Consider the following 57,157-nt stretch of genomic DNA (forward strand, 5'->3'; position numbering starts at 1 on the left):
GGCTCCCGATTTGCCTCAGGCTCATTCGCCGGTGGAAACGTATCCCGAAAATCCCCCAATATGCTGTCCAGGCTCATTTGCCGGTGGACAGCGCTGATGGTCAACGATTGTCAATTCGCCGTGCGTCGTCTTGTGGTTGTCACGCACGGCTGGGTACGCTGGAGCAAGTAACGCAAGATCCTCTGCGTTGGAGGGTGTGGTTCAGCTGCGGCAGTTCGTCCGCGGCTTTTTTTTCGTCTGCGTCGAACGACCGGCTGGGGCTTCCCCGGTTCAGCCGTGTCGCGCGAGATCTGGCGCGGCAGCGGCGGACCCGGAGTACACGTTGATGCCTGGCGGCAGATCGTGCAGGCAGAAGTGGTCCAGTTGCAGCAGCAGGCTGTCGATAGCGCACAACTGGGATTTGGTCAGGTGGTCGGCGTCGAGCAGTTTGTGGAGCCGCTGCCGCCAGTAGGACGCCGGCAGGATCGGCCCGCCAAGATCGCCGTGCAGCGCAGGCCGCATGACGCGTGCAATGTGTGCGATGTCCTGGTCGATCAGAGTCGCCCGGAACGAGCCGGTGGGTGCGTTAGGTATGCGGTCCATGCCCCGTTAACGGCACGAGCGCAGATCACTTTAGGGTCGAAGTGAAGATTTTTGCGGGGCGGCTTTTGGGGCGTATCGATCGTCCGTTCGAAACCGTGCGGCGCAAAAAACTGGCCGGGCACAACGGTTGCTGCAGTCTGGTTACCGGCGCAACTTCGCGCTGGCAATATGGATGACGGGAGCTGGATATGAACAAGGACCAGGTGAAGGGTGTCGCAGAGAAGGTGAAGGGTAAGGTCAATGAGGCCGTTGGCAGGGCAACCGGCGACAAGGGCCAGGAACTCAAGGGCAACATCCAGCAAGGCGCTGGCGAAATGCGCAAAGCTTATGGCGATGCGAAGGAAAAAGCCAAGGACAACGCAAAGCGAAACGCGCCGTAAGTGGGGCCGGGCTTTAGTGCATTAGTGTGAAGAAAAAGGCGCCACGGCGCCTTTTTCTTCAGGTAACTCACGACGCGGAAGCTGGCTGATCGGCATGCCGAAATCGCGAGGTTGTACGGGTAGATCGTGATGTTACCGGACCTGGCTAACCGATAGCGCAGGTAGGTGCACCTCGTCCCGACGAAGGTTAACCATTGCAAAGTGTGCCCGTCGTTCGCATTGATGCGAGCGCGACCGATCACCTGGCGCTGCCTCAGACTGCCCCGGTCTGGCTGTCGGGGCCTGTCAGGTCCTGGGTTGCGCTTTCGAGAAACCGGCGCGTCGCCTCGAACGATGCGAGCATCTGCTCCGGCCAGGGCTTTTGCAGCATGAGCGCCTGATGCTGTTCGAACGCTGCGGTCAACTCTGCGCGTAGTTCGGGCGATTTGAGGTGACGAATCAATACATGCAGCGCTATCGCGGTGGCCTGGCTGGCACCGGCTGTCTGCATACCTGAAACAGTGAGTGCGGCGATCTGCTTGCTGGTGTCCACGGTGTTCCTTGTGTCTTGTGCGAATGGAGTGAATGCGGATGGCCTCGCGGCCGACATCCGTCCATTTTGACATTGCGAAGCATCACATTCCAGGCGCGGTGATCGGGGTTGGGCGATTGGTCAGGTGTGGAGTGTGAGGGCACGCTTCCGTCATCGGCGTGGATACAGGAAGCAGATTGTTACCAGGCAACATGCGACGAGCCTCGGCGGAAGGATCGGATCGCTGGGCCGTGGCCGTAACGCACGATTACGGCGTACGGCGCGTGTCACGCGGCAACAACGCCTCGGCACTTTCTGACGCTGCGTCGGCGGCCGTCGGACGCAGGCTTGACCGGTGCTGAACCCTGACGCGACGCTGCAGCCGCCTGTGCTGGATATAGCTGGGTATGACCGGTGACGGGGCCGGCGGTCGTCCGGTCGAAATGGTCCAGTTCAAGCAGGAGGCTATCGATTGCGACAAGCTGGGCTTTCGTCACGTGGTGCTCGTCGAGCAGTTGATGGAGGCGCCTGCGCCAGTACGCAGTAGACAGGATGGGTCCAGCAGCGTCGCCGTACAGAGACGGTCGCATCACGCGCTCGATGTGCGCAATATCCTGATCGATCAATGTCGCCATGTGCACCCCGTCGTGTCCTGATTGGTTGGTCGATGACGGACAAAGCGTACCGGGATGTCCGGAGCGACAATTCAATGATCAAAGGGCGGTTAGCTCGCCAGTTCGCGCGGTAGGGGTTCGCCGTCGCTGAATGACGGGCTTGGGATCTGGAAAACGGGATGGGGAAGGCGGAAATCTGACTGGTCCCCCCGACAGGAATCGAACCTGTATCTAGCGCTTAGGAGGCACTTGTTCTATCCATTGAACTACGGGGAGATAGAAAAACTAACGGGTTAGATCGGAGCCTTGCAGCTTTCGGCCGATGTCTAATCCCGTGGGCGTTTTCGGCATGTCAGCTTCATCCTAAGTGAAGCGCCGCGAACCATTACTGCCTGCCAGCTTTACCGGATCACCAGCCAGACCTTCATTGCGAGACAACCCTCTAGCCGGGTATCGATCCCGCACAGTGATTCAGTTGCCGGACCGGATAAATATGGCTTGAATCCCGCTGATCGGCAAGCGCCGGCGTGCCCAAATTCGCCAGCGAGGGAGGAGTATAGCAAAGACACTCGACACAAAGGCTATGGCGGAACTGCGAGCACCTGAGCAGTGACCACGCGTGCGTGCGTCACCGAGCCGGGTCCGTCTCGCCGCCGCGGTGCGACGGCCGGGCGCAAGCCGGGCGCGGCTATCATGCACCGTTGTTCCGCAATCTGAGCCGCTCCCTCGAACGTATCGGTTCAAGCCGGCCCCATAAAGCAAATGGCCCGACAGATCCGGGCCTGTCGGGCCATATGTGCCGAGCCATAGGTACGGAGGCGATTCTGCTGACGAAAGGCGTGAACTTGCCACCGCACCTCGATGCCGGATCGTCCTTAGAATTCGACGACGGCGAATTCCGCCTTGCCCACATCGCACAGCGGGCAGCGCCAGTCTTCCGGGATGTCGGCGAAGCGCGTGCCTGCCGGGATGCCTTCTTCCGGGATGCCTTCTTCTTCGTTGTAGATCCAGCCGCAAATCAGGCAGACCCAGCTCTTGTACTCAATAATCACTTCGCTCACGACGCACTCTTTCTTCAGTTCAATGATCCGCGCGTTCTGCCCCCGAATGGTGAGGTGCGCGGCGAGCCGCAATCTTACCGGAATTCGCAAAATGCCTTCTGCGTAGCGCTGCCGTACTGGTCGGCGCCCCATGGGCGTGGCCTGTCGCGAAGCGCGGTGCGCCGCTCCGTCATACGCCCGGTGTATGCTCTGCTGCGCGGCCTCTCTCGCCTGCTCGACAACCATCGGCGGATCTCCAGCCCCGGGGCGGCAGCTTCGCACCCGGTGAGCCGCCTGTCTGCGACTTGCAGTGTGCCTTGCGCGTCTGGATTGGCACGGTGTCGGCCGCTTTCCTCAAGGAGAAGACGATGCTCAAGAACAAATGGCTGGCCAGCGCTGTGTTTGCCGGTTTGCTAATCGCGTCTGGTGTGGCGCGGGCAGACGGCGTGTCGTTTGTGGCGCCGAAGGACGGCGCCACCGTCAGCAATCCCGTGCACGTGGTATTTGCCGTCGATGGAATGAAGATCGCACCCGCCGGTACGATGACCGAAGGCACGGGCCACCACCATCTGCTGATCGATGGCGCGCCGCTGCCGAAGGGCGAGGTGATCCCGGTCAGCGACAGGTCGCTCCACTTCGGCAAGGGGCAGACGGAAACGGACCTGACGCTCCCGCCAGGCGATCACACACTTACATTGCAGTTTGGCGACGGCGCGCATCGCTCGTATGGCCCGGAGATGAGCAAGACGATCACGGTGCACGTGAAGTGACAGGCTGCGGCCGGGCGCGCACGAGAACTCATGATTGCATGGGGTTTCTGCGCGCTGGCGCCGGCGCGTCTGGCGGCGTGCGAGCGCATTATCCGCCGCATTGTCCGCATTAACCGGGCTGAATCAAGCCGGCCAGACGGCCTATGCCATCCGGCGGACGGGCATAGACTTCGGCGCCCGGTACAATGAGCAGTTCCGATTCATCGCGGTCTTCTTCTTTTTCCCCATGTCGCTTTACACCATTACCGGGGCGCAACTGGCGTTCGGTCACGTCGCGTTGCTCGATCACGCGGATTTCTCTCTCGAGGCGGGCGAGCGCGTCGGGCTGATTGGCCGCAACGGCGCAGGCAAGTCGTCGCTGCTCAAGATTGTCGCCGACCTGACGAAGCCGGACGACGGCCTCGTTACGCGCCAGCAAAACCTGAGCACGGTCTACGTGCCGCAGGAGCCCGAGTTCGATGGCGACGCGTCGGTATTCGATACCGTCGCCGCCGGGCTGACCGACGCACGCGCGCTGCTGGGCGAATACGACGTGGTCGCGCACCGTCTTGCCGAAACGCCCGAAGGCGCAGAACACGACGCGCTGCTCGCACGGATGAACACGCTGCAGTCGTCACTCGACGCGATCGATGCGTGGAACTGGCGCATGCGTGTTGCCACGACGCTCGCGCAGATCGGTCTGGACGGTGATGCCCGCGTGGGCGCGCTGTCGGGCGGCATGCAGAAACGGGTGGCGCTTGCGCGTGCGCTGGTGGTGCAACCGGACGTGTTGCTGCTCGACGAGCCAACCAACCACCTCGACTTCGATGGCATTCGCTGGCTTGAAGATCTGCTGATCGCCCAGCGCTCGGGGCTGCTCTTCATTACCCACGACCGCGCGTTTCTCGACCGGGTTGCGACGCGCATCGTCGAGCTCGACCGCGGGCGGCTGCTGTCGTACCCGGGCAACTTCTCTGCCTATCAGACGCGCAAGGCGCAGCAACTGGAAGTCGAGCGCATCGAGAACGAGAAGTTCGACAAGCTGCTCGCGCAGGAGGAAGTCTGGATCCGCAAGGGCGTCGAGGCGCGCCGCACGCGCAGCGTCGGCCGCATCGGGCGGCTCGTGCAGATGCGCCAGGAACGCGCGGAACGCCGCAATGCGCTTGGCAACGTCAAGCTGGACGTGGGGCAGGGCGAGAAGTCCGGCAAGATCGTCGCGGAACTGATTGACGTGACGAAGCGCTATGGCGCACGCACGGTGGTCGACCATTTTTCGACGACGGTGATACGTGGCGACAAGATCGGCTTCATCGGGCCGAATGGCGCGGGCAAGACGACGCTGCTGAAGCTGATCCTTGGCGAACTGGCGCCCGACGAGGGCAAGGTACGCATCGGCACGAACCTGCAGGTCGCGTACTTTGACCAGATGCGGGCGCAACTGGACCAGGAGAAGAGCCTTGCCGACACCATCAGCCCGGGCAGCGAGTGGGTCGAAGTCAACGGCACGAAGAAGCACGTCATGAGTTATCTCGGCGACTTCCTGTTCGCGCCAGAGCGGGCGCGCTCGCCGGTGAAGTCGCTCTCGGGCGGTGAGCGCAACCGCCTGCTGCTCGCGCGACTGTTCGCGCGGCCGGCCAACGTACTGGTGCTCGACGAACCCACCAACGACCTCGACATTCCGACACTGGAACTGCTCGAAGAACTGCTGACCGACTACGACGGTACCGTGCTGCTGGTGAGCCACGATCGCGCGTTTCTGGATAACGTCGTGACATCGGTGATCGCGTCCGAGGGCGAGGGCAGGTGGCGCGAATATGTCGGCGGCTTTACGGACTGGCAGGTGCAGAGCGCCCGGTCGCAGCAACTCGCACAAAACGAGACGCCGAAAGAGGCAGTGAAGGAAGCGGCGCCGAAGGACAGTGCCGCTGGCCGCAACGCGCAGCGCACGGTGAAGCTTTCATTCAAGGAGCAGCGCGAGCTGGAAGCGTTGCCCGAGCAGATCGCAAAGCTTGAAACGGAGCAGAAGACCATCGGTGCGCAGCTTGAAGACGGCTCGATCTTTGCGAAAGACGCGCAGGAAGGCGCGCGGTTGACCGAGCGTTACGCTGCGATCGACGACGAATTGCTGCTCGCACTGGAACGTTGGGAAGAATTGGAGAGCAAGCGGAAGTGATGTGCCGGCGAACCGTGGGCGGTCGCTTGCGGTTCATATCACGCAAATTGCCGCGCGCATCGAAATCAGTAAAATACCCCGCGAACCTGTTTCCTGTGGCGGTCCCGTTGCACGACCACCAGGCAGGTTGCAGGCAATAAAAAGATTGCCCGTGTTGCGGGCACGCCATCCACCCCGTTGTTTCGTTTCGCTTTTTTTGAAAACTCAACGGTTTGTCCACGCAGATGTCCACAGGACCTGTGGACAACGATGAACCGACGGACCACAGCAAGCCATGTCTACGAAAAAGCCAAACGCCGCGTATAGCGAAGCGTCGATCAAGGTGCTGAAGGGCCTGGAGCCGGTCAAGCAACGGCCCGGCATGTACACGCGCACCGAAAATCCGCTGCACATCATTCAGGAAGTCATCGACAACGCGGCCGACGAAGCCCTGGGCGGCTACGGACGTCAGATCATCGTCACGTTGCATACGGATCAGTCCGTGTCCGTCGAAGACGACGCCCGCGGCATCCCGTTCGGGATGCACCCCGAAGAGGGTGTGCCGGTCGTCGAAATCGTGTTCACGCGGCTGCACGCGGGCGGCAAGTTCGACAAGGCCGCCGGCGGCGCGTACACGTTCTCGGGCGGCCTGCACGGCGTCGGCGTGTCGGTGACCAACGCGCTGTCTACGCGCCTCGACGTCATGGTCTGGCGCGACGGCAAGGTCGCCGAACTCGGCTTCGCCGACGGCGATGTCGTCAAGCCGCTGGAAGTGCGCCCCGCTACGCGTTCCGACAAGAAGTCGGGCACGCGCGTGCGCGCATGGGCCAATCCGAAATATTTCGACTCGCCGAATCTGCCGCTCGGCGATCTGCAGCGCCTGCTGCGCTCGAAGGCAGTGCTGCTGCCGGGCGTCGAAGTCACGCTCATCAATGAGAAAACCGGCGAGCAGCAAAGCTGGAAGTACGAAGACGGTTTGCGCGGCTATCTGCTCGAAGGCATGGCCGGCAGCGATCTGCTGATTCCGCTCTTCGAAGGCGAGCGCTATGCGGAGAGTTCGCGCTCGAATGAGGAGACCTTTGCCGAAGGCGAAGGCGCAGCGTGGGTCGTCGCGTGGAGCGAGGAAGGTCCGCTCACGCGCGAGTCGTACGTCAACCTGATTCCGACGCCCGCCGGCGGCACGCATGAATCCGGTCTGCGCGAAGGTCTTTTCCAGGCGGTCAAGAGCTTCGTCGAGTTGCACAATCTTCAGCCGAAGGGCGTGAAGCTGCTCGCGGACGACGTGTTTGCCCGCGTGTCGTTCGTGCTGTCGGCGAAGGTGCTCGATCCGCAGTTTCAAGGGCAGATCAAGGAGCGTCTGAATAGCCGCGACGCAGTCAAGCTGGTCTCGTCGTTCGCCCGCCCGGCGCTCGAGTTGTGGCTCAACCAGCACGTCGAACACGGCAAGAAACTCGCCGACCTCGTCATCAAGCAGGCCCAGGCGCGCACGCGCGCCGGTCAGAAGGTCGAGAAGCGCAAGAGTTCGGGTGTCGCCGTGTTGCCAGGCAAGCTGACAGACTGCGAATCGACCGAAATCGGCCGCAATGAACTCTTCCTCGTCGAAGGTGATTCGGCAGGCGGTTCGGCCAAGATGGGGCGCGACAAGGAATATCAGGCGATCCTGCCGCTGCGCGGCAAGGTGCTCAACACGTGGGAAACCGAACGCGACCGCCTCTTCGCGAATAACGAAGTGCACGATATCTCGGTGGCGATCGGCGTCGATCCGCATGGTCCCGACGACAAGGCCGACCTGTCGAACCTTCGTTACGGCAAGATCTGCATCCTGTCGGATGCGGACGTCGACGGCGCGCACATCCAGGTGCTGCTGCTCACGCTCTTCTTCAAGCATTTTCCGCAGCTGATCGAACGCGGGCACGTGTGTGTCGCGCGGCCGCCGCTCTTTCGCGTCGATGCTCCGGCGCGCGGCAAGAAGCCGGCGCAGAAACTGTACGCACTCGACGAAGGCGAACTCGAAGCAATCCTCGACAAGCTGCGCAAGGACGGCGTGCGCGAATCGCAATGGACGATCAGCCGCTTCAAGGGCCTCGGCGAAATGAGCGCCGAGCAGCTGTGGGACACGACGATGAACCCGGACACGCGGCGTCTGTCGCCCGTCTCGCTCGGCGAACTCGATTTCGACGCGACCGTCGCACGCATGACGATGCTGATGGGCAAGGGCGAAGCGGCGTCGCGGCGCAGCTGGCTCGAAGAGAAGGGCAACGAAGTCGAAGCGGACATTTGAGCGCGCTGACGCATCCTGCGAGCGCTGCTCTCACGCCAAACCACGGACACGACATCTAGATGGACGATAACACTCCCGATCTTTTCACCGAGGCGGTGCCCGCCGGCGACTCCCTGACGCTCGGCAACTACGCGGAACGCGCGTATCTCGACTACGCGGTGAGCGTCGTCAAGGGGCGCGCGCTGCCCGACGTCTGCGACGGCCAGAAGCCGGTGCAGCGCCGCATCCTGTACGCAATGAACGAGATGGGTCTCGCCGACAATGCGAAGCCGGTGAAGTCGGCGCGCGTGGTCGGCGACGTGCTGGGCAAGTATCACCCCCACGGCGACCAGTCTGCGTACGACGCGCTCGTGCGTCTCGCGCAGGATTTCTCGATGCGCTATCCGCTCATCGACGGGCAGGGCAACTTCGGCTCGCGCGACGGCGACGGCGCAGCGGCGATGCGCTACACCGAAGCGCGCCTCACGCCGATCGCCAAACTGCTGCTCGACGAAATCGACCAGGGTACGGTCGACTTCATGCCGAACTACGACGGCTCGTTCGAAGAGCCGAAGCTGCTGCCCGCGCGCTTGCCGTTCGTGCTGCTCAACGGTGCATCCGGTATCGCGGTGGGTCTGGCAACGGAGATTCCGTCGCACAACCTGCGCGAAGTCGCGGCGGCGGCGGTCGCGATGATCCGCAATCCGAAGCTCCAGCATGCCGAACTGATACAGCACATCCCGGGTCCGGATTTCCCCGGCGGCGGCCAGATCATCTCGAGCGAAGCGGAAATCTCGGCGGCCTATGAAACCGGCCGCGGCAGCCTGAAGGTGCGCGCGCGCTGGAAGATCGAAGACCTCGCGCGAGGTCAGTGGCAACTCGTCATCACCGAATTGCCGCCGAACACGTCGGGCCAGAAGGTGCTCGAGGAAATCGAGGAGCAGACGAACCCGAAGATCAAGCTCGGCAAGAAGACCCTCACGCCGGAGCAGTTGCAGACGAAGCAGACGATGCTCGCCCTGCTCGACGCGGTGCGCGACGAATCGGGCAAGGACGCGCCGGTGCGTCTCGTGTTCGAGCCGAAGTCGAGCCGGATCGACCAGACGGAATTCGTCAATACGCTGCTCGCGCATACGAGCCTCGAATCGAATGCGTCGCTGAATCTGGTGATGGTGGGCGGCGATGGCCGGCCGCGTCAGAAGGGCCTCATGGAGATCCTTCAGGAGTGGATCAGCTTCCGTTTCGCCACCGTCACGCGCCGCACGCAGCACCGGCTGATGAAGGTCAACGACCGGATTCACATCCTCGAAGGCCGGATGATCGTCTTTCTGAATATCGACGAAGTCATCCGCATCATCCGCGAGTCGGACGAACCGAAGGCTGCGCTGATCTCGGCCTTTGGTCTGTCGGACCGCCAGGCCGAGGACATTCTTGAAATCCGTCTGCGTCAGTTGGCGCGGCTCGAGAAGATCAAGATCGAGAAGGAACTCGGCGAATTGCGCGACGAGAAGGCGAAGCTCGAAGAACTGCTGGGTAGCGAATCCGCGATGAAGCGTCTGCTCATCAAGGAAATCGAAGGCGACGCGAAGCAGTACGGCGACGATCGCCGCACGCTGATCCAGCAGGAAAAGCGCGCGACCTTCGAGGCGCGCGTGGTCGACGAACCGGTCACGGTCGTTGTCTCGCAGAAGGGCTGGGTGCGGGCGCTCAAGGGCCACGGGCTCGATCCGGCTGGCTTCACGTTCAAGGCGGGTGACGGCCTCTACGCGGCGTTCCAGTGCCGCACGCCCGATACGCTGATCGCGTGGGGCAGCAAGGGGCGCGTCTATTCGGTCGCGGTCGCCATGTTGCCAGGCGGTCGCGGCGATGGCGTGCCGGTCACGTCGCTGATCGAACTGGAGTCGGGCACGCATCTGATGCACTACTACTCGGCGTCGGCAGAGCAGGCGCTGCTGCTTGCGTCGAGCAACAGCTTCGGCTTCATCGCGAAGGTGGGCGACATGGTGAGCCGTGTCAAGGCGGGCAAGTCGTTCATGACCATCGACGAAGGGGCGACGCCGCTCGCGCCGATGCCGATGCTGCCGGACGCGACGCATGTTGCGTGCCTATCGAGCGCGGGGCGCATCCTCGTGTTCGGCCTCGATGAAATGAAGACGCTGTCGGGCGGCGGACGCGGCGTCACGCTGATGGCGCTCGATCCGAAGGAAACGCTCGTGCAGGCGCTGGCGATCGGCAAGGCGGGCGTGGTGCTGGTCGGCACGGGCCGCGGCGGCAAACCGCAGGAAGAGACGCTGGCCGGCGCAGCACTGGCTCCGCATATCGGCAAGCGGGCGCGCAAGGGCCGCGCGCCGGATACGAAGCTGAAGTTGCTGGGTCTGCGGCCGGCGTTGGCAGGCTGAGGCTGAGCGCGGGAAATCAAACGCAAATATGAACTGCGGTGCGTAACCGCGGTCGAACGCGCTCATAAGCCGCGCCAACGAAGCGCGGCGCCCCGCCATCAAGAAAGGACAATAACCATGACCAAAGCCATTGAAGTCGCGCTCTTCCTGCATCTGCTCGGCGTCGCCGTGTGGGTTGGCGGCATGGTCTTCGCGCATTTCTGTCTGCGGCCGGCGCTTGCCGATCTGTCTCCGCAACTGCGTCTGCCGCTCTGGGAATCCGTGTTTGGGCGCTTCTTCAACTGGGTCGCGGCCGCCGTGCTGGTGATCCTGTTGTCGGGTGGCTTCCTGCTGATGCAGTTCGGCGGCGGTCACGCATCCTGGACCCTGCACGCGATGGCCGGTCTCGGCATCGTGATGATGCTGCTCTTCGGACACATCCGCTTTGCGGTGTATCCGCGCATCCGTCGCGCGGTGCAGGCGCAGAACTGGCCGGACGGGGCGCGCGCAGTCGGTACGGTGCGTCGGCTGGTCGTCATCAATCTGGTTCTTGGAGTGGTGACGATCGGCGTCGCGGTCATGTCGCGCGGGTTTTAGGCGTCGTGGCAAGGTGCGTCTCCTGAACGCAATCACACCATGTGCCGATACACGAGCCACAGTCCGCACGCGAGACCTACCATCCCGTATACCGCATACGCGGGCAGCCTGAGCTTCGCGAAGCACACCAGTGAGAACAGCGCAGTGACAAGGTAGACCGGCTGAAGCGGCACGCGATAGCCGATCTTCAGCACGGCGACGGCAAGAAACGCTGTCGTCACTGCCCGCAACACCCGCATGCCCTGCTCGAAGCGCGGGTGTGTCTTCAACTGGTACAGATGCCGCTGGGCAAGCACGACGAGGCATCCGGAAGGCACGAACAGCGCGACCGTCGCAATCAGCGCGCCGACCCAGCCGTCGATCAGATAGCCGAAGAACGGAATGACATTCAGAAGCGGTCCGGGCGAGAGCGGCGAGAGCGAGAATGCCAGCGTGAAATCGTTGTCGGACACGCCGATCGCGGGCGTGACGAACAGCGTCTTCAGTACCGGTAGCGCCGAGAAGCCGCCGCCGAAGAGCGTCATCCCGGCGCCGGCAAGGCGCGGCCACAGAAGCGCGAACTCGTATTCATGCGGCAACGGGACAGCGAACAGCACGACCAGCACGCCGAGCCACAACAGCAACTGACGGTCGCCCGAGCCGACCGATATCTCCAGTCTCGCCTTGCTCACGGGGCTTGCCACCCAGCCCGACGCGAACGCGCCGCCCAGTATCACGACATACGCTGCCGGACTGTGCGCGAAGAAAAGCGCGATAGAGGCGAGCACCGCCGCACTCCATTCGAGCCGGCCGCGCACGAGCGCGCGCGTCTGCTTGTACCAGGTGACAGCGATCAGCGTCGCGAGCACGACGCTGAAGTGATTGAGCAGGGTCTCCGAGGCGGCCGCGCGAATCAGTGGCGTGCGATAGAAGATTGCGAACAGGGTCATCAGCATGAAGAAAGGCAGCACGCTTGCGATGCCTGCGACCCATGCGCCCGCGCGTCCGCGCAATGTATGACCCAACTGCACGGCGACGTTGCAACCCACCGGCCCCGGTACCATCCACGCGAGCGCAATCAGGTCGGAGAATGCGAGGCGCGACAGCCGCTCCTCGCGTTCCACGTAGTGATGCTCCAGTTGTGCCATCAGTGCGAGGCCGCCCCACGACAGCGCGGACAGGCCGCATATGACGCGAAAGAGCGTCCACAGTGGTTCGCGCTCACCGCGCCGCGTGGCGTCCCTGATCGTGGTCATGTGCATGGCAGATTCGCGCCGGGCGCGCCGTACGCGTATTTCTATCCTTGGGCCTGGCAGCTATCCGACGCGCGCCGCGCGGCCAGTACGGCATGCGTCGTGACTTCGTATCGTTGTGTGCCGGATGCCGCCCAGCCAGCCCGAACGTTCAGGCGGACAGGCCGCTCGTGCTCGGTGCGTCGCTGGTGCTGTCGGCGTCGGGTTCCTGCGTGACACGCCGGTCGTGCATCCCACAGACGCCGAAGCGTTCGAGCAGGGCGGGGATGCCTTCGGCCGGCACCGGACGCGAGAAGAGGAACCCTTGTGCCTCGATATGGCCGAGCGCGGCGAGCCATGCGATCTGTTCTTCTGTTTCCGTGCCCTCGACGACCACCGTCAGCCCCAGCGAGCGCGCGAGGTTGACGATCGCCGTCACCATCACGCAGACGCTGCGGTCGCCGGGAATCGCCTGCACGAACGAGCGATCGACTTTTAGCGTATCGACCGAGAAGCGGTTCAGGTACGACAGCGACGAATAGCCCGTGCCGAAGTCGTCGAGCGCGATGCGTACCCCCAAACGCTTTAAGGCGAAGATCTTCTCCGACACGAGGTCGGGATATTCCATCATCGCCGTTTCGGTGATTTCCAGTTCGAGGCGGCGCGCGGGGACGCCGGTTTCCTCGATGGCCTGCGACACCGTCTCATACAGGTCGCCGCGCCAGAACTGCACGGCGGAAATGTTGATCGCGAGCGACAGCGGATCGTAGCCCTGCTGCTGCCACAGCGCGAGCTGGCGGCATGCGGTGCGGATCACGAAGTCGCCGATCGGCACAATCAGACCCGTCGATTCGGCAACCGGGATGAACTCGTTGGCCGGGATCAGGCCGTGCTGCGGATGATTCCATCGCACCAGCGCCTCGAAGCCCGTGATACAGCGCCGCGTGAGATCGATTTTGGGCTGGTAGGCGAGAAACAGCTGGCCTTCAGCCAGCGCGACGCGCAGCTGCTGTTCCCACTTCATCAGATGGTCCGCGCGATGCGACAGTTGCGGCGAATAGAACTGATAGCAGTTCTTGCCCGCGTCCTTCGCGCTGTACATCGCGAGGTCGGCTTTCTTCAGCAGATCGATTTCGCTTTCGTTTGCCACCGAATAGAGCGCGATGCCGATGCTTGCATGCAGCACGAACGAACTGCCGCGCACCTCGAACGGTTTCGCAAAGACCTCGGCCGCGGCCTCGGCGAGCTCGACGGCACGCTTCTCGACGTTATCGCCCTTGACGATCACGACGAACTCGTCGCCGCCGATGCGGCTCAACGCGCCTTCGGCGCCTACTGCATCGGCGAGGCGCGAAGCGGTCATCTGCAGCACGATGTCGCCGGCGTTGTGGCCGAGCGTGTCGTTGACCGTCTTGAAGTTGTCCAGGTCGATGAAGAGGATCGCGAGGCGCCCGACATTGGCCGTCAGCGCCACGTCGTGCCGGAGGCTGCGCAACGTGGCATAGCGATTGCGCAAGCCGGTCAGCAGATCGTATTCGACGAGATGGGACATCTCGCGTTCGCGGCCGAGCAGCTTGCCGATGAGGCCTGTCGCCACCGCGAAGAAGCTCAGCATCGCGAGCGAGATGAAGCCCGCCATCAACAGATAGACGTTGCGCGTGTGGTTGTAGTCGGCGAATTCCTCTGCCTGCGACAGGCCGACCAGCACACCGAGCGGATAGCCGTCGATATGGCGATAGGACACGATGCGCGTGACGTTATCGATCGGGTCGACGTAAGTGCCCGACACATGTTCCGAAGTGGGATACGTGCCGCTCGCCGAGAACGCGCCGCCTGCGTTTTCCGCGCCGCCCGTGCGTCGCGCGAGTACGGTGCCGGTGTCGGAGATCACCGCGATCACGCCGTCACGACCGATCGCCGCATTGTTGTAGAAGTCGGTCGTGAAGTAGCTCGGATCTTCGGACACCACCACGACGCCCGCGAACGAACCATCGGGATGATTGAGCCGCCGCGTCATCTGCAACGTCCAGTGACCGGACACGCGGCCGAGCACCGGCTTGCTGATGTACAGCGCGTCGTCGTTCTCGTGCTCATGCACCTTGAAGTGTTCCCGATCCGACAGATCGATACGCTTCGGATTCGGATCGGCGGTATTCGCGGTCAGCATGCCGTGCTCGTCGATCAGCGACACCTGCACGAGCGTCTCGCTCTGCACGACACCCTTCTCGACGGTACTTGCGAGATCGAAATGATTAGGCGACTTCTCGAATTCGTATTTGACGAAGCGCGTGATCTGGTCGACCTGATGGATGGCCTTGACGGTGTGCTGCTCCAGCGCCGCCGACAGTATCGCGCTTGAAGCCATCGCCTCCCGATAGGTCGTGTCCTTTTCGACCGAGAGCCGCGCGAAGATCACCGTCCATAGCAGGATCAGGACCAGCACGCCGAGGGCGGGGATTACAAGGAGAGCACGCCGGCGCGACACTGCCGGGTCCCGGCGAAGCCTCGCGTCGTGCCTCATGGATGTGCGGGAATAGTTCATCGGCAACGCGAGGTCCGTGTGCCCGGCAGCGGCTCCGTATGCATCGACTGCGCGAGAATCGAGGGTGGCTGCATGATGAACTGGGTACCGGGTGCGCAGGGTGGGAAGGCGTGGTATTGCGCCGAAGTCCGTCGGTCACCTGGACCTTTCGATATTACTGAATGCGAAAAGATTAAGGAAGCATCCGCGCATCGGGTATACGCGGGCCTTGTCGGGCATAGGAGAGCTGATTTTCCGCCGCCCCGCCGGTATGCCGCATGGTTTGGGGCCGCTGCGTGCTTTAAGGTTTTTGTCCAGAGCGCGGCCCTAGTTGCGGCGCGCTGGATTCTCCGCATCCAGTTTCTTATGCATGGTGAATCAACGTGTATTGCTGCGGCGTTTTGTGTATAACGGTGGCGCTGTCCCACGTCCAGCGCGTGGTTTTGGCCACGGCGACGTGAGTCAAGGCAGCCTGAACGTGCCGTCGACAACGGTTACCGATGCGCCGCCGATCCACGTTTTCCCGGCCGTGTCGTCATAGGTGACGAAGACGCGGCCATCGCGGCCAATGACGGTGCCTTGACGAGCCGTGTAGCTGTCGCCCGGGCGTCGGTTTTGCTGAGTGAGCAGCCCGGCTAGCGCCGCATTCGCACTGCCGGTCACAGGGTCTTCCCCAATCCCCAGGCCCCCGCCTGCCATCAGACAACGTACTTCGAAGGTGGCAGGGCCGTTTGCCGCGTGCGGCCCGTAGACGGCAAGGCCATGGGCGCCGACCGTATGCGTGATCTGGGCCAGCGCCTGTGCATCGGGTTCAAGCGCGAGGCAGGCGTCGGCCGATTGCAGTCGCACGACGAGCCACGGTGCACCATTGTCGACGCCGCAAGGTGAAGCGGTAAAGTCGATCGCGTCGGTTTTCAGCGCCGCCTGCAATGCGGGGTACTGATCCGCAGGCAGTGGCGTGACCTTTGCTGGCGGTGCCGCGAAAGCCCATCTCCCAGCTGGTTGCGCGGCAAGTTCCACGAGACCCACACCGCACTGCTGGATGAGCCTGCCGGGCTGTTTCGGTTTATGGCCGCTTTCGAGCAATGCATGTGCCGTGCCGAGGGTCGGGTGTCCCGCGAACGGCAGTTCGCCACGCGTTGTGAAGATGCGTACCCGATAGTCCGCCGATGTATCGGTCGGCTTGAGCAGGAAAGTCGTTTCGGACAGATTCGTCCACCGGGCGATGGACTGCATCTGGGCGGCGGTCAGATCATCCGCGTCGAACACTACCGCGAGGGGATTGCCTTTGAGCGGGACTGATGTGAATACATCGACCTGCTTGAATCGGGTAAGCATAAGATTTGCTTCGCTTTCGTTGCCGGTTGGGACTGCGGTTTCTATTCGTCTTATTTTATCCAGCGGCTCGATGGTACTCTGCTTTTTTTGTCGTTTTTTAGCCAATAAATCGAAAAGAAATGATGACGGGGAAATAACAAAAAGACGGAATGCGGAAACAGAAACGCCGCAGTCAGACCTCGACTGCGGCGCGTTAGGCGGACCTGGCGACAGAAGCCTGAAGCAGGCCCTCAAGCCAGAGCCGCTATCACTCTACTTCAGCAATCATTTCAATCTCGACGCATGCGCCGAGCGGGATCTGCGCAACACCAAAAGCGGATCGCGCGTGCTTGCCCCGTTCACCGAAAACATCAGCGACCAGTTCAGATGCGCCATTCGTCACGATATGCTGTTCGGTGAAGTCGAGCGTCGAATTGACGAGGCTCATCAGCTTGACGATCCGCGTCACGCGGTTCAGATCGCCGACATGGGTATGCAACGTAGCGAGCAGATCGATCGCGATCGAGCGCGCGGCAGCCTTGCCTTCTTCGGTCGTCAGAGCGTCACCGAGCTTGCCGGCCCACACCTTGCCGTCCTTCTTCGCAATATGGCCCGACAGATAAACCGTCTTGCCGCTTTGCGCACTCATCACATAAGCGGCTGCGGGGGCGCCTGCCTGGGGCAGTTCGATGCCGAGTTCTTTGAGCCGGTCATACACATTTGCTTGAGCCATCACGTGTCCTTTGAGGTTGAGTTAATCCGGTAATGGGCGTGCGTTGAGGTTCATCCTTTAACCTCACATGCACACCACAACGCGCGTCGTGTCGCGCGCTCAGACCCGCGCGCGGATCAGCGCGGCAAGCTTCGCGATGCCTTCGTCGATCTTCGCGGGGGGGACGGTCACGAACGACAGTCGCAACGTGTTGTGCTGCGCCTCGCTCGCGAAGAACGGGCCGCCCGGCACGAACGCGACGTTCTGCGCGACCGCTTCTTCCAGCAGCTTCATGCTGTCGATCTGCGGGGGCAGGGATACCCACACGAACATGCCGCCTTCCGGGCGGTTCCAGCTGACACCTTCGGGCATGCAGCGTTCGAGCGCCGCCAGCATCGCTGCGCACTGGTCTCGGTAGAGCGAGCGGATCGTCGGCACGTGGGTGTCCAGGAAGCCGTCCTTCACCACTTCATGGACGATGCGCTGCGTAAAGCTCGGCGTGTGCAGATCCGTCGCCTGCTTGGCCTGCACCAGCTTGAAGTGCAGTTCCTCGGGCGCAATGATGTAGCCGATCCGCAGACCCGGCGCCAGTACCTTCGAGAACGAACCGAGGTGCACGATGTGATCGGGCGCCATCGACAGCATCGTCGGCAGCGGTTCGCCCGCGTAGTCGAGCGCGCCGTACGGATCGTCTTCGATGATCGGGAAGGGCGCGGTCAACGCCCGCGCAGCCAGCGCGCGGCGGCGTTCGACCGGCAGACGCCGGCCCGTCGGATTCTGGAAGTTCGGTTGTGCGTAGAGAAGCCGCGCGCCAGCGGTGAGTTCGGGTGTGAGCGCTTCGGGGATCAGCCCGTTGTCGTCAGTGGGCACCTGCACGTAGTGCGGCTCGTACATCGAGAACGATTGCAGCGCGCCGAGGTACGTCGGCGTTTCGACGAGCACCGGGCTTTGCGGGCAGATCAGCACCTTGCCGAGCAGGTCGAGCGCCTGCTGCGAGCCGGTCGTGACCAGCACCTGGGTCGGGCGGATCTGCGCGCCGTTTACCGAATAGCGTGCGGCGATCCATTCGCGCAGCGGCAGGTAGCCCTCGGTTGCGCTGTATTGCAACGCCGCGGCGGGCGAATCGCGCAGGATGCGGTCGGACGCTTCGCGCATCCGTTCGGCCGGGAACGTGGCTGGCGACGGCAGGCCGCCGGCAAACGAAATGACTTCAGGCCGTTCGGTGACCTTCAGGATCTCGCGAATCGCCGAGCTCGTGAGCTTGCGTGCGCGTTCGGAAAGTTGCCACGTAGGGGCTTGAAGGTCGCTTTGGTCCATAGTCTCCTCGACTGCTGTTGCTGATAGTGGGTCGGTCAAAACTTTGATTATCGCGCGTCTTGTCATGCGGCGCGCGTGGGCAGCGGCGCGACGCGCACAGTCGCACTGCGGCCGAGCATGACAGTGGCGATCACGGCAGCGGCGAAGACCCAGGTCGACGCCGCGACGGTCTCGCCGAAAAAGAGTGCGGAAAACGCCATCGTGAAGAAGATCTGCAGCAGCTGCACCTGGCCGACGCGTGCAGTGCCGCCCATCGCCAGGCCCGCATACCAGGCGAAAAAGCCGATGAACTGCGAGAACAGCGTGACGTAGCCGAAGGCGAGCCACGTCTTCATGGCGACGGGGCCCGGATGCTGCACATGATGCTCCCAGCCGAGCCAGCCGACGGGTATCACAAGGAACGGCGCAGACAGCACGAGCGCCCAGCAGATCACCTGCCAGCCGCCGATCTCGCGCGCGAGCCGCGCGCCTTCTGCATAGCCGAGTGCGCCGATGCCGACCGCGACCAGCATCAGGGCATCGCCGGCCCGCAGCGAGCCGCCGCCCGACTGCAGCGCGAACGCGACGACGATCGCGCTACCTGCGATCGCGCTGGCCCAGAACGCCTTCGACGGCCGTTCGTGCGACAGCCAGGCCGCATAGAGCGCGACGCACAGGGGCTGCAGGCCGTTGACGACGGCGCCATGCGAGGCCGGCACCGTCTTCATCGACCACGCGGAGAACACCGGAAACGCGATGATCACGCCGAGCGAAACGACCGCGAGGCTCTTCACCTGCGGCCAGCTCGGCCAGCGCTCGCGACGCCAGGCGAGCAGCGCGGCGGCGGGAATCGAGGCGACGAGCGCACGCCCAAGACCGTTTAACAGCGGATGAAACTCGGCGACGACAATGCGGGTCATCGGTAACGTCAGGCTGAAGATCACAACGCCGATGAGGCCAAGCAGCATGCCTTGGGATTCGCGCGGTTTCATTGCAGGGTGTCTCTCCAGATGTTGCTGGTTATGCGTATCAACAGGTATCGGGCTGCGCCGAACGTTACTTGAGCGTGCGCAAACCCGCGGGTGTTTCGAATTCGGCGACGAGCGATGGAGCGTCTGCCGTCATGCCCAGCGTGATCAGATGCGCGACGCCGAGCCACTCGAGTTGTGCTCCGACGACATCCGCCTGCGGGTGGAAACCCCTGAGCGACTTCAGCGCGAGCCCCGTTTCCGGCAACACCTCCGACGGATGGCGGGGCGTGTCCCACTGGATCAGCGAAGGCACGATGCCGTCGCCTGCGCCTTGCCACGCCGGGAATGCGCCGTCGGCCGGCACGGTCAACCCCCAGGTGAAATCGCCGCGGCTCATTGGCACCACCGGCGCGATCCGCTCCGGATACTGTTCCTGCCAGCGCACGAGATTTTTCGGCCGTTCGACTCGCGCTACCCAGTGCGACAGATAAGGGCCGTCGGCGAGACGCTCGTGCGTTGCCGGTTCGTCGAGCGCGAAGAGGCGTGGGCGTGGCTCTGTGCCCGTCGCGCCGGAGGCGGCCTGGGCCTGAGCGTCCGGATCGATCGCGATCACCTCGAGATAGACACCGCCCCACAGGTTCAGCAGCCGGTTGTGCGTGCGCATCAGCGGATGCGCACCGCCGCCGGCCGGCGCGACGCCGAGCGTGTCGGCGACGTACTGGGTGCCCTCGTCGAGGGTGCGGGCGGTGATCACGAGATGATCGAGGGGCAGCTTTTGAGCGGTCATGGCGGAACGAAAGGAGACAGTTTTCTGCGGACGACCGGTACGCCTGCACGCTGTCGGGCAACTGTACCGGGGCCGTTAGCATAACCTCTTGCCAGGCCGCCGGATCATGCGCCGCGCCTTGTCGTCGGAATCGGCCCCGGATCGGCGGGCCGAGGGCCAGAACCAGCCGGCTATGAGGGCACCGTAGCGCACGTCACTGGACCTAATTTAATGGTTGCAACCAGCACAGTAACGGTACAATCGGCTCGATACTTTTCAGTACAGTTGGAGCACGCCATGTCCGTTCCGCTCGACCAGATCCCCGCGCCGCACGATGCGTCCTCGCTGACCCTCGTCGACCAGCTTGTCCAGTGGGCACGACGGCGCATCGAGGAGCGCGTGTTTCGCCCCGGCATGCGCATGCCATCGATCCGCAAGCTCGCCCTCGACAAGGGTGTCTCGCGTTTCACGGTGGTCGAGGCCTACGAGCGGCTCGTGGCGCAGGGTTATCTGGATTCGCGGCGCGGGTCGGGCTTTTTTGTGCGCGAGCGGCTCGGCGGGCCGATGCCGGGCGAGCGTCGCGTCGTCCCGGAAGCGGCGCCGGCGCCCAGCACGATCGACGTCGTGTGGCTGCTGCGCAACATGCTGCACACGTCGACGCGCCCGGAAAAGGGCCCGGGCCTCGGCTATCTGCCGAGCCGCTGGCTGGACGGCGAACTGATCACCGGCGCGCTGCGTGCGCTTGGCCGGCAAAGCGGCGCGCAGATGCTCGGCTTCGGCACGCCGCAAGGCTTTCTGCCGTTGCGTCAGCAGTTGCAGACGCGGCTCGAGGAACTGGAGATCGGCGCTTCGCCGGACCAGATCGTGATGGTCTCCGGGATTACCCAGGCCATCGATCTCATTTCGCGTATCTACGTGCAACCGGGCGATGCGGTGATCGTCGGCGACCCGGCGTGGTTCCAGATGTTCGGCCGCTTCGCATCGCAAGGCGCGCGGCTTGTCGGCATGCCGTACACGCCGGATGGGCCGGATCTCGACGCGCTGGAGCAACTGATCCAGATGTGGCGGCCAAAAATGCTCGTGATTAATTCAGTGCTTCAGAACCCGACGGGCACGTCGCTGACCGCAGCGCAGGCCTTCCGCATCCTGCGCCTCGCGGAGGAACACGATTTCATCGTCGTCGAAGACGATATCTACGGCGATCTTTGCCCACCCGGCTATCCGGCGACGCGTGTCGCGAGCCTCGATCAGCTGAAGCGCGTGATTTATCTCGGCAGCTTTTCGAAGACGCTGGCGGCGAATCTGCGAGTCGGCTTCATTGCGTGCGCGCCGGAGGTGGCGAAGGCGATCACGGACCAGAAGATGCTGGTCGGCATGACGACGCCTGAACTCAACGAGCGCGTGCTGTACCGGATCCTGACCGAAGGGCATTACCGGCGCCACGTCGAGCGCCTGCGCGCGCGCCTCGACGGCGTGCGCGACAAGTCCGCGCGGATGCTCGAGAAGGCCGGCATGAAGGTGTTTTTCGCGCCGGGCGCGGGCATGTTCCTGTGGGCCGACACCGGCGTCGACGCCGACGTCTTTGCCGCCGCCGGCCACGAGGAAGGCTTTCTGCTGACGCCGGGGAGCCTCTTTTCGCCCCAGCAGTCGCCGACCACGTGGATGCGCTTCAATATTGCGAACTGCGCCGATCCGGCGCTGTCCGCGTTTTTGTGCCGCTACCTTGACAGTGTCGCGCGGCGTGCCTCTTGAAACGGCCGCAATCGGCCCCAGCTAGAGCGCCGACCGCTTTGCCCCGCTGGCCCTCCGCGTGGCCGATGTGTGCCCGGTGTTGCAAAAAGCGCCGCCCGGCACCGCGCCTGCCGCGTGCGCCGGGCCGGCGAGTGCAGCGCTCGTGGCCACTTTAGCGCCCGTTCCGAACAACCTGGTAACAGAGAGGAAATCCGACCATGGCACAAGAAACCATGAGCTTTCAGGCAGAAGTCAAACAGCTCCTGAACCTGATGATCCATTCGCTGTACAGCAACAAGGAAATCTTTCTTCGCGAACTGATTTCCAACGCATCGGACGCTGCTGACAAGCTGCGCTTCGAAGCGATCGAAAACAGTGCGCTGTACGAAAACGATCCGAATCTGCGTATCCGCGTGTCGTACGACAAGGCGGCGCGCACCATCAGCATCGACGACAACGGTATCGGCATGAGCCGCGACGAAGCAGTTGCGCACCTCGGCACGATTGCGCGCTCGGGCACGAAGGAATTCTTCGGCAAGCTCTCCGGCGACCAGCAGAAAGATGCGGCGCTGATCGGCCAGTTCGGCGTCGGCTTCTATTCGGGCTTTATCGTCGCCGACCGCATCACCGTTGAAACGCGCCGCGCCGGCCTGGCGGCGAGCGAAGGCGTGCGCTGGGAAAGCACGGGCGAAGGCGATTTCTCCGTGGACACGATCGAGCGTGCGCAACGCGGCACGACGATCACGCTGCATCTGCGCGCCGACGAAGACGAACTGCTGTCGACCTACAAGCTCAAGTCGATCATCCACAAGTATTCGGATCACGTTGCACTGCCGATCCTGATGAAGAAGGAAGAGTGGGACGCCGAAAAGAGCGAGATGGTCACGAAGGACGAAGACGAGACCGTCAATCAGGCGAGCGCCCTGTGGACGCGTGCGAAGAGCGACATCACCGACGAGCAGTACACCCAGTTCTACCAGCATCTCTCGCACGATCATCAGGATCCGCTGACGTGGACGCATAACCGTGTCGAAGGCCGCAGCGAATATACGCAGCTGCTGTACGTGCCGTCGCACGCGCCGTTCGACATGTGGAATCGCGATCATCGAGGCGGCCTGAAGCTGTACGTGAAGCGCGTCTTTATCATGGACGACGCCGAGCAGCTGCTGCCCGCTTATCTGCGTTTCGTGAAGGGCGTGGTCGATTCGAGCGACCTGCCGCTCAACGTGTCGCGCGAAATCCTGCAGGAGAGCCGCGACGTGAAGGCGATCCGCGAAGGCGTGACGAAGCGCGCGCTGTCGATGCTCGAAGAGCTCGCGAATTCGGATAACGATGCCGACAAGGCAAAGTACGCGACGTTCTGGACGGAATTCGGCCAGGTGCTGAAAGAAGGCGTCGGCGAAGACTTCTCGAACCGCGAGCGCATCGCGAAGCTGATCCGCTTTGCATCGACGCACAACGACTCGGCTGAGCAGACTGTCTCGCTCGCCGACTACGTCGCGCGGATGAAGCCCGAGCAGACGAAGATCTACTACGTGACCGCCGACACCTGGCAGGCCGCGACGCACAGCCCGCACCTCGAAGTGTTCCGCAAGAAGGGCGTCGAAGTGCTGCTGCTGACGGACCGCGTCGATGAGTGGATGCTGTCGTTCCTCAATGAGTTTGACGGCAAGCCGCTGCAAAGCGTCGCGCGTGGCGACCTCGATCTCGGCGCGTTGAACGACGAAGAGAAAGCGTCTCAGGAGAAGGTCGGCGAAGAACTGAAGCCGCTCGTCGAGCGGATGAAGGAAGCGCTCAAGGACAAGGCGAAGGATGTGCGTCTGACGTTCCGTCTGACGGACTCGCCGTCATGCCTCGTCGCCGACGAGGGCGATATGAGCGGCTACCTGCAGCGCATGCTGAAGGCGGCAGGCCAGCAGGCGCCGGCGTCGCATCCGATTCTCGAAGTGAATCCGGAGCATGCGCTGGTAAAGGGGCTGCACACGGATAGCGCGAACTTCGATGACTGGTGCCATCTGCTGTTCGATCAGGCGCTGCTCGCAGAAGGTGGCGCGCTGGAAGATCCGGCGAGCTTCGTGAAGCGGACCAATGCGTTGCTGCTGGCACGAGGCGCCTGACGTAGCAGGCTCGAGCCAGAGAGCTTGCCGGTTGTAGAAATGCGCTGCTTTGGCAGCGCATTTTTTTGCCCGCAGCTTGCGTCTGTTGACTCTGGCTGTCGGGATGGAGCGGGCGTTAACGCTCGCGCTGAGGCTCGTGCAACGGTCTGATCTGCGCGAGAACGGAACCTGCCAGTTCCTTCGCAGCCCCGCTCGCGTGCAAATCGTTCAGCACGCGCGCGGCCAGGCTGCCGATCGCGGCGCTGGTCTGCTTCGACGTGTGGTGTTGCGCAAGCGCCGAGCCGGCCAGTTCCTTCTCAAGGTGAGATGAAGCGTGTCGGGCCAGAACCACGGCGGCAAGATGTGCAATTCGATCTGACGTTTCCTTTAGATTTGTAGCCAATTTCTGATTTCCTGTAGGTTTTCATGATTGTGGTGAAGGTGATAGCGTCATGATTTATAACGCTAAAAATAGTATGTAATGCGAAATAAAAGTTTTCAACGGTTGATCGTCAATTTTTAAAAATGACCGGGATCGACCGTCAGGCTGCGGCCGGCTTCTACGTCGCGTTTGCTGGCACTCGTCACCACCCGCCGTGAGCGCAGGGACACTTCGCGGCAGCGCCTGCCGCGCGCATCTTATAATGCGAGCCATGCTTATCCGTCTCGATGCCGCCGACGCGCACTGGTGCGTCGCGCCCATGCCCGGCTTCACCCGCGATCAAAAGGACTGGCTCACGCGCGGCGGTTCGCTGACCGCGCATCTGGCCACGCTTGGCGCGGTCAGCGTGCGTGTCACCCGCGAAATCGTCGCTGATCCCTGGGCCGACGAACATGCGGCGCTGCGCGTGGCACCCCGTTCACCCGTATGGGTTCGCGAAGTCGTGCTTTCCGTCGACGGCACGCCCTTCGTTGCTGCCCACAGCATTGCGCCACTTGCCGCAAGCGTCGGCGTCTGGCAAGCGATGCGCCGTCTGCGCAATCGTCCGCTTGCCGAGTTGCTCTACAGCGATAGCAGTGTCGCACGCTCGGCGCTCGTGAGCCGCAGGCTCACGGCGCGGCATCCGCTCTACCGGCTCGCTGCGCGTGAGATCGATGGCGGCCTGCCGCATGCGTTTGTCGCGCGCCGTTCCGTGTTCGAGCGACATGGCGCGCCGTTGATGGTCACCGAGTGCATGCTGCCCGCACTGTGGGCGCATCTGGCTCTGCAATCGCGCGTGACGACCCGCGCACATGAGGCGCCGCGCATCCACCCGCGCGAACATGGGCGACCGCTCGAACACACCACATCGCGTGCCCATCAGCATGCCGTTGCGCGCTCTGGCGACGAGGCGCCTCGCTGATGCTGTGCGGCTTTCCTCCCGTCGTCGGCGCCGACACGCATACGCTGGTTCTGGGCAGCTTCCCGGGCGAGGCGTCGCTTGCCGCGACGCAGTACTATGCGCATCCGCGCAACCAGTTCTGGCGGTTGCTCGCCGCGGTCCTCGAGGAGCCGCTTGTCGAGCTGCCGTATCATGCGCGCCTCGATCGCCTGTTGACGCATGGCATCGGCATCTGGGACGTGCTTGCGGCATGCGAGCGCGAAGGCAGTCTCGACGTGGCGATCCGCAACTCGACACCCAACGATTTCGCTTCGCTGCGCGCCCATGCTCCGATGCTCAACAAGGTCTGCTTCAACGGCAAGACGGCTGGCCGCTTTGCGCCGGTCATCGCCGAAGCGGGTTACACCACCCTCGTATTGCCTTCGTCGAGTCCGGCGAATGCTATGCTCTCGTTCGACCAAAAATTGCGTCTCTGGCGCGACATCCTTACATGACGAAACTCATCAAGCGCGCTTCTGCCGAGGCGCGTGCCTTCCGCAGCAAACAGGCTGAATCCGCTGGCTCGAAGCAGAAAATGACGCGCACGACAAAGCGCGCACTGGACGAAGACCTCGACGACGCTCCGCTCATTGAAGCGCCGCGCAAGCCGCGTTTTGCACCTGTCACGTTCTCGGAAGAGGGTGGCGTTCGCTATCTCCACTTCGGCACCGAATGGGTGCAGGGCGCCATGCGCCTGAGGAAGCCGCAGCACATCGAGCTCGAATACGCCCAGCAGATGATGGCGTGGCTGCTGTTCCTCGAAACGCCGAAGCGCATTGTGCAGCTCGGCCTCGGCGCCGCAGCGCTGACGAAGTTCGCGCACCGCTTCCTCAAGGGCGCGAAGATCGAGGCGGTGGAGCTGAACCCGGCCGTCGTGGTCGCCGCGCGGACGATGTTCGAACTGCCGGCAGACGACGCGCGGCTCACCGTACACGAAGCGGACGCATGGGACTTCGTCAACAACCGGACGAATCACGGCACGATCGGCGCACTGCAGATCGATGTCTATGACGCGACGGCGCGCGGTCCGGTGCTCGACAGCGTGGCGTTCTATCGCGCGGTGCGTGCGTGCCTGACCCATGCAGGCATCGTGACGGTCAACCTGTTCGGCGATCATCCGAGCTTCGTGCGCAACATGAAACGGCTGAACGAAGCGTTCGACGGCCGTGTCTTTGCGTTGCCGGAAGTGCATGACGGCAATCGCGTCGCGGTCGCGTTCTCGGGTCCGACGCTGAACGTGCCGTTCGCGACGCTGCAACAGCGCGCGAAGCTGATCGAAGCGCAGCTTGGCCTGCCCGCCCGCAAGTGGATCAAGGGCTTGCAGGAATCGACCGGCCAGAACACGGGTTCGTTCTCCATCTGAGAATCCGCAGCGCAGGCGCATTTCAGGCGCGTCTGCTGACGGAAGACATGGCCGCGACGGCATCGATGCCGCCGCGGCCATTTCACATTCGACTGCTTCGCATGAGAGCCTCACGCAACTCATCGGAAGATCCGTCGCGCAGCGGACGCGGCCCTCTGCCGCCCCTGTACGTCCGCAATCACAGGTGTTCCTCTCTTGACAAGCCCAGCCTGCTTGGGGTCACCCCCGCTTGACCACAGGTTCGCGGCTCCTATACTCTTTCGAAGCTTTCGGGGTGCCCGTGGGCTATCCGCCTCCGGGGCCGGTACCCGTCGAACACGGGTGACAATTCAATAAAAGTAAAGAGGAGACGTCATGGCTCACGACGCCGACGCCAGCAAGGCCAGCAAATACTGGCTGTGGTTATTGGTACTTCCCTGGATCGCGATGATCTGGGTGCCGTCCTACAACAGGATCGAACCGCAACTGTTCGATTTCCCGTTCTTCTACTGGTATCAGCTGGCGTGGGTGCTGATCAGCGCGGTCATCACGGCCGTCGTCTACTTCAAGACCAAACAGCGCCCGACGGGTAGCGGTTTGCAAGGGGGCGCGCGATGAACGCTACCGCAACCTTTGTCTTCGTCCTCTTCTTTATCGGTGTCACGATCCTCGGTTTCGTCGCGGCGCACTGGCGGCGCGGCGACCTCGCGCATCTGGAAGAGTGGGGCCTCGGCGGCCGGCGCTTCGGCACCATCGTGACCTGGTTCCTGCTCGGCGGCGACCTCTACACCGCGTACACGTTCATCGCCGTGCCGGCTCTCGTGTTCGGTGCGGGCGCAACCGGCTTCTTCGCGCTTCCGTACACGATCCTGATCTACCCGTTTGCGTTCGTCGTGTTTCCGAAGCTATGGAGCATCGCGAAGCGTCACGGCTACGTGACCTCGGCCGACTTCGTCAGTGCGCGCTATGGCAGCCGCATGCTCGCGCTCGCGATCGCCGTGACCGGCATTGTCGCCACGATGCCGTACATCGCGCTGCAACTGGTGGGTATCGAAGTGGTGATCGGCGCGCTCGGCTTCGACACGACCGGGTTCGTCGGTGATCTGCCGCTCATCATCGCGTTCGCGATTCTGGCCGCGTACACGTACACGTCGGGTCTGCGCGCGCCTGCGATGATCGCCGTCGTCAAGGACCTGCTGATCTACATCACGATTGCTGCCGCCATTATCGTGATTCCGCCGCAGCTGGGCGGCTTCGGCCATATCTTCGGTGCGGTGCCGCCGGCCAAACTGCTGCTGAAGTCGCCGGACGTCTCGAGCCTGAACGGCTATAGCGCCTACGCCACACTCGCGATTGGCTCGGCGCTGGCACTGTTCCTGTATCCGCACTCGGTCACGGCCATCCTGTCGTCGAAATCGGGCAACACGATCCGCCGCAACATGGCCATGCTGCCGGCTTATTCGCTGGTGCTGGGTCTGCTCGCACTGCTTGGTTTCATGGCGCTCGCGGCAGGCGTCAAGGACATGCCGGAATTCGCGCCGTACTTCAAGGCGTTCGGTCCGAACTTCGCCGTGCCTGCGCTGTTCCTGCACTTCTTCCCGTCGTGGTTCGTCGGCGTCGCGTTTGCGGCGATCGGCATCGGGGCGCTGGTGCCGGCGGCGATCATGTCGATTGCGGCAGCTAACCTGTACACGCGCAACATCCACAAGGAGTTCGTCAATCGCAACATGACGCACGAGCAGGAGACGAACATCGCGAAACTGGTGTCGCTCATCGTGAAGGTCGGGGCGGTGGCGTTCATTCTGGGCCTGCCGCTCACGTACGCGATCCAGCTGCAACTGCTCGGCGGGATCTGGATCATCCAGACGCTGCCGGCTATCGTGCTGGGGCTCTTCACGCGGGTGCTCGACTATCGCGGCCTCCTGATCGGCTGGGCGGTGGGCATTGCGACCGGCACCTGGATGGCGGTCTCGCTGAAGCTCGCCAGCTCGATCTATACGATCCATATCGGCGGTATGGGGATTCCGGGCTATGCGGCGGTCTGGTCGCTGATCGTGAACCTGGTGGTGGCGGTCGTCGTGAGCCTGCTGGTGCGTGCCTTCGGCATGGCGCGCGCGGAAGACCGCACGCGTCCGGAAGACTATCTGGATGTCGTTGAAAGCTGATCGAAAGACGCGCGTGGCGCGTTGGTCATTGGCATCGAAACGGACGCCCGCGACGAAAGTCGCGGGCGTTTCTGTTTCTGGTGGGCGATACTGAAGTCTCGCCGAATCAATCAGACCGCTCCGTCAGCATGGCCAGTGCCGATTCCGACCGCCTTCCGCCACGTCGCACGCGCTTTGGACGCCCGGGGCGAATGGCGCGCGTGATCGTTTCGCCTTACTACCGGTATCGGCACGCCAGGCTCTTTCACAGCCTGCGGGTCGGGCTCGCGATGCTGGTATCGATACTCGCGACGACCGGGATCAATATTCCGCACGGCATCTGGGCGTCGGTGACGCTGCTGGTCGTCATCGGCGGCTTGCAACATCACGGCAACATCCGCAAAAAGGCCGCCGAGCGGGCGCTCGGGACGATGCTGGGCGCGACCATCGGGCTCGTGATGATCCTGCAGCGCGACCTGATCGGCTCGCTGCCGCTCACCTATCTGCTGATGTCGGTGGTGGCCGCCATCTGCGCGTGGTTCGCGATCGGCAAGCCGGGCTACATCGCGCTCCTGACGGCGATCACGATGTGTATCGTCGCCGGTCACGGCGACAACCTGATCGACACCGGTCTCTGGCGCACGCTGAACGTGATGATCGGGATCGTGGTTGCGCTGGCGTTTTCGTTCGCGCTACCCCTGCACGCGACCTATTCATGGCGCTACCTGCTCGCCGACAACCTGCGCGCGTGCGCACGGGCCTACGCGCGGATGCTGAGTGGCAAGCCGTTCAACGCCGACGAGCAGTTGAAAATCTATCTGGTGCTGAGCGCGCGGCTGGTGCAGTTGCGCTCATTGATCCCGTCGGTAGCAAAGGAAATCGACGTGCCGCAGACGCGGCTTGAAGAGATTCAACGGTTGCACCGGGCGCTCCTGAGTGCGATCGAGTTGATGGCGACGGGCGCGCTCGCGCATCTCGATGCCGCCGGGCGCGAAGCCTTTGCGCGGCAATGCGGGATCGAGGTGCGGACGGTGCGCGCGACCCTGCTCGCGATGGCGCGCGCCCTGCGTTTCGCGGGCGCGACGCGGTTCCGGATTCCGGAAGCGTCGGCGCTGAAGGAGCCCGATCCTGCGCTTGCGGCCGGTCTGCCTGCCGGTCTGCAGGGGCCGTACTGGCTGGGCCTGCGGATCGCCGAACAGGTGGACCGGTTGCGCGCGCTATTGCTGGAAACGGAGTCGCAGTGGAACATCGAGCAGCACTCGCGGGTGCTGGCGCTCGGGTAGGGCACGGCCTGGGTCACCGCGACGCTTGATCACTGCCTCACTGCGGACTCGCTTCGTGCGGAATCGTCACCATCCACTGGACGCCAAACCGGTCCGCGACCATGCCGAACCCTTTGCTCCAGAAGGTGGCTTGCCATGGCAACGTAATCTTGCCGCCGTCGGCCAGCGCGTTGAACAGCTTTTCGCCGGAGGCGGCGTCGTCGGCGGTGAGCGACAGGCTGAAGCCGGCATACGGAGTGGCCTGGGCCTTGCAGTCGCCGTCGGAAGCCATCAGTTCGGTCGTGCCGATCCGCAGCGTGGCGTGCATGATCTTGTCTTCCGTGCCCGGCGCGACGGGGTGTTCGTTCGAGGGCGGCGCGTCCTTGAAGCGCATCTGGAACAACACCTCGGCGCCGAGTTTCTCTCGATAGAACGTCAGCGCCTCTTCGCAACGGCCGTTGAAAAATACATATGGCTGGACTTGCATTGTCATCTCCTGGTATGCGTCACGCGGGCGGGGTGCCGCTGACCCCCTTGCCGCAATGCGGCAGGTCGGGACGTGACTGTGCAGACGATTGTAGGCGTTGCAGCCGCGCAAATTGTGACGACGTGTGAAGGTCCGCGAAGAGGGGGCGGAAAGGCTCAGGCGGCGCGGGAGTGAGGGAAAAACAGCGCAAAGAACGGCGCGCGTGGCCGGGCGGCCACGCGCGGATCGGCGAAGTGCCTGCGGGGGCTACCGCAGACCTTCGATCAGTTTTTCGAGCTTGACGGCGTCGGCCGCGAACGCGCGGATGCCTTCGGCGAGCTTTTCGGTCGCCATCGCCTCGTCGTTGACCTGGAAGCGGAACGACGACTCGTCGACCGGCACTTTCTTGATGTCGGCGCTCTTGCCGAGCTCAGGCGATAGCTTGCGTTCAACCGTTTCCGTGCTGTCCTGCAGCTTCTGCAGCAGGTCGGGACTGATCGTCAGCAGGTCGCAGCCGGCCAGTTCGGTGATCTGCGTGGTGGTGCGGAAGCTCGCGCCCATCACTTCGGTCGGGTAGCCGAACTTTTTGTAGTACGCGTAAATGCGGCGCACCGACTGCACGCCCGGATCGTTCGCGCCGCCGTCTTTCGCCTCGTCCCAGTTGGCGCCGGCGCTCTTCTTGTACCAGTCGTAGATGCGCCCGACGAACGGCGAAATCAGCTGCGCGCCCGCTTCGGCGCAGGCGGCGGCCTGGGCAAGCGAGAACAGCAACGTCATGTTGCATTTGATGCCGTCTTTTTGCAGGACTTCGGCGGCGCGGATGCCTTCCCATGTCGAGGCGAGCTTGATCAGCACGCGTTCGCGTTCGATGCCGGCGGCCTTGTAGAAGCCGATCAGTTCATGGGCCTTGGCGATCGACGCCTGCGTGTCGAACGACAGGCGCGCGTCAACTTCGGTGGATACGCGGCCCGGAATGATCTTGAGAATTTCGGTGCCGAACGCGATCAGCAACTGATCGATGATCGCGGCGACAGGTTTCGACGCGTGATCGCGTACGGTTTTCTCGAGCAGCGGACGATAGTCGTCCTTCTGCACGGCCTTGAGGATCAGCGACGGATTGGTGGTCGCGTCCCGCGGCTTGTACTGGGCGAGTTGCTGGAAGTCGCCGGTGTCGGCGACGACAGTCGTGTATTGCTTGAGCTGATCGAGTGCGGTAGTCATGTCGAGCCTTCTGGGCGCACACGCGCCGTGGTCCAGGGAAAGATGAGACTGCCGCTGGTGGCGCTGGCGGCAGCCGCTCAGATGCGACGCTTACGCAAGCCTGCCGTAAAGCGCCGACCGATACTTCTATTCTATGGCGGATCGGATGATGCGGTTTTGACAATGTCGCACCGGCATTCCGTTCGCGCCTGCCGGCTCACGCGCGGCGGGCGGTCAGCACGAACTGGGTCAGCACGCCGGCTACCAGCCCCCAGAACGCGGAGCCGATCGACAGCAGCGTAAGTCCGGAGGCCGTCACCATGAACGTGACGAGCGCCGCTTCGCGCTGCTTCACGTCCTGCATGGCGTTGGCGAGGCCGCTCATGATCGAGCCGAACAGCGCGAGCGCCGCGACCGACACCACCAGCGCCTTGGGCAGCGAAGCAAACAGTGCCGCGATTGTCGCGCCGAAAATGCCGGCGATCAGGTAGAAGGTGCCACACCAGACAGCCGCGGTATAGCGCTTCGAGCGGTCTTCATGGGCTTCAGGACCGGTGCAGATGGCCGCGGTGATGGCCGCCAGGTTGATCCCGTGCGAGCCAAAAGGCGCGAGGATCAGCGAGGCGATGCCCGTCGTTGCGATCAGCGGCGCGGAGGGCGTCGTATAGCCGTCCGCACGCAGCACGGCGATGCCGGGCACGTTCTGCGATGCCATCGCGACGACGAAGAGCGGAATCCCGATACTGATGATCGCGGCGAGGGAAAACGCCGGCATCGTCAGGACCGGGCGCGCGAGCGCGACGTGAAAGCGGCCGAAGTCGAGGAGCCCCAGCACGCCGGCCACCGCCGCGCCCACCACGAGCGTCGTCACGATCGCATAGCGCGGCGCGAAGCGCTTGATGACGAGGTAGGTGAAGAACATCGCCAGCACGAGCGCCGTCTGGAACTGCGCCGCGCGGAAGATCTCGATGCCGATCTCGAACAGGATGCCTGCCAGCAGTGCGGACGCGATGCCCGCGGGAATCTTCCTCATCAGCGTATCGAACCAGCCGGTCAGGCCGACGACGGTCAGCAGCAACGCGCAGACGATGAACGCGCCGATTGCCTCAGGGTAGGCCACATGCGGCAGAGACGCGACGAGCAACGCGGCCCCCGGCGTCGACCAGGCGATCACGATCGGCGCACGAAACTTCAGCGACAGGCCAATGGTGGTGAGCGCCATGCCAATCGACAGCGCCCAGATCCACGACGAGATCTGCGCGTCGCTCAGATGCGCGGCCTGACCGGCCTGGAACATCAGCACCAGCGAGCTGGTGTAGCCGGTCATCATCGCGACAAAGCCCGCGACGACCGCGGACACGGAGGTATCGGCAAAGGGCCTGAGCCGCGCGGGACGTGCCGCGGAAGGGGACAGTTCAGGCATAGGAGACTGCGTCATGCGGTTCTTTCGAAGGTTTGAGTTGTAATTGAGGTATGGCGCGCTATTTGCTGAGCATGCGCATCGCGGCTTCGAGACCGGCGAGGGTGAGCGGATACATCCGGTGACCGAGCAGTTCACGGATGATCGACACCGATTGCCGGTATTCCCACAGGCCCTCCGGCTCGGGATTCAGCCACGCATGGTGCGGAAACTGATCGGCGAGGCGCCGCAGCCACACGGCGCCCGGCTCCGCGTTGTTGTATTCGACCGACCCGCCGGCCTGCACGACTTCGTACGGGCTCATTGTCGCGTCGCCGACCAGGATAAGCTTGTAGTCGGGCGTGAACTTGTGCAGCACGTCCCACGTCGGCGTGCGCTCGGCATGGCGGCGCCGGTTGTGTTTCCACAGGAAGTCGTACACGCAGTTGTGGAAGTAATAGAACTCGAGATGCTTGAACTCGGCCTTCGTCGCGGAGAAAAGCTCTTCGGTGCGCTTGACGTGATCGTCCATCGATCCGCCGACGTCGAGCAGCATCAGCACCTTCACATTGTTGTGCCGCTCGGGGACCATCTTCAGGTCGAGCCAGCCGGCGTTCGCGGCAGTGCTGCGGATCGTGTCGGGCAGATCGAGTTCTTCGGCCGCGCCTTCGCGCGCGAAACGGCGCAGGCGGCGCAACGCGACCTTGATGTTGCGCGTGCCGATCTCGATCTGATCGTCGTAGTCGCGGTACGCGCGTGCTTCCCACACCTTGACGGCCGTACGGTTGCCTGACGCTTCGCCGCCGATGCGAATGCCTTCCGGGTTGTAGCCGCCATTGCCGAATGGCGACGTGCCGCCCGTGCCGATCCATTTGTTGCCGCCTTCGTGGCGGCCTTTCTGTTCCTCGAAGCGTTCCTTCAGGCGCTCCATCAGCTTGTCGAGGCCGCCCATCGCTTCGATCTGCGCTTTCTCTTCGGGCGACAGGTCGCGCTGCAGCTTCTTTTTCAGCCAGTCGAGCGGCACGTCGAGCGCAAGCTCCGACTTGCCTTCGACGCCGCGGAAATACTCGCCGAAAGCCTGGTCGAAGCGGTCGAAGTACTGCTCGTCCTTCACGAGCGTGAGGCGCGCGAGGTAATAGAACTCATCGAGCGACGGCGCGATCACGTTCGCCTTCAGCGCTTCGAGCAGCGTCAGGTATTCCTTCACCGAAACCGGCAGTTTCGCGGCGCGCAGCGAATAGAAGAAGTCGATCAACATGCTGTTTCCTCTGTGGTGCCTCTGCGGATCTCGTCCCGCTTTCGTCCCGCTTCGTCCGGTTTGCTGGTCGCGTGTGCGCGTGACTGAATGTGCGCTTTCGATAAGCGCGTCGACGGGCGGATCAACGCCCCAGCATGTACTTCAGGTTGGCGCGCACCGCCGGCCATTCCGATTCGATGATCGAGAACACCACGGTGTCGCGCAACACGCCATCCTTGCCGATCTGGTGATTGCGCAGGATGCCGTCCTGCTTCGCACCGAGCCGCGCGATCGCGGTGCGCGACTGCTGGTTCATGAAATGCGTGCGGAACTCGACAGCGATTGCGCGCAGCGATTCGAAGGCGTGCGTGAGCAGCAGCAGCTTGGCTTCGGTATTGAGCGGCGTGCGCTGCACGCGCTTCGCGTACCACGTATGACCGATCTCGAGCCGGCGATGCGCCGCCTCGACATTGAACATGCGCGTCGAGCCGACGATGTCGCCCGACACGACGTCGCGCACGACGAAGGGTTGCGCGCCGAGGTTGTCGCGCATCGCGAGCGCTGCTTCGATCCATGCGCGCTCGGTGCCCGGCGCCGGCACGCTCGTGTACCAGAGATTCCACAGTTCGCCGTCGGCGGCGGCCGCGGCGATGGCCTGCTCGTGATCGAGGGTCAGCGGTTCGAGGCTGACGTATTGGCCCTTCAGGGTAACGGGCTCTATCCAGCGGCTCATGTAGCGGTTTCCGTGCGCGTGTTGTCTGTTGCGGATGCGGTGCCGGTTCCCGCGCAAGGCGGAGGGCGCGACATTCTGTCGCAGCCTGTCATCGGCCGTCTAGCGGTTGTTGCGGTTCATGAAAATGAGCCGCTCGAAGAGGCTCACGTCCTGTTCGTTCTTCAGGAGCGCGCCATGCAGCGGCGGGATGATCTGCTTGTGATCCGCCGAACGCAGGGCTTCTGGGGGAATGTCTTCCGCGAGCAGGAGCTTCAGCCAGTCGAGCAGTTCCGACGTCGACGGCTTCTTCTTCAGGCCCGACACGTTGCGCAGTTCGAAGAAGCTCTGCAGCGCGGCAGCCAGCAGCGCCTTCTTGATGCCCGGATAGTGGACCTCGACGATCTGCTCCATCGTCTGCGCATCGGGGAACCGGATGTAGTGGAAGAAGCAGCGGCGCAGGAACGCATCCGGCAGTTCCTTCTCGTTGTTCGACGTGATGATCACGAGCGGGCGCTGTTTCGCTTTCACGAGTTCGCGCGTCTCGTACACGTAGAATTCCATGCGGTCGAGTTCGCGCAACAGGTCGTTCGGGAATTCGATGTCGGCCTTGTCGATCTCGTCGATCAGCAGCACGACCTGCTGGTCGGACTCGAAGGCCTGCCACAGCACGCCTTTGACGATGTAGTTGCGGATGTCTTTCACGCGCTCGTCGCCGAGCTGCGAGTCGCGCAGGCGCGAGACCGCGTCATACTCGTAGAGGCCCTGCTGCGCCTTCGTGGTGGACTTGATGTGCCACTGCAGAAGCGGCATGCCGAGCGCTGCCGCGACTTCTTCCGCGAGCATCGTTTTGCCCGTGCCGGGCTCGCCCTTGATGAGCAGCGGCCGTTTGAGCGTCATCGCGGCATTGACCGCGAGCTTGAGGTCGTCGGTGGCGACGTACTGCGATGAGCCTTCGAAACGCATGGCGAACTGCTCTCCCGGAAAAATCCCAGTATAAGTCAGAAGCCCTTTCTGCCCGAAACGGGCTCGCGTAGGGTGTAGGCCGTGCTGTGATCCGCGCCGCGCCGCGTGCGACGATGGTGGGCAGCACGGTGGTATAAACGCGTTGCACCGGGCGCTCGCGCCCGCCCGGTGGACGTCCGGCGCGGCGTCGCGGTACAATTAGCGCGATTTTTTTGGCCTGCGTGGCTCCTTTACAAGAATAACGGCGCAGGCCGCTGCCTTTTTGGGCGCCCGTTTCCCCTCATGCCAGGTTACAACCTATGAACAGAATCGTCGGCAAACACCTCGTGATCGCAGCGCTGTCGGCGCTCGCAGGCTTTGCGGCCAGCGCGCAGGCGGCGGATGTCGTTGGCAACGCGAAGGCGGGCCAGGGCAAGGTCGCGATGTGTATTGGCTGCCACGGCATTCCCGGCTACCGCACGGCGTATCCGGAGGTCTACCGGGTGCCGATGCTGGGCGGCCAGAATGCGCCATACCTCGAAAGCGCGCTGCGCGCCTACCGGAAGGGCGACCGCCATTTCGAATCGATGCACGCCGTTGCGGCGTCGCTGTCCGATCAGGACATCGCCGACATCGCAGCGTACTACGCGACGCAGACGTCCTCTTCGAAGAACAATCCCGACAAGTGATCGGCGTCGGTCACCAGCTCATTCAATTCGCGGGATAGGAGAATTCATGAAGAAGCCCCATCAGGCACTCCACACGGTGTTCAAGGCTGCGTGCGCGTCGGTCGTTTTCGCTGGTTTCGTCGCGTCGAATGTCGCGCACGCAGCCGATGCGTCCAACGGCAAGGTGCTCGCCGACAGCCATAACTGCGCGGCCTGCCACGGCCCGAACCTCAACAAGCCGGTGAGCCCGGAATATCCGAAGCTCGCGGGCCAGCATGCCGATTACGTCTACTGGGCGTTGCGCCAGTATCAGATGGGCACCGGCAACCCGCACCTCGGTCGCAACAACGCGATCATGCAGGCGCAGGTGCAGAGCCTGTCGCAAGGCGACATGAAGGACATCGCAGCCTATATCGAATCGATCGATGGCGATCTCGTGCAGAAGAAGTAAGCACGCCTGGCGTGACTGGTTGGCACAAAACGAACACCCCGCTACGGCGGGGTGTTCTGTTTTCAGGCAAGTGGTGCGTGGGGGCTTGCCGATTGTGGCGCCATGAGGCCTGTGGCTCGCGGCACCTGCGGCTTGCTCAGTCCCGTGACGCGCGGCGTTCAATGCGGGCGAGATAGGCGTCCGTGTCCGGTGGTGTGCCGGTGCGTTGAGCTTCCCAGAGGGTTTCGCCGAGGCAGTCCATGATTGCGTGCTGCGCGTCGTGGGTCGAACCGAGGCGGCTGGCGAGACGCTCATGAGCAGCACGGATGCCCGGCGGCTGGTCGATAGAGAGCTGTTCGCTGATCGCCAGATGCATGGAGAGATGCAGGAACGGGTTCGTTTGTCCGCTCTCGGGCGAATAGTCCTGCGCCGTCGCGGCCTCGGTGTCCGACAGATCCGCGTGATATTCGGGATGCTCGACGATCCAGTCGGCGGCAATCGCTTCGAGCGGCGTGAGGATTTCGCCCTCGCGTTGTTTGCGCCAGGTGTCGGTGAAAAAACGTCGGACTTCGTCGCGGCTGGGATTGAACATCGTGGGCTGGATCGGGGAAGTGGGAGGCGGAGAGACTGGCGGTCCGCAACGGCAAGCCGTCATTTTACGCCGGGCGGACAAGGCCCGCTGGCGGCATCTGGGCGGTGTGACGCCGCGCGGCGGACTTAGGTGTGCCGCAGAGCGGGACTCACCCGGGCGGACGCCAGTCAAAGGTCCGGCGGCGGTGTTTTCTGTTTGAACTCGCACAACGGCTCGATCACGCAGTGCCAGCATTCGGGCCGGCGAGCCTTGCAGACATAGCGGCCATGCAGGATCAGCCAATGATGGGCATCCTGCAGGAACTCGGCGGGCGTGAATTTTTCCAGTGCGATTTCGACGGCGCGCACGTCCTTGCCTGGCGCAAGCCCCGTTCGATTGGCAACCCGAAAGATGTGCGTATCGACGGCGATCGTCGGATGGCCGAACGCCGTGTTCAGCACGACATTCGCTGTCTTGCGGCCGACGCCGGGCAGACCCTCCAGCGCCTCGCGATCAGCCGGAACCTTACCGCCATACTGCTCGAGCAGGATGCGGCAGGTGGCGACGACGTTCTTCGCCTTGGTCCGGTAGAGCCCGACCGTCTTGATGTAATCGGCGACGCCTTCCTCGCCGAGTTCGAGGATCTTCTGCGGCGTGTTGGCGATCGGAAACATCCTGCGCATCGCTTTGTTCACCGATACGTCGGTGGCCTGCGCCGACAGCATCACCGCGATCAGCAGTTCGAACGGTGTCGTGTATTCGAGCTCGGTCGTCGGATGCGGGTTGAGGCTTTGCAGCGTTTCGTAGATGGCGCGGCGTTTGTTCGCGTTCATGCGCGGCGCTCAGGAATGGGTTGAGTGGGTATCGTCGGCACTGCCGGCGCCTTCCTGCGTGGATGGCCCTGCTTCCCCATCCGTTGCCTCCGGCGCGATGCCAAGGCGGCGACGCCGTGCTTCAGCGGCGTCGATCTGCGCCTGTACCTCGGCGCTCACCTGCTGCGTATTCTGCGGACCCTGGCCTTGCGCGGAAAGCGCTTCTTTCTTCTTGCGCGCCCGTTCGAGTGCGGCCTGGATAATGGCGCGTTTCTTCGCTTCAGGGTCGTCGGCGGATGAGCTGGCAGCGCTCGTGTCGGCGGCAGCGGTGGCCGGCGCGCCTGCTCCGGAGCCCACTCCCACGCCGGCGGCACGGCGTGCCGCTGCGCGCGCTTCGGCCGCCTCGCGCTCGCGCGTGAGCCGGGCGTTGCGGCGTTCATAACGTTGGCGGGCCGCGTCCGCCTGTTCCTGCGACCACGCGTCCCAACCGGTTAATCCGCCGGTGACGGGCACCATCGCGATACAGTCGACTGGGCAGGGCGCGACGCAAAGGTCACAGCCGGTGCACAGCTTTCCAACGACGGTGTGCATCTGCTTCGGGGCGCCGACAATCGCATCGACCGGGCATGCCTGTATGCACAGCGTGCAGCCGATACAGAGGCTTTCGTCGATGACGGCCACCGGGCGGACACGTTCGACGCCATTGTCGGGATTGAGCGGGATGACCGCTTTGCCGAGCAGCCTGGCGAGGCGCTCAACCCCTTCGGCGCCGCCTGGCGGGCACTGGTTATAGTTCGCCTCGCCGTGGGCGATCGCCTCGGCGTAGGGGCGGCAGCCTTGGTAGCCGCATTTCGTGCATTGTGTCTGGGGGAGCAGATCTTCGATGCGATCGGCTAGTGTTCTGGAATCGGTCACGGTCAGGACTTCGGGGCTTGCCGGCTGCCAGTCTTGGGGGTATGCCGGCTGCGGCGGCAGTGCGGAGCAGGATCTGCGCTGCTTGCGCGGCGAGGCATCCGCTAAATGAGGCATTATCGCCGATTTTCCTGATTGTGCTTCGCAAACCATGTGCCATAATCGAAGCGCTTTTTCGAAAGACCGCAGAAGGGTGTTCCCCCAACATGGCGCGCCCGTTTGTGCTGTCGGTGCATGGCCGAGGAGAAGGCCGGCGGCACGATTCGGATAACGCGGCTCACGAAGCATGATGCCACCATGAATCAGCCGAAAATCAAAAGAGATCCTGAAGGCACCCGTCGCCGCATCCTGCTCGCGGCGGCCGAGGAGTTTGCAAATGGTGGGTTGTTCGGCGCTCGCGTCGACCAGATCGCCCGCCGCGCGGAAACCAATGAGCGCATGCTCTATTACTACTTCGGTAGCAAGGAGCAGCTATTCACCGCCGTCCTGGAGCACGCGTTCAGCGCGCTCAACGAAGCTGAGCGCCTGCTTGATCTGAACGGCGTTGCGCCCGTTGAGGCGATCACGCGTCTTGCGCATTTCGTCTGGGACTACTACCGCGATCATCCCGAACTGCTCCGGCTCGTGAACAACGAGAACCTGCATGAGGCACGCTACATGCAGAAATCGACGCGCATTCGCGAAATGATCTCGCCCATCGTTGCAACGCTTGGAAGTATTCTCGAACGCGGCCAGCGCGCAGGACTGTTTCGCACGAACGTCGATCCGCTGCGCTTCTATGTGACGTTGTCGGGGATGGGCTACTACATTGTGTCGAACCGCTTCACGCTCGAAGCGACGCTCGGCCGCGATTTCAGCTCGGCGAGCGAGCGCAGCGAGATCGTCCAGATGAACACGGAACTGCTGCTGGCCTATCTGATGCGGCGCTAGGATCGCGGGGGAAGCGGCACCCGGACAACTGGGTGCGCGTTCTTGCCTTCAATCGATGCACGCACAACCATTGCACCTGACTGAACTGCATGACGCGCCGGCTACGCGGCGCGTCATGCGCGGGCGCATCCCATCTGGGTGACGGGCGCCCTGTGTGCTTCTCTTCACGCCTGCGCGGCGACCTTTTCCTTTACGGCTTTGGGCGCCTTGTTGTACTCGAGGATGAAGTCGCGCAGTTGCGGGTAAATGATGGTGCGCCAGCGGCGGCCCGAGAAAATACCGTAGTGGCCGCACTTCTCGGCAGTGAAATGCCGCTTGTTCTGCTCGGCGATACCGCTGCATAGCTCGTGCGCAGCGCGCGTCTGGCCGCTGCCGGAGATATCGTCGAGCTCACCTTCGATCGTGAACAGCGCCGTTCGGGTGATGTCCTGCGGGCGTACACGTTCGCCGGCGACATCCCATGTGCCTTCGGCGAGCCGGAACTCCTGGAATACGACGCGGATCGTTTCGAGGTAGTACTCAGCCGCCATGTCGAGCACGGCGTTGTATTCGTCGTAGAAGCGCCGATGCTGCTCGGCATCTTCTTCGTCGCCGCGCAGCAGGCTCTGGTAGTAATCCCAGTGCGATGCCGCGTGCCGTTCCGGATTCATCGCGACAAAGCCGGTGTGCTGCATGAAGCCCGGATACACCTTGCGTCCGATGCCCGGATAATTCGGCGGCACCGTAAAGATCACGTTGTTGTCGAACCACTCGTACGAGTGCTGCGTGGCGAGCGAATTGACGGACGTCGGGCTCTTGCGGGCGTCGATCGGGCCACCCATCATCGTCATCGTGAGCGGGGTGTCCTCGCCGCGGCTCGCCATCAGCGAAATGGCCGCGAGCACCGGCACCGTCGGCTGGCACACCGAGATCACGTGCAGATTCTTCGCGCCGATATGCCGGATGAATTCCTGGATGTACGCGACGTAGTCGTCGAGATGGAACGGACCGTCTTCGAGCGGCACCATGCGCGCGTCGATCCAGTCGGTGATGTAGACCTTGTGGTCCTGCAGCAGCGTGCGAACCGTGTCGCGCAACAGCGTCGAGTGGTGGCCCGACAGCGGCGCGCACACCAGCACCACAGGTTCGTCTTTCAGCTGCGAGACCGCGCTGCTGTCATCGGCGTAGCGCTTGAAACGCAGCAGGCGGCAGAACGGCTTCTCGATGATGGTCTGCTCGACGATCGGGATGTTGTGGCCGTCCTTGACGATCTGATGCAGGTTGAATTCGGGTTTTTCGTAATCCTTGCCGAGCCGGTAGAGCAGTTCGTAGCCCGCCGATAGCCGGGTTGCGCCCGGTACGTACGCAAACGGGCTGGCCGGATTCGCGAAGGATTTCGACGCGGCCTGGGCCCAGGCGGTAAGCGGGCTCAGAAGCGCCCGCTGGAATTCGTGCAGTTGATAGAGCATGGGTGCTCCAGCGTTAATGTTGTTCGCGTGGGGCGGCGCAAAAACGCGTAAGGCGTTGCGGCGGGCCGTTATTGGGTGCAGACCTTTGGTTATCGGCCGACATTCGCATTGGATGATATCGGACAAACCCCGATTGTGCAATGCAACAACCGTGGCACAGCGCACGTAAGTATTGTCAACGAATCAAAGGCTTGGCCAGGCTGACAGGGTCTTCCCTATGATCCGGCCGAGGCTTTGCTTTGGCCACTGCCGTTACCGTGAGCCGCGTCACTGGCAGGGACGCCATTGTGGGCGGGCTGGCCAGTCGCTTTCGCCATTTCCTGCTCGTGTTTCATCAGGTTCAGGCCGGTATGCACCAGCGCGACGTGCGAGAAGCCTTGCGGGAAATTACCGACGAGCCGTTTCGCTGCCGGATCGTATTCCTCAGACAACAACCCGACGTCGTTTCCGAGCGACACCAGGCGCTCATACATGGTGATCGCTTCCTGTATGCGGCCCTGCAACGCGAGGTTGTCGACCATCCAGAAACTGCAGGCGAGGAAAGTGCCCTCGCCGGGCGGCAGGCCGTCGTCGAATTCGGTGGTGCGATAGCGCATCACGAAACCGTCACGCAGCAGGTATTTTTCGACAGCTACGACGGTGCCTGCGATGCGCGGATCGGCCGGTGGCAAAAATCCTAGCAGCGGCAGCAGCAGGACGCTCGCGTCGAGTTCATCGCCGCCGTAGACCTGCGTGAACGCGCTAAGTCCGGCGTTCCAGCCTTTGGCGCAGACGTCGGCGTGAATCTGTGCGCGAACCTGGTGCCAGTGATCGAGCGGCGCCGGCAGGTTAAACGATTCGGCCGACTTGATCGCGCGGTCGAACGCCACCCACGCCATGACTTTTGAAAAAGTGAAATGCTGGCGGCCGCCGCGCGTTTCCCAGATGCCTTCGTCGGGTTCACTCCAGATTTTCTCGAGGTGTTCGAGCATCGCGCACTGGATATTCCACGCCGTTTCATCCGCTTGCAGGCCGCCGACGCGCGCCAGATGCAGCGCGTTCATTACTTCGCCATAGACGTCGAGTTGCAACTGGTTGACGGCATTGTTGCCGACGCGCACGGGGCGGGCGCCCTGATAGCCGGGGAGCCAGTCGATCTCGAACTCAGGCAGACGCCGTTCGCCGGCGATGCCGTACATGATCTGCAACTGCTGCGGCGAGCCGGCCATCACGCGGCCCAGCCACTGGCGCCACTTGCGCGCTTCGTCGAAATAGCCGCCGCGCATCATCGCGAGCAGCGTGATCGTGGCGTCGCGCAGCCAGCAATAGCGGTAGTCCCAGTTGCGTGTCCCGCCCAGCTGTTCGGGCAGCGATGTTGTCGGTGCCGCGACGATGCCGCCCGTCGGCTCATAGGCGAGCGCCTTCAGCGTGATCAGCGAGCGGCGGATGGGTTCGGCCCAGCGTCCCTCGACGGTGCCGCGCGCCGACCATTCGAGCCAGTAGTTTTCAGTGCGGGCGAGCGCGGTGTGCGGATCGCGGGCGGGCGGCGCGTGCAGGTGCGACGGCGTATAGGCCAGCGAGAACGGCACGCGCTCGCCTGCCGTGACCGTGAATTCGGCGACGGTGCGCATGTTCTCGCCGTGCAGTTTGACAGGTGTGCGCAGTACCGTGGTGTCGGGGCCGACCACCGCCTTGACGCCGCTGTCGTTTGCGAGCCGGCTTACCCACGGCACGGAGAAGCCGTAGTCGAAACGCAGCACGAGTTCCATCTGCATGCGCACCGTGCCGCGTTTGCCGACGACGATGCGTATCAGTTCCGACGACCCATTCCCCGGCGGCATGAAATCGATGACGGTGACGGCGCCCTCGGGCGTTTCGAAATCGGTCTCTAGAATCAGCGTTTCGCCACGATAGCGGCGTGTGGCGACGGGTTCGGGTGAACCTTCGTCGACCAAGGGCGCGATCAGCCAGCGGCCGTTGTCCTCGGTGCCGAGCAGCGCAGCGAAGCAGGCGCCGGAGTCGAAGCGTGGCCAGCAGAGCCAGTCGACGGAGCCTGAGCGGGAGATCAGCGCGGCAGTGTGACCGTCGCCGACGAGTGCGTAGTCTTCGATGAGAGAGGGCATAGGAGGCGGGAAATAGATGCGTCCGGTGCGTGATCTGTCGCGGAGTTCAGGGGTAGTACAGAGATCGTTCAGAGGCGTTGTCGTTGGGGACCTGCAAGGGTATCCGGTTCATTACGCTGCACTGCAACGACGACTGGCGTTCTCAATATTGCCTGCCTACAATCAGGTTTTTCGGGCCGTGGCCCGAACCACTTTCCAGCGCTTTCCATTGTTTCCACGCAACGCTTTTTCGGGGATTGAAGCCATGCTGAACCCGTCGAAATCCGATTGCATTACGATCCTCTCCGCCGCCAGCGAACTCACCGACGACGCGATGCTGTCACTCGACGCCAGCCAGCTCGGTTTGACGCGCAACGGAATGGAAACGGCCGCGGCGTTTCTCGTCGAGCGTGCATGCTTCAAGTGTTATCAGGAAAGTGACGGTCATTATGCCGTCGGCGGGCTGTCGTTGCAGGGAAGGTTGCGCCTCGAGCAGCTTTCGAACGGCTAAGGGCTGTCATCGGCAGGCGGCCGGATGCGCCGTCCATTCATGCGGTCCACATGATCTCTATCAGCGGCATGCGCCTTGCATCGCGTGCCGCTGTTGCATGGCGCGTCGTTCAGGCGGCTGTTCGGCTGCCAGATGGTGGTTTGCGGCCGGGTGTTCTCGTGGCCAGGTGTCCACCACTCGGGCGTCCGCGACCTGGCGTGCCCCAGCCAGGCCTCCCCAGCCCCAGCCAGGCGCCCCAGCCGGGCGCCCCCATCAAAAATGCTTCGAGCCCACGTCGAAAATACCGATGATGCCGATGATGATCAGATACAGCGCCACGATGTAGTTGAGCAGGCGCGGCATGACGAGGATAAGAATGCCGGCGATCAAGGCAACGAGCGGACCGAGGCTAAGGGTGACGTTCATGAAGACTCCGTTGTTTGAGACTGCTTTTTAGAAGTACGACCATGCCGAATGGCAGGCGCGCCGGGCGTTGCCCGACCGCGCGCAACGCCCGCAACCATGCACGAAACCTGCCTGTCCGCCTTACGGGCTGTGCGATCCGCCGCAACGCCCCTATACTTGCCCGACAAGAAAACGAATCCGCAGCGCACGCGTGGCAGACCAGCGACACCATAACCGAACCAGCACGATGTCGAAGGAGGTTTCATGCATCGCACTGGCTGCCGGGCAGCATTCGCCGTGCCAGCGTTCGTTCCGCGAGCGGGACCATTCCGTACCGCCCGCTCGATAATAAGGGGTTTCGCACTCATGGTCTCTATCGTTGCTACGCATGCCATTGCTGAGGGAAGTGCCGCTCTTCCCGCCGATGGCGTCTATGACCTGATCGTCGGCACCTACACCGGAGGCAAGAGCGAGGGCATCTACGTCTATCGTTTCGACACGAAGACCGGTGAAGCCACCCGCGTGTCCACGACGAAGACGGTGAACCCGTCATATCTCGTCGTCACGCCCGATCGTCGCCACGTGTATGCGGTGAACGAGTTGCCTGGCGACAACGGCCCGGCCAGCCAGCGCGGTGGTATCAGCGCATTCAGCTTCGATGCGAAAAGCGGGCAGTTGACCTTCCTCAACAAGGTTTCTTCCGAAGGCAACGATCCATGCTATCTGAGCCTGTCACCCGATGGCAGATATCTGACGGCGGCCAATTACTCGGTCGCCCCCGATCCCGGCGGCAGCTTTGCGATCTTTCCGCTCGAGGCCGACGGCCAGGTCGGTGCAGCCGCTCTCACGGTTCATCACCAAGGCAGCGGGCCGGTGAGAGGACGGCAAGACAGCGCCCACGTGCATTCGACGGTCTTTTCGCCGGATGGCCGTTATCTGTTCGCGCAGGATCTCGGCGCCGACAGGCTGTACGCGTACCGCTACACCCCTGACGGGAGCCGCGGCCTGCTCGGACCGACCGACACGCGCTACGCGGAGATGAAGGCCGGCTCGGGCCCGCGCCATCTGGTGTTCGGCTCCGACGGCAAGTATGCATATCTGACGAGCGAACTGACGGCGACGGTCAGCACCTTCCGCTACGACGACGGCAAGCTCACGCTGCTCCAGTCGCTGCCGCTCACCCAGCCGGGGTTCAAGGGCAAGGTCGGTGCGGCGGCGGTCCATCTGTCGCCGGACGGCCGTTTCCTCTACGCTACCAACCGCGGCGACGCGAACGAGATCGTGATCTTTTCGGTCGACCCGGCGAACGGTCATCTGAAGCTGGTGGGTCATCAGTCGAGCCTCGGTGAGGCGCCGCGCGAGTTCGCGATCGATCCGACCGGACAGTGGCTGATCGTGGGCAACCAGAACAGCGATACAGCGTACGTGTTCCGGCGCGATCAGCAAAGCGGTCTGCTGGAGCCGAACCCGAAACGTATCGATATCGGTTCGCCTGTCGACTTCAAGCTGGTGTCGCCGTCCTGACGGCGGGGCGGGGGGCATGACCCGGAGGCACCGCCTCCGGGTTCGGCTGGTGTGAAAGGCGCAGCGTTTATTCCGCCGACCCGGGTGCGAGCACTTCGCGACTGCCGTTGATGCCCATCGGCGAGACGAGGCCTGCGGTCTCCATCTGTTCGACGAGTCGCGCCGCGCGGTTGTAGCCGATGCGCAACTGCCGCTGCACCGAAGAGATCGACGCGCGTCGCGTACGCACCACGAACGCGACGGCTTCGTCGTAGAGCGGATCGGCCTCGGCATCCGGCGCGTCGCCGAAGAGATCCGGCGCCGCGCCTTCGGTCGTCGGGCCGTCGAGAATACCTTCTTCGTACTGCGGCTCGCCGAACTGCTTCAGATATTCGACGATGCGGTGCACTTCCTCGTCTTCGACAAATGCGCCGTGCACGCGCTGCGGATAGCCGGTGCCGGGCGGCAGGAACAGCATGTCACCCTGGCCGAGCAGCGATTCCGCGCCCATCTGGTCGAGAATCGTGCGCGAGTCGATCTTCGACGACACCTGGAAGGCGACGCGTGTGGGAATGTTCGCCTTGATGAGGCCGGTGATCACGTCCACCGACGGCCGCTGCGTCGCGAGAATAAGATGGATGCCGGCCGCACGCGCCTTCTGCGCGAGGCGCGCGATCAGCTCTTCGATCTTCTTGCCGGCCACCATCATCAGGTCGGCAAGCTCGTCGATCACGACGACGATGAGCGGTAGCGGGGCAAGCGGCTCGGGCGCTTCAGGGGTCAGCGAGAAGGGGTTGCCGAGCTTCTTGCCGGCGGCTTCGGCATCGCGGATCTTCTGGTTGAAGCCCGCGAGGTTGCGCACGCCAACGGCCGACATCAGCCGGTAGCGCTTTTCCATTTCGCCGACACACCAGTTGAGCGCGTTCGCGGCGAGCTTCATGTCGGTGACGACCGGCGCGAGCAGATGCGGGATGCCTTCGTAGACTGACAGCTCGAGCATCTTCGGGTCGATCATGATGAGGCGCACCTCTTCGGGCGTTGCCTTGTAGAGCAGCGACACGATCATCGCGTTGATCGCCACCGATTTGCCCGAACCGGTCGTGCCCGCGACCAGCATGTGCGGCGCCTTCGCGAGGTCCGCGACGACCGGATGACCCGTGATGTCCTTGCCCATCGCGAGCGTCAGATTCGACCGCGAGTTCTGGTAGACGTCTGCTTCGAGAATCTCGGACAGACGGATCATCTGGCGTTTGGCATTCGGCAGTTCGAGACCCATGCAGGTCTTGCCGGGAATCGTCTCGACGACGCGAATCGACGTGAGGCCGAGGCCGCGCGACAGATCTTTCATCAGGCCGACGATCTGGCTGCCACGCACGCCGAGCGCCGGCTCGACTTCGAAGCGCGTGATGACCGGGCCCGCCGACGCGCCGACGACGGTGACGGGCACCTTGAACTCCTGGAGGCGCTGCTCGATCAGCTGGCCGGTTTCGGCGAGCCGCTCTTCGGGGATCGGCTCCGCGTCCGACGACGCGCGCTCGAGCAGAGCGAGCGACGGCAGTTCGACCATCGACGCGGCCGGCGCGTGGAATTCGAAGCCGGTTGGCGCATGGCCGCGAGGCGGCGGCGGCGTGATGACGGGCGCGGCAGCGGACGTATCGTGCGCGTCGTACGGTACGTCGTCCTGCAATTCCGGTTCCTGTGCCCGCGCGGGTTCGATCAGGGTTGCAACGGTTGCCAGCGGCGCGCCCGGGAAGCGGACAATGTTCGACAGGGCAGGCGTGTCGTCGGCTTCTGATCCGGTTTCGGCTTGGGCTTTTGGCGGCTGGGCTGGCGCGTCGGTTTCTGCAGGTGCGGTGACAACATGGAGCGTCGGTGCGGCAACTCGAGCAGGCGGTTCCGTGGCATGCGTCGGCGGTTGGGCGTGATGATGCGACGTCATCGATGAGCCCGTGCGCAATTCGGCTACGTCAGCGTCTGCCATTTCCCATGGCGCGACCGGCGTATCCAGCGGCACGGCGGCCGAGGGCGCGTGTATGGGCGTCACGTCGGCGAGGTGAGTCACGATCGGTTGCATTGCCGCGACGGTCGCAGCGGATGCTGCCGGTTTTTCTGCTTCGAGAGCTGGCGAAGGGGCGTCCGACGACACGTGTGCGGCCGAAGACGCGCCGGGCGTTGCCGGTTCGCGGGTGGCTTCGTTGGAGGCCTGGGGGGTGTCGGTTTGCTGCGGCAAGGTATCCGCTTGCGCCTCCGCGTCGGCGGTCGCAGGCACCGGTGCAACGACGCCAGCGTTTCCGACAGGCGCATTCGCCCGGGGAAGTTCCGCCGGAACATCAACCGATTCCTTACGCGTGCTGTCCATTGCTTCCGTCCCGCTGATGCGGGCGAGGCCGGCGCCGGCGAGCGTTGTCCAGCGCGCAGCGTTTTCCTCGATGCTGCGCAGCGTTTCCTGCACGCTTGCGGTCGGGGGGACGCGTGGCGTGCCGACCGCTGGCCGCGAATAGGCCGGTGCGCGCACGCTGCCGGGCGCAGGCGGTCGAACGAACGGTTGCGCGGGCCGGGGAGCCTGGAGCGGTGTCTGGGTCGACGGCTGCGGGGCCGTTGGTGTTGCTGTGCCCGCGCCGCCCGTGCTACGCGAAAACGATTGCGAGGAGCCCATGGAAGCCGCGGAAGCCGAATCCGAGACACCCCGTACGTTGCCAAATGCCTTCGCAGCGTCCATCGCCGGCGGCACGGCGCCGGCTGCACCTGCCGTACCGGAAGCCGATGACGTTGCGCCCAGACCGGCACCCCCCATCGGGCCGGGGCGTGCCGCGCCCATGCGTGGTGCGTCGTTCGCCATTGTTGTATCGCGTGACGGCACGGATGAACGTGTCGTTGCGCCCGGCTCCCGAAGCCATCCGGCCGGCGCCACGGGTTCGGACGGGGTCCACGATGCGCGTTCATCCGGCCGTTGCGGCGGGTTGACCCGTCCGCGCGCAGCCTCGGCAGCCTGCGACGCCTGAACACGTGCGTTGCCGCCCCCGCTCGCGTTGCCTTGCGGCGTGGCGCCGTGTGTATCGGCCGTTGCCGCTATGCCACCGACAGCGCCCGTCGCCGCCCCCCGCCCAACCGGGGGCGGACGCCATACGGTAGGCCGCGCATAGCGACTGTTCGACTTCGGCGCCATCGTATTGGTGGAGGTGGACGTGGCGGCGTGCGACGGCAGTCCGTTGTCGGCGGCACGGCGCGGGCGAGCGTCTTCGTCGCGCTTCGAGAACGTGCGCGGGAGTCCGAGGCCGAACGCGCCGTCAGCCCACGACGCCACTTGCGACCAGCGAAAGCCGACGAGCCACGGCAGGCTCACAAGCAGCAGCGCGGCCATCACGAGCGGTGTGGCGATTGGCCCGAGCAGATGACCGAAGCCCGTCGCGAGCGCATGTCCCAGGCCGTCGACGCCAGCGATATGAACCAGTGACGCCTCCAGCGTGCAACTCGCGACCATTGCGCAGACGAAGCCAAGCCACAGCCGGATCGTGCCCGGACCGCGCAGGCCGGCGCCGCCCGGCAGGACGGATTTCGCGAGGCGCCACAAAAGAGGAAGAAGCCAGACGGCCGAGGCGCCGAACCAGCTGAAAACTACCGTGTGCATGCTAGACATCAACGAATGACGGAAGCTCAGAAACGCAATCCGTCGAGTTTAACCGGTGAAGCGGTACGCTTCTAAGACAGGCGGGCGAATGCCGGGGCCAATAGCGGTGGCCCGGGGTGCGGAATCCGCAGCAGTCAGTGGCTGCCGCGCAGGCTATCCCGACAGCCGGCGCAGCTATCGAGGCCCGTTCGATCATTGGCCGCGGCGAGTGAAAACGAGCGTATCGCCGTTCTCGAGGATCAGCTGCAGCTGTTGCGGTGCACGCATCTGGACGCCGGTACGGTCGATATGGCCGAGCGCGTCGAGAAAGGCGCCTTCGATCTTGCCGCCCGGCGTCATGCACGCCATGCGCGTGCCCGCCAGCGGTCCGAACGACAGCTTGCCGTCTTTCAGCATATAGGCGCCCATAAACCGGTTGCAGCCCGAGAAGCCGCTCGCGCGGCGCTGGCCGCTTGCTGTCGACAGATCGAGCGTCACCGGCTCGCCGGTGTCGCCGTGCGGGACGTCGCGCATCGTGCCGTCCGCCTGTTTCCAGCTGGTCAGTTCCCACTTCGTGTCGTCGAGCAGCTGTGTCGCGGCCGGGTTGAACGGATCGGGTGCTTCGGCGGAGGCGTCGGTATGGACGGGCATCGCGCAGGCGGTGAGCAGCGAAGCGAAGGTCAGGGCGGCAAGCGGTGTGCGCCACCGGGCGGAAAATGGGCTGATAGAGCCGCTGCGAACGCGGCTATCAAAGCGGCTATGAAAGCGGTCGTGGAACGGAGCAATGCAACGCGCAATACGTCGCGCGAAAAACTGAAGGGCCATGGCGTCGTTCCTCTTCAAACTGGCGAAGGCGTAAGGGTAACGCACTCCACAGTCAGCACGCGAGCGCATGTTAACATCGGCTGTTCCCTTTTCTTATCTCGATATTTTCTGGAGACCTCATGCAGATCGGTCAACGGATCGGCACCCCGCTGTCGACATCCGCAACGCGCGTCATGCTGCTCGGCGCTGGCGAACTGGGCAAGGAAGTCATCATCGCGCTGCAGCGGCTCGGCGTCGAAGTGATTGCGGTCGACCGCTACGCCGATGCGCCTGGCCATCAGGTTGCGCACCGTGCGCATGTGATCGACATGACCGATGGCGCCGCGTTGCGCGCGCTAGTCGTTGCCGAGAAGCCGCATCTGATCGTGCCGGAAATCGAGGCCATCGCGACCGACGCGCTCGCCGCCATCGAAGCCGACGGGCTCGCCGAAGTGATCCCGACCGCGCGCGCCACGCAGCTGACGATGAACCGCGAAGGCATCCGCCGCCTCGCGGCCGAAGAACTCGGACTTGCGACTTCGCCGTACGCATTCGCCGATTCGCTCGACGAGCTGAAAGCCGGCATCGCGAAAGTGGGCTATCCGTGCGTGGTGAAACCGGTGATGTCGTCGTCCGGCAAGGGCCAGTCGGTGCTGAAAGGCGATGCCGACATTGAACCTGCCTGGCAATATGCGATGGCGGGCGGCCGTGTGAAAGGCGGGCGGGTGATCGTCGAAGGCTTCATCAACTTCGACTACGAAATTACCCAGTTGACCGTGCGGGCCATCGATCCTGCGACCGGCCAGAACAGCACGTATTTCTGCGATCCGATCGGCCACGTGCAGGTCGCGGGCGACTACGTCGAATCGTGGCAGCCGCAGCCGATGAGCCCGGTCGCGCTGCAGCGTTCGCGCGATATCGCAAACAAGGTGACGACGGCGCTCGGCGGGCGCGGCCTCTTCGGCGTGGAACTTTTTGTGCGTGGCGACGACGTGTGGTTTTCCGAAGTCAGCCCGCGTCCGCACGATACGGGACTCGTGACGCTGTGTTCGCAGCGCTTTTCCGAATTCGAACTGCATGCGCGTGCGATTCTCCGTTTGCCGGTGGATACGTCGCTGCGGGAGCCAGGCGCATCGGCGGTGATTTATGGCGGCCTCGAAGAAGCGGGTATCGCGTTCGAGGGCGTCGCGCAGGCGCTGGCCGTGCCGAATGCCGATCTGCGCCTGTTCGGCAAGCCTGAGAGCTTCACGAAGCGCCGCATGGGCGTGGCGCTCGCCACCGGCGCGACCACCGACGAGGCGCGCGCGCGGGCGAAACAGGCGGCAGCGGCGGTGCGGCCGGTGTCGGCAAAGTAGGTGGTTGATGGCGCAGTCGCCCGTGGCGGGCGTTTGCGGTGTCAGGAGAAGCAGGAGATATGAGCATGGACACCGCCGTGAAGTCAGGCGAAAGCACGCAACCGGGTACGCAAAAGGGCACGCCACATCGTGTGCCTCACCGACGCAGCCGCATTGCCCGCGGGAGCGTGCTCGTCGCGCTGTGTGCGGGCCTTGCCGGCTGCGGCCTCGCGGCCGCGCCATGCCGGATTGCTTCGGCTGGCCTGAAGATCGTGCCGGTGGTCGGTCATGTCGCGGCCGCCCCGACCGATGCATGCGCGGAAGTGATCGATCCATAGCAAAGCGTCGCACCATCGTGTTTCGCCGTGGATATCCATCGTCGGGAGTGAGCAGTTCGATGAAAATCGGGCTCATTGTCCTATCGGGTGTACTGGGCGTTTCCCTGTTGTGCAACGCGGCTTTAGCCGCGCCGCTGCGTCTGACTGAAATCCAGACGAAAACCCGTCAGACGAGCAAATACACCTGTGCAACCGGCAAGATCCTGCAGGTGACCTACTGGAACACCGCCAACGGGCAAAGTTTCGCGCTCGTGCCGGTCAAGGGGCAGCAACTGCTGTTCGTCAACACGATCGCGGCGTCGGGCGTGAGGTATGAGGCGGGCAGCTATATCTGGTGGACCAAGGGTCCGCGCGCCGATCTTTACGACGCCACCGCGGGCGAGAACGCGCCGCCGGTCCTGGCCGATTGCGTCACCATCGTTCGGTAGTCAGGTGGTTCGCTGGTCCGCCGCCATGCGGTGGCGTGCCGGCTCCTGTCGTCGTCCTCTCCTTCATTGTCTGCTCACGCCGCAGGACATCTCAACCTCATTCAGCAAAGTTGACATCGTCGGATCGAGATATAGCATTCATTGGAAACGATAGACGATCGACAGGGCTTCACGCTCCGGAAAAGAAGGCGCTTTTGGGGGATCAAGCCGCGTTTGCTCCGCTAGTTTCAAAGCAGAAACCAAGCCTACCGGACGGCAACTCGCGTTGGTTTCGGCACGATGGTTTGCTCACACGGCGGCGCATCGTTGCTCGCGAACGAGTGTCCGTCGGCCACGCATCCGAGGCGAGCATCAAAGCCGAATGACGGTCCGACACCGCTGGCGTTTTCGTTGTTGCTATTCCGTGGAGTATCAAGATGAAAAAGATTGACGAGATTGGTCAGGAACCGGCAGACGCGCTTTTGAGGGCAAGGACTCGAAGGTAATCGACCAGTTGTTGAGTCCCGCACCCCATTTCGCCGACTACGTGAGGATGGGCCACTATCTCTCCTGCGGCGCGCAGTCAACGATCACTGGTGTGCCGTCCATTCAGAACGCATTGATCACGGCACTTTCTGGTTGAATTGCCAACGTGATGCAACTCAAGCAAGGAGCACTCATGTCCGACTTCCTGGATAACTACGAACCTGAGCGTAACGATGTGGTCTACGGCCTCGCGTTGCCGCGTGACCAATACCTGAACACTTACGTTGAATGGTGGTTGCAACAAAACTGGAGGGATCCGCTTCACGGCGAGGCCGTTTATGCAAGGGATCCGCTCACGAAAGCGAACATTGGCGAACCAAAGTCCACGCACATGAGCAGGAAAACCACGGCATCCGAGCCGGCCGTTGTAAAGACCGAAACGACCAAGATCAACTACTACAACAAGCCCATCTCGGATCTGGTCTTTAGCAAACTGGACGATCCGCAGTTCACTGTCCAACTGAGTCAACTTCCGCGAGGAAGCGAATATCTCGCAAGTCTAGAGAAAACGCGTTCAGCCGTGAGGAAAATCGGGGCCGCATCCTATCGGTCGCTGGCCGGGGGGCGAGCCGGGCTCACCCAGACTCAGTTCGGTGAATTGACCGAGAAGGAACTGGGGGATCTGAGGTTTTTCCTTGCGATCCGCCGGGCGTGCAAATACGGAATCGACTACTTTCTGCTCAAAAGTCCCCGCGACTTCGTGGGCAGCAATAAAGCGAAATTGAACGGTGCCCCGTGTCTGCACTACGTCCTCGACCAGATCACATCCGCAAGTATCGCCCAGTCTGAGGAATTCAGGTTGTCGGCCTTCAATGACGATCGCAAAGGGAAGCCGATCACGACTAGCGAGTTGCGCTACCTGTTTCGTACCTGGCACGTCTACAAGAAGCTTCATGCGACCAGGATCATCTTCTATCGCAACCAGAATATTGTCGGTCCGCTGTGGGAGAGTGAGCCCGCCCCCTGGATCCCTTACGCTCGTAAGCGTCTCGACAAACTACCACAACCGACTCGGCTGACCTATCAAAAGCAAATCGCGGAGTTCGAGAAGTTGGCTGGCTCCACGAATCTGGCGGCGCAGGCTCTGGACGTGTTCTTCACCATCCCCAGTTGCGACCCGATCCTGGAGCAACTCTAGAGTGCAAACTGGGGCGACGCGCAGCAAGAGATCGAAACAACACATTCTCCGAGACCGGCGGTAGTTCGTCATTGCACTCAAAGAACGAAATGTCTACTGCAATGAGCAGGCATGTCAGCATCGGTACACGACTTCAGCAATGGCCGATCGGGCTAAGCGGCTCGCGCGATAAGGGGCTGCAGCGACTGGGCGTCCTGCCTGCTCATTCACCCAGCCGTATCAACCTTCCCCGATATGGCAGTCAGGTCGGACTGCGCGCAATTTTTTCGTGGCTTGCCCGGCGTTCACTCACGTGGCGGCCTGCACACTCGCGCGGTCACCGTATTTCGTGACACGCTTCACTGAAGGCTTCAACCGCTGCGTTACGTCCACGATTGCTCCTTATAGGTTGCTTCCGGCCGAAGCGGTTGCCGCGCGGGGCTCACACCCGCTGGGAAAGCGCCGCCTTTGCACCGCGCACGCCATAGTGGGGCCAGTGGGTACGCGCCACCGTACCGCCGATGGATCGAGCCGCCTGTGTGGCCCATGAGGGCAGCGGAGACAGGCTCAAGGATGTCACAGTCACGGGACGCAGCCGCGAACAAGTGGCGGAAGCCATAGGGTGTTATTGTAGCCGGTGTGTAGCATCCACAAGGCACACGAGTAGCCGCAGAGCCTTTACTGACGGGCGTTTCAGGCTCTGGTAAGGCGCTCGAACCGACAGGAGCACTCTCAATGAAAGCTTCGGATCTGTTCGTCAAGTCGCTGGAAGCAGAAGGTGTCGAATATGTGTTCGGCATTCCCGGCGAAGAAAATCTCGATCTCCTCGAATCGCTGCGCCGCTCGAAAGTCAGGCTGATCCTGACGCGTCACGAACAGGCGGCCGGTTTTATGGCGGCCACGTATGGGCGCCTCACAGGACGCACCGGCGTCTGTCTGGCGACGCTTGGCCCGGGCGCCACCAACTTCGTCACCGCCGCCGCGTATTCGCAGCTCGGCGGCATGCCGATGCTGATGGTGACCGGCCAGAAGCCGATCAAGTCGAGCAAGCAGGGGCACTTCCAGATCGTCGACGTCGTGCGGATGATGGAGCCGCTCACGAAGTACACGCGACAGATCGTGTCGATTGCCAACATTCCGGCGTCGGTGCGCGAAGCGTTCCGCCAGGCCGAGGAAGAGCGGCCTGGCGCGACGCACCTCGAACTGCCCGAAGACGTCGCGCACGAAGAGGGCGACGGCAAGCCGATTCCGAAAAGCTACAGCCGGCGTCCGGTCGCCGAAGAAAAGGCGGTTGCGCGCGCGGTCGACGCGATCACGAAGGCGAAGCATCCGCTTCTGATGATCGGTGCGGGCGGTAACCGCAAAACGACGACGCGCATGCTGCGCGAATTTGTCGACCAGATCGGCATTCCCTTCTTCACGACGCAGATGGGCAAGGGCGTGATCGACGAATCGCATCCGATGTGGCTCGGCAACGCGACGCTTTCCGATGGCGACTTCGTGCATCGCGCGATCGAGCACGCCGATTGCATCATCAATGTCGGCCACGACGTGATCGAGAAGCCGCCGTTCTTCATGCGCAGCGCCGACGCAGGCGAGAAGACCGTGATCCACGTGAATTTCCTCGGCGCGGAAGTGGATACGGTTTACTTCCCGCAGATCGAAGTGGTCGGCGATATCGCGAACGCGGTGTGGCAACTGAAGGAAAGCCTGAAGGCGCGCCAGGAGCACTGGGACTTCACGCGTTTCAAGGAGATCAAGGCGCATTTCGAAGCGCATCTCGTGAAAGGGCAACTCGACGACCGCTTCCCGATGTATCCCGTGCGCATCGTCAACGACGTGTACGAGACGACGCCCGTCGACGGCATCGTCTGTCTCGACAACGGCATGTACAAGATCTGGTTCGCGCGCTATTACCGCGCGCACGAACCGAATTCGCTGCTGCTCGACAACGCGCTTGCTTCAATGGGCGCGGGGCTGCCGTCAGCGATCGCGACGAAGATCGTGCATCCGGACCGCAAGGTGATGGCCGTATGCGGCGACGGCGGCTTCATGATGAATTCGCAGGAACTGGAGACGGCGGTGCGTCTCAAACTCGATCTGGTCGTGCTGATACTGCGCGACGACGCGTTCGGCATGATCCGCTGGAAGCAGGAAAACATGAACTTCCCCGACTACGGGATGACCTTGCGCAACCCGGATTTCGTCGACTACGCGAAGAGCTATGGCGCGCAAGGCCACCGGATCACGTCGGCGGCGGAATTCGCGCCGCTGTTGCGCGAGTGCTTCGCGACGCCGGGTGTGCACGTGATCGATCTGCCGATCGATTACTCGGACAACGAGCGGGTTCTGAACCGGGAGATCAAACGGTTGAGCGCCCAGCTCTGAGGTCGCAGCGGTTCTGTTCAGATCGCGCGGCGAGCGTGCAGGTCGCACCTGTCGCTGCGCTTCAAGGAGAACGTGTCATGCTGAGGAATTCTTACCCGTACTACCTCGCCAACGAGCCGGTTGCGGCAAACACCGATCTCGAAGTCACCGATAAATTCAGCGGCGAAGTGGCGACGCGCGTCGCGCTTGCCGACGCGAAGGCCATCGACCGCGCGATCGGCGCGGCCGTCGACGCGCTGCCGGCCCTGCGCGACTATCCGCCTTTCAAGCGCCAGGCCGTGCTCGAACATTGCGTGAAGCGTTTTCGCGAACGCTACGACGAACTGGCGATGGCGCTGTGCATCGAGGCCGGCAAACCGATCAACGATTCGCGCGGCGAAGTCACGCGGCTGATCGATACATTCAAGGTGGCGGCGG

Annotated in this window: 51 protein-coding genes and 1 tRNA gene (1 of these 52 cut by a window edge); 25 read left to right on the top strand and 27 right to left on the bottom strand. The window is 63.2% G+C overall.

Translation table 11 applies throughout. The features are described from left to right. Positions 1–270: 270 nt before the first annotated feature. Positions 271–582, bottom strand: a complete 312-nt coding sequence (locus tag P3T23_RS27940; RefSeq protein ID WP_429319337.1) for a hypothetical protein — start codon at positions 580–582, stop codon at positions 271–273. A 188-nt stretch (positions 583–770) separates the two neighbouring features. On the opposite strand from P3T23_RS27940, the gene P3T23_RS27945 reads away from it, so the two are divergent. Further along, positions 771–962, top strand: coding sequence for a CsbD family protein (locus tag P3T23_RS27945; RefSeq protein ID WP_429319338.1), 192 nt, complete (start codon positions 771–773; stop codon positions 960–962). A gap of 253 nt (positions 963–1,215) precedes the next feature. Here the strand turns inward: P3T23_RS27945 and P3T23_RS27950 are convergent, their stop codons facing one another. From P3T23_RS27950 to P3T23_RS27965, 4 genes are all read right to left on the bottom strand, one after another. After that, entirely contained in the window at positions 1,216–1,494 is a 279-nt protein-coding gene (locus P3T23_RS27950; protein ID WP_429319339.1) for a hypothetical protein, read from the bottom strand. Between the two features lie 266 nt (positions 1,495–1,760). Continuing rightward, positions 1,761–2,108: a hypothetical protein gene (locus tag P3T23_RS27955; RefSeq protein WP_429319340.1), complete on the bottom strand. Its 348-nt coding sequence runs from the start codon at positions 2,106–2,108 to the stop codon at positions 1,761–1,763. Positions 2,109–2,288: 180 nt separating this feature from the next. Next, positions 2,289–2,363 (bottom strand) — tRNA-Arg (locus tag P3T23_RS27960). A gap of 599 nt (positions 2,364–2,962) precedes the next feature. Next, on the bottom strand, positions 2,963–3,148 hold the full coding sequence (locus P3T23_RS27965) for a rubredoxin (protein ID WP_429319465.1): 186 nt from the start codon (positions 3,146–3,148) through the stop codon (positions 2,963–2,965). A gap of 347 nt (positions 3,149–3,495) precedes the next feature. Between P3T23_RS27965 and P3T23_RS27970 the strand changes: the two genes are divergently transcribed. From P3T23_RS27970 to P3T23_RS27990, 5 genes are all read left to right on the top strand, one after another. Next, a complete protein-coding gene (locus P3T23_RS27970; RefSeq protein WP_429319341.1) occupies positions 3,496–3,897 on the top strand; it encodes a DUF4399 domain-containing protein in 402 nt (133 codons plus the stop codon). A 226-nt stretch (positions 3,898–4,123) separates the two neighbouring features. Then, complete coding sequence (locus P3T23_RS27975; protein ID WP_429319342.1) at positions 4,124–6,049, top strand: ATP-binding cassette domain-containing protein; 1,926 nt, start codon at positions 4,124–4,126, stop codon at positions 6,047–6,049. 274 nt (positions 6,050–6,323) lie between these two features. Continuing rightward, positions 6,324–8,309 carry a DNA topoisomerase IV subunit B gene (locus tag P3T23_RS27980; RefSeq protein WP_429319343.1) on the top strand — a complete coding sequence of 662 codons (1,986 nt, stop codon included), beginning with the start codon at positions 6,324–6,326 and terminating at the stop codon, positions 8,307–8,309. Between the two features lie 59 nt (positions 8,310–8,368). Beyond that, positions 8,369–10,687: a DNA topoisomerase IV subunit A gene (gene parC / locus P3T23_RS27985; protein WP_429319344.1), complete on the top strand. Its 2,319-nt coding sequence runs from the start codon at positions 8,369–8,371 to the stop codon at positions 10,685–10,687. A gap of 117 nt (positions 10,688–10,804) precedes the next feature. Further along, the gene (locus P3T23_RS27990; protein ID WP_429319345.1) at positions 10,805–11,263 is read left to right on the top strand and encodes a CopD family protein; all 459 of its coding nucleotides are present in this window, start codon (positions 10,805–10,807) and stop codon (positions 11,261–11,263) included. A gap of 32 nt (positions 11,264–11,295) precedes the next feature. Here the strand turns inward: P3T23_RS27990 and P3T23_RS27995 are convergent, their stop codons facing one another. From P3T23_RS27995 to P3T23_RS28025, 7 genes are all read right to left on the bottom strand, one after another. Further along, positions 11,296–12,498, bottom strand: coding sequence for a chromate transporter (locus P3T23_RS27995; protein WP_429319346.1), 1,203 nt, complete (start codon positions 12,496–12,498; stop codon positions 11,296–11,298). Positions 12,499–12,646: 148 nt separating this feature from the next. Then, on the bottom strand, positions 12,647–15,016 hold the full coding sequence (locus P3T23_RS28000) for a bifunctional diguanylate cyclase/phosphodiesterase (RefSeq protein WP_429319347.1): 2,370 nt from the start codon (positions 15,014–15,016) through the stop codon (positions 12,647–12,649). 441 nt (positions 15,017–15,457) lie between these two features. Further along, positions 15,458–16,333: a PhzF family phenazine biosynthesis protein gene (locus P3T23_RS28005; protein ID WP_429319348.1), complete on the bottom strand. Its 876-nt coding sequence runs from the start codon at positions 16,331–16,333 to the stop codon at positions 15,458–15,460. 247 nt (positions 16,334–16,580) lie between these two features. Continuing rightward, positions 16,581–17,045 carry a RidA family protein gene (locus P3T23_RS28010; RefSeq protein ID WP_429319349.1) on the bottom strand — a complete coding sequence of 155 codons (465 nt, stop codon included), beginning with the start codon at positions 17,043–17,045 and terminating at the stop codon, positions 16,581–16,583. A 99-nt stretch (positions 17,046–17,144) separates the two neighbouring features. Next, positions 17,145–18,341 carry a PLP-dependent aminotransferase family protein gene (locus P3T23_RS28015; RefSeq protein WP_429319350.1) on the bottom strand — a complete coding sequence of 399 codons (1,197 nt, stop codon included), beginning with the start codon at positions 18,339–18,341 and terminating at the stop codon, positions 17,145–17,147. Positions 18,342–18,403: 62 nt separating this feature from the next. After that, the gene (locus tag P3T23_RS28020) at positions 18,404–19,312 is read right to left on the bottom strand and encodes a DMT family transporter (RefSeq protein WP_429319351.1); all 909 of its coding nucleotides are present in this window, start codon (positions 19,310–19,312) and stop codon (positions 18,404–18,406) included. A 64-nt stretch (positions 19,313–19,376) separates the two neighbouring features. Beyond that, a complete protein-coding gene (locus tag P3T23_RS28025) occupies positions 19,377–20,078 on the bottom strand; it encodes a VOC family protein (protein WP_429319352.1) in 702 nt (233 codons plus the stop codon). Positions 20,079–20,354: 276 nt separating this feature from the next. Here P3T23_RS28025 and P3T23_RS28030 point away from each other — a divergent pair, with 276 nt between their 5' ends. Together P3T23_RS28030 and htpG are read left to right on the top strand one after the other, a co-directional pair. Continuing rightward, the gene (locus P3T23_RS28030; RefSeq protein WP_429319353.1) at positions 20,355–21,809 is read left to right on the top strand and encodes a PLP-dependent aminotransferase family protein; all 1,455 of its coding nucleotides are present in this window, start codon (positions 20,355–20,357) and stop codon (positions 21,807–21,809) included. Positions 21,810–22,006: 197 nt separating this feature from the next. Continuing rightward, on the top strand, positions 22,007–23,905 hold the full coding sequence (htpG, locus tag P3T23_RS28035; protein ID WP_429319354.1) for a molecular chaperone HtpG: 1,899 nt from the start codon (positions 22,007–22,009) through the stop codon (positions 23,903–23,905). Between the two features lie 115 nt (positions 23,906–24,020). Here the strand turns inward: htpG and P3T23_RS28040 are convergent, their stop codons facing one another. Further along, complete coding sequence (locus P3T23_RS28040; protein ID WP_429319355.1) at positions 24,021–24,287, bottom strand: hypothetical protein; 267 nt, start codon at positions 24,285–24,287, stop codon at positions 24,021–24,023. Between the two features lie 250 nt (positions 24,288–24,537). On the opposite strand from P3T23_RS28040, the gene P3T23_RS28045 reads away from it, so the two are divergent. The 6 genes from P3T23_RS28045 to P3T23_RS28070 all read left to right on the top strand — a co-directional run bounded on the left by P3T23_RS28045 (position 24,538) and on the right by P3T23_RS28070 (position 30,014). Beyond that, on the top strand, positions 24,538–25,227 hold the full coding sequence (locus P3T23_RS28045) for a chorismate--pyruvate lyase family protein (protein WP_429319466.1): 690 nt from the start codon (positions 24,538–24,540) through the stop codon (positions 25,225–25,227). Continuing rightward, positions 25,227–25,700, top strand: coding sequence for a DNA-deoxyinosine glycosylase (locus tag P3T23_RS28050; RefSeq protein WP_429319356.1), 474 nt, complete (start codon positions 25,227–25,229; stop codon positions 25,698–25,700). Before P3T23_RS28045 ends, P3T23_RS28050 begins: the two co-directional genes overlap by 1 nt. Beyond that, positions 25,697–26,608 (top strand): spermidine synthase, encoded by a 912-nt coding sequence (locus P3T23_RS28055; protein WP_429319357.1) that lies wholly within the window; start codon positions 25,697–25,699, stop codon positions 26,606–26,608. Before P3T23_RS28050 ends, P3T23_RS28055 begins: the two co-directional genes overlap by 4 nt. Positions 26,609–26,962: 354 nt before the next feature. After that, on the top strand, positions 26,963–27,205 hold the full coding sequence (locus P3T23_RS28060; protein WP_429319358.1) for a DUF3311 domain-containing protein: 243 nt from the start codon (positions 26,963–26,965) through the stop codon (positions 27,203–27,205). Continuing rightward, on the top strand, positions 27,202–28,752 hold the full coding sequence (gene mctP, locus P3T23_RS28065; RefSeq protein ID WP_429319359.1) for a monocarboxylate uptake permease MctP: 1,551 nt from the start codon (positions 27,202–27,204) through the stop codon (positions 28,750–28,752). The genes P3T23_RS28060 and mctP overlap by 4 nt, the downstream gene beginning before the upstream one ends. A 128-nt stretch (positions 28,753–28,880) precedes the next feature. After that, on the top strand, positions 28,881–30,014 hold the full coding sequence (locus tag P3T23_RS28070) for an FUSC family protein (protein ID WP_429319360.1): 1,134 nt from the start codon (positions 28,881–28,883) through the stop codon (positions 30,012–30,014). A 37-nt stretch (positions 30,015–30,051) separates the two neighbouring features. Here the strand turns inward: P3T23_RS28070 and yjdN are convergent, their stop codons facing one another. The 6 genes from yjdN to P3T23_RS28100 all read right to left on the bottom strand — a co-directional run bounded on the left by yjdN (position 30,052) and on the right by P3T23_RS28100 (position 35,970). Continuing rightward, a complete protein-coding gene (gene yjdN / locus P3T23_RS28075; protein ID WP_429319361.1) occupies positions 30,052–30,480 on the bottom strand; it encodes a VOC family metalloprotein YjdN in 429 nt (142 codons plus the stop codon). Positions 30,481–30,726: 246 nt separating this feature from the next. Then, positions 30,727–31,680 (bottom strand): transaldolase, encoded by a 954-nt coding sequence (gene tal, locus P3T23_RS28080; protein ID WP_429319362.1) that lies wholly within the window; start codon positions 31,678–31,680, stop codon positions 30,727–30,729. Between the two features lie 196 nt (positions 31,681–31,876). Next, entirely contained in the window at positions 31,877–33,082 is a 1,206-nt protein-coding gene (locus tag P3T23_RS28085; RefSeq protein ID WP_429319467.1) for a benzoate/H(+) symporter BenE family transporter, read from the bottom strand. Between the two features lie 58 nt (positions 33,083–33,140). Beyond that, the gene (locus P3T23_RS28090) at positions 33,141–34,316 is read right to left on the bottom strand and encodes a vWA domain-containing protein (protein ID WP_429319363.1); all 1,176 of its coding nucleotides are present in this window, start codon (positions 34,314–34,316) and stop codon (positions 33,141–33,143) included. 121 nt (positions 34,317–34,437) lie between these two features. Further along, positions 34,438–35,028 carry a GNAT family N-acetyltransferase gene (locus P3T23_RS28095; protein WP_429319364.1) on the bottom strand — a complete coding sequence of 197 codons (591 nt, stop codon included), beginning with the start codon at positions 35,026–35,028 and terminating at the stop codon, positions 34,438–34,440. A 99-nt stretch (positions 35,029–35,127) separates the two neighbouring features. Continuing rightward, a complete protein-coding gene (locus P3T23_RS28100) occupies positions 35,128–35,970 on the bottom strand; it encodes an AAA family ATPase (protein WP_429319365.1) in 843 nt (280 codons plus the stop codon). Between the two features lie 299 nt (positions 35,971–36,269). Between P3T23_RS28100 and P3T23_RS28105 the strand changes: the two genes are divergently transcribed. Both P3T23_RS28105 and P3T23_RS28110 read left to right on the top strand, forming a co-directional pair. Then, positions 36,270–36,638, top strand: coding sequence for a c-type cytochrome (locus P3T23_RS28105; RefSeq protein WP_429319366.1), 369 nt, complete (start codon positions 36,270–36,272; stop codon positions 36,636–36,638). A gap of 46 nt (positions 36,639–36,684) precedes the next feature. Then, positions 36,685–37,068 (top strand): c-type cytochrome, encoded by a 384-nt coding sequence (locus P3T23_RS28110; protein WP_133660362.1) that lies wholly within the window; start codon positions 36,685–36,687, stop codon positions 37,066–37,068. 136 nt (positions 37,069–37,204) lie between these two features. On the opposite strand, the gene P3T23_RS28115 is transcribed toward P3T23_RS28110, so the two are convergent. From P3T23_RS28115 to rsxB, 3 genes are all read right to left on the bottom strand, one after another. Then, positions 37,205–37,639 carry a DUF1841 family protein gene (locus P3T23_RS28115; RefSeq protein WP_429319367.1) on the bottom strand — a complete coding sequence of 145 codons (435 nt, stop codon included), beginning with the start codon at positions 37,637–37,639 and terminating at the stop codon, positions 37,205–37,207. A gap of 167 nt (positions 37,640–37,806) precedes the next feature. Beyond that, entirely contained in the window at positions 37,807–38,451 is a 645-nt protein-coding gene (gene nth, locus P3T23_RS28120; RefSeq protein WP_429319368.1) for an endonuclease III, read from the bottom strand. Between the two features lie 9 nt (positions 38,452–38,460). Further along, entirely contained in the window at positions 38,461–39,345 is an 885-nt protein-coding gene (rsxB, locus tag P3T23_RS28125) for an electron transport complex subunit RsxB (protein WP_429319369.1), read from the bottom strand. 294 nt (positions 39,346–39,639) lie between these two features. Here rsxB and P3T23_RS28130 point away from each other — a divergent pair, with 294 nt between their 5' ends. Further along, positions 39,640–40,272: a TetR/AcrR family transcriptional regulator gene (locus P3T23_RS28130; protein WP_133660358.1), complete on the top strand. Its 633-nt coding sequence runs from the start codon at positions 39,640–39,642 to the stop codon at positions 40,270–40,272. 164 nt (positions 40,273–40,436) lie between these two features. Here P3T23_RS28130 and P3T23_RS28135 read toward each other — a convergent pair whose 3' ends face one another. Both P3T23_RS28135 and P3T23_RS28140 read right to left on the bottom strand, forming a co-directional pair. Continuing rightward, positions 40,437–41,720, bottom strand: a complete 1,284-nt coding sequence (locus P3T23_RS28135; protein ID WP_429319370.1) for a polyhydroxyalkanoate depolymerase — start codon at positions 41,718–41,720, stop codon at positions 40,437–40,439. A gap of 215 nt (positions 41,721–41,935) precedes the next feature. Next, positions 41,936–43,822 (bottom strand): glycoside hydrolase family 15 protein, encoded by a 1,887-nt coding sequence (locus tag P3T23_RS28140; RefSeq protein ID WP_429319371.1) that lies wholly within the window; start codon positions 43,820–43,822, stop codon positions 41,936–41,938. Positions 43,823–44,066: 244 nt separating this feature from the next. On the opposite strand from P3T23_RS28140, the gene P3T23_RS28145 reads away from it, so the two are divergent. Then, positions 44,067–44,312 (top strand): hypothetical protein, encoded by a 246-nt coding sequence (locus P3T23_RS28145; protein WP_133663976.1) that lies wholly within the window; start codon positions 44,067–44,069, stop codon positions 44,310–44,312. Between the two features lie 252 nt (positions 44,313–44,564). On the opposite strand, the gene P3T23_RS28150 is transcribed toward P3T23_RS28145, so the two are convergent. Continuing rightward, positions 44,565–44,717 (bottom strand): DUF3096 domain-containing protein, encoded by a 153-nt coding sequence (locus P3T23_RS28150; protein ID WP_429319372.1) that lies wholly within the window; start codon positions 44,715–44,717, stop codon positions 44,565–44,567. Between the two features lie 243 nt (positions 44,718–44,960). Between P3T23_RS28150 and P3T23_RS28155 the strand changes: the two genes are divergently transcribed. Further along, positions 44,961–46,220, top strand: coding sequence for a lactonase family protein (locus P3T23_RS28155; protein ID WP_429319373.1), 1,260 nt, complete (start codon positions 44,961–44,963; stop codon positions 46,218–46,220). A 67-nt stretch (positions 46,221–46,287) separates the two neighbouring features. Here the strand turns inward: P3T23_RS28155 and P3T23_RS28160 are convergent, their stop codons facing one another. Both P3T23_RS28160 and P3T23_RS28165 read right to left on the bottom strand, forming a co-directional pair. Next, positions 46,288–49,827: a DNA translocase FtsK gene (locus tag P3T23_RS28160; protein ID WP_429319374.1), complete on the bottom strand. Its 3,540-nt coding sequence runs from the start codon at positions 49,825–49,827 to the stop codon at positions 46,288–46,290. A 192-nt stretch (positions 49,828–50,019) separates the two neighbouring features. Further along, entirely contained in the window at positions 50,020–50,631 is a 612-nt protein-coding gene (locus P3T23_RS28165; protein ID WP_429319375.1) for an META domain-containing protein, read from the bottom strand. Between the two features lie 119 nt (positions 50,632–50,750). On the opposite strand from P3T23_RS28165, the gene purT reads away from it, so the two are divergent. The 6 genes from purT to P3T23_RS28195 form a co-directional block, all read left to right on the top strand. Further along, positions 50,751–51,965, top strand: coding sequence for a formate-dependent phosphoribosylglycinamide formyltransferase (gene purT / locus P3T23_RS28170; RefSeq protein WP_429319376.1), 1,215 nt, complete (start codon positions 50,751–50,753; stop codon positions 51,963–51,965). A 131-nt stretch (positions 51,966–52,096) separates the two neighbouring features. Next, positions 52,097–52,282: a DUF6726 family protein gene (locus tag P3T23_RS28175; RefSeq protein ID WP_429319468.1), complete on the top strand. Its 186-nt coding sequence runs from the start codon at positions 52,097–52,099 to the stop codon at positions 52,280–52,282. A 59-nt stretch (positions 52,283–52,341) separates the two neighbouring features. Beyond that, a complete protein-coding gene (locus P3T23_RS28180; RefSeq protein WP_429319377.1) occupies positions 52,342–52,710 on the top strand; it encodes an MliC family protein in 369 nt (122 codons plus the stop codon). A gap of 658 nt (positions 52,711–53,368) precedes the next feature. Then, a complete protein-coding gene (locus P3T23_RS28185) occupies positions 53,369–54,373 on the top strand; it encodes a hypothetical protein (protein ID WP_429319378.1) in 1,005 nt (334 codons plus the stop codon). A gap of 714 nt (positions 54,374–55,087) precedes the next feature. After that, complete coding sequence (locus P3T23_RS28190; protein ID WP_429319379.1) at positions 55,088–56,740, top strand: acetolactate synthase large subunit; 1,653 nt, start codon at positions 55,088–55,090, stop codon at positions 56,738–56,740. A gap of 77 nt (positions 56,741–56,817) precedes the next feature. Further along, on the top strand, positions 56,818–57,157 hold the beginning of the coding sequence (locus tag P3T23_RS28195) for an aldehyde dehydrogenase family protein (protein ID WP_429319380.1). 1,097 nt of this gene lie beyond the right edge of the window; 340 of the gene's 1,437 nt are visible here — the first part of the coding sequence; it begins with the start codon at positions 56,818–56,820; the stop codon falls past the right edge of the window.

The sequence above is a fragment of the Paraburkholderia sp. GAS448 genome, assembly GCF_050435685.1.
Taxonomy (GTDB): domain Bacteria; phylum Pseudomonadota; class Gammaproteobacteria; order Burkholderiales; family Burkholderiaceae; genus Paraburkholderia.

Bases quoted from the DNA above. Each gene is read 5' to 3' on its own strand.
- P3T23_RS28130 (WP_133660358.1), top strand. From the start codon at position 39,640: ATGAATCAGCCGAAAATCAAAAGAGATCCTGAAGGCACCCGTCGCCGC.
- P3T23_RS28000 (WP_429319347.1), bottom strand. From the start codon at position 15,016: ATGAACTATTCCCGCACATCCATGAGGCACGACGCGAGGCTTCGCCGG.
- purT (WP_429319376.1), top strand. From the start codon at position 50,751: ATGCAGATCGGTCAACGGATCGGCACCCCGCTGTCGACATCCGCAACG.
- P3T23_RS28105 (WP_429319366.1), top strand. From the start codon at position 36,270: ATGAACAGAATCGTCGGCAAACACCTCGTGATCGCAGCGCTGTCGGCG.
- P3T23_RS28180 (WP_429319377.1), top strand. From the start codon at position 52,342: ATGAAAATCGGGCTCATTGTCCTATCGGGTGTACTGGGCGTTTCCCTG.
- P3T23_RS28070 (WP_429319360.1), top strand. From the start codon at position 28,881: ATGGCCAGTGCCGATTCCGACCGCCTTCCGCCACGTCGCACGCGCTTT.
- P3T23_RS28115 (WP_429319367.1), bottom strand. From the start codon at position 37,639: ATGTTCAATCCCAGCCGCGACGAAGTCCGACGTTTTTTCACCGACACC.
- P3T23_RS28010 (WP_429319349.1), bottom strand. From the start codon at position 17,045: ATGGCTCAAGCAAATGTGTATGACCGGCTCAAAGAACTCGGCATCGAA.
- P3T23_RS28165 (WP_429319375.1), bottom strand. From the start codon at position 50,631: ATGGCCCTTCAGTTTTTCGCGCGACGTATTGCGCGTTGCATTGCTCCG.
- P3T23_RS28025 (WP_429319352.1), bottom strand. From the start codon at position 20,078: ATGACCGCTCAAAAGCTGCCCCTCGATCATCTCGTGATCACCGCCCGC.
- P3T23_RS27975 (WP_429319342.1), top strand. From the start codon at position 4,124: ATGTCGCTTTACACCATTACCGGGGCGCAACTGGCGTTCGGTCACGTC.
- P3T23_RS27995 (WP_429319346.1), bottom strand. From the start codon at position 12,498: ATGACCACGATCAGGGACGCCACGCGGCGCGGTGAGCGCGAACCACTG.
- P3T23_RS28135 (WP_429319370.1), bottom strand. From the start codon at position 41,720: ATGCTCTATCAACTGCACGAATTCCAGCGGGCGCTTCTGAGCCCGCTT.
- P3T23_RS28095 (WP_429319364.1), bottom strand. From the start codon at position 35,028: ATGAGCCGCTGGATAGAGCCCGTTACCCTGAAGGGCCAATACGTCAGC.
- P3T23_RS28140 (WP_429319371.1), bottom strand. From the start codon at position 43,822: ATGCCCTCTCTCATCGAAGACTACGCACTCGTCGGCGACGGTCACACT.
- P3T23_RS28020 (WP_429319351.1), bottom strand. From the start codon at position 19,312: ATGAAACCGCGCGAATCCCAAGGCATGCTGCTTGGCCTCATCGGCGTT.
- P3T23_RS28090 (WP_429319363.1), bottom strand. From the start codon at position 34,316: ATGTTGATCGACTTCTTCTATTCGCTGCGCGCCGCGAAACTGCCGGTT.
- P3T23_RS28030 (WP_429319353.1), top strand. From the start codon at position 20,355: ATGTCCGTTCCGCTCGACCAGATCCCCGCGCCGCACGATGCGTCCTCG.
- P3T23_RS28155 (WP_429319373.1), top strand. From the start codon at position 44,961: ATGCATCGCACTGGCTGCCGGGCAGCATTCGCCGTGCCAGCGTTCGTT.
- P3T23_RS27955 (WP_429319340.1), bottom strand. From the start codon at position 2,108: ATGGCGACATTGATCGATCAGGATATTGCGCACATCGAGCGCGTGATG.
- P3T23_RS28055 (WP_429319357.1), top strand. From the start codon at position 25,697: ATGACGAAACTCATCAAGCGCGCTTCTGCCGAGGCGCGTGCCTTCCGC.
- P3T23_RS28045 (WP_429319466.1), top strand. From the start codon at position 24,538: ATGCTTATCCGTCTCGATGCCGCCGACGCGCACTGGTGCGTCGCGCCC.
- P3T23_RS28190 (WP_429319379.1), top strand. From the start codon at position 55,088: ATGAAAGCTTCGGATCTGTTCGTCAAGTCGCTGGAAGCAGAAGGTGTC.
- htpG (WP_429319354.1), top strand. From the start codon at position 22,007: ATGGCACAAGAAACCATGAGCTTTCAGGCAGAAGTCAAACAGCTCCTG.
- P3T23_RS27980 (WP_429319343.1), top strand. From the start codon at position 6,324: ATGTCTACGAAAAAGCCAAACGCCGCGTATAGCGAAGCGTCGATCAAG.
- P3T23_RS28185 (WP_429319378.1), top strand. From the start codon at position 53,369: ATGTCCGACTTCCTGGATAACTACGAACCTGAGCGTAACGATGTGGTC.
- P3T23_RS28005 (WP_429319348.1), bottom strand. From the start codon at position 16,333: ATGCTTACCCGATTCAAGCAGGTCGATGTATTCACATCAGTCCCGCTC.
- P3T23_RS28145 (WP_133663976.1), top strand. From the start codon at position 44,067: ATGCTGAACCCGTCGAAATCCGATTGCATTACGATCCTCTCCGCCGCC.
- P3T23_RS27945 (WP_429319338.1), top strand. From the start codon at position 771: ATGAACAAGGACCAGGTGAAGGGTGTCGCAGAGAAGGTGAAGGGTAAG.
- P3T23_RS28050 (WP_429319356.1), top strand. From the start codon at position 25,227: ATGCTGTGCGGCTTTCCTCCCGTCGTCGGCGCCGACACGCATACGCTG.
- P3T23_RS28160 (WP_429319374.1), bottom strand. From the start codon at position 49,827: ATGCACACGGTAGTTTTCAGCTGGTTCGGCGCCTCGGCCGTCTGGCTT.
- P3T23_RS27990 (WP_429319345.1), top strand. From the start codon at position 10,805: ATGACCAAAGCCATTGAAGTCGCGCTCTTCCTGCATCTGCTCGGCGTC.
- tal (WP_429319362.1), bottom strand. From the start codon at position 31,680: ATGACTACCGCACTCGATCAGCTCAAGCAATACACGACTGTCGTCGCC.
- P3T23_RS28150 (WP_429319372.1), bottom strand. From the start codon at position 44,717: ATGAACGTCACCCTTAGCCTCGGTCCGCTCGTTGCCTTGATCGCCGGC.
- P3T23_RS27940 (WP_429319337.1), bottom strand. From the start codon at position 582: ATGGACCGCATACCTAACGCACCCACCGGCTCGTTCCGGGCGACTCTG.
- P3T23_RS28085 (WP_429319467.1), bottom strand. From the start codon at position 33,082: ATGCCTGAACTGTCCCCTTCCGCGGCACGTCCCGCGCGGCTCAGGCCC.
- P3T23_RS27970 (WP_429319341.1), top strand. From the start codon at position 3,496: ATGCTCAAGAACAAATGGCTGGCCAGCGCTGTGTTTGCCGGTTTGCTA.
- P3T23_RS28060 (WP_429319358.1), top strand. From the start codon at position 26,963: ATGGCTCACGACGCCGACGCCAGCAAGGCCAGCAAATACTGGCTGTGG.
- mctP (WP_429319359.1), top strand. From the start codon at position 27,202: ATGAACGCTACCGCAACCTTTGTCTTCGTCCTCTTCTTTATCGGTGTC.
- yjdN (WP_429319361.1), bottom strand. From the start codon at position 30,480: ATGCAAGTCCAGCCATATGTATTTTTCAACGGCCGTTGCGAAGAGGCG.
- P3T23_RS28015 (WP_429319350.1), bottom strand. From the start codon at position 18,341: ATGGACCAAAGCGACCTTCAAGCCCCTACGTGGCAACTTTCCGAACGC.
- nth (WP_429319368.1), bottom strand. From the start codon at position 38,451: ATGAACGCGAACAAACGCCGCGCCATCTACGAAACGCTGCAAAGCCTC.
- P3T23_RS28110 (WP_133660362.1), top strand. From the start codon at position 36,685: ATGAAGAAGCCCCATCAGGCACTCCACACGGTGTTCAAGGCTGCGTGC.
- parC (WP_429319344.1), top strand. From the start codon at position 8,369: ATGGACGATAACACTCCCGATCTTTTCACCGAGGCGGTGCCCGCCGGC.
- P3T23_RS28100 (WP_429319365.1), bottom strand. From the start codon at position 35,970: ATGCGTTTCGAAGGCTCATCGCAGTACGTCGCCACCGACGACCTCAAG.